Annotated in this window: 49 protein-coding genes and 1 pseudogene (2 of these 50 only partly in view); 32 read left to right on the top strand and 18 right to left on the bottom strand. The window is 66.0% G+C overall.

What is annotated here, in order from left to right:
* Both IHQ52_RS15045 and IHQ52_RS15040 read left to right on the top strand, forming a co-directional pair.
* A protein-coding gene (locus tag IHQ52_RS15045) for a putative T7SS-secreted protein (protein WP_024497986.1) crosses the window boundary here: on the top strand, positions 1-3,672 show its 3' portion. The gene continues 2,727 nt to the left of window position 1, outside the view; 3,672 of the gene's 6,399 nt are visible here — the last part of the coding sequence; its start codon lies off the left edge, out of view; it ends in the stop codon at positions 3,670-3,672.
* Positions 3,662-4,294, top strand: a complete 633-nt coding sequence (locus IHQ52_RS15040; protein WP_024497985.1) for a hypothetical protein — start codon at positions 3,662-3,664, stop codon at positions 4,292-4,294. Before IHQ52_RS15045 ends, IHQ52_RS15040 begins: the two co-directional genes overlap by 11 nt.
* A gap of 139 nt (positions 4,295-4,433) precedes the next feature.
* On the opposite strand, the pseudogene IHQ52_RS15035 reads toward IHQ52_RS15040, so the two are convergent.
* The 3 genes and pseudogenes from IHQ52_RS15035 to istA all read right to left on the bottom strand — a co-directional run.
* Positions 4,434-4,670: pseudogene (locus tag IHQ52_RS15035) on the bottom strand (integrase core domain-containing protein); the annotation flags it as partial.
* Between the two features lie 398 nt (positions 4,671-5,068).
* Entirely contained in the window at positions 5,069-5,869 is an 801-nt protein-coding gene (locus IHQ52_RS15030; protein WP_006438890.1) for an ATP-binding protein, read from the bottom strand.
* A gap of 4 nt (positions 5,870-5,873) precedes the next feature.
* Positions 5,874-7,529: an IS21 family transposase gene (istA, locus tag IHQ52_RS15025; RefSeq protein WP_232513133.1), complete on the bottom strand. Its 1,656-nt coding sequence runs from the start codon at positions 7,527-7,529 to the stop codon at positions 5,874-5,876.
* 465 nt (positions 7,530-7,994) lie between these two features.
* Here istA and IHQ52_RS15020 point away from each other — a divergent pair, with 465 nt between their 5' ends.
* Positions 7,995-8,438: an Imm63 family immunity protein gene (locus IHQ52_RS15020; protein WP_157753394.1), complete on the top strand. Its 444-nt coding sequence runs from the start codon at positions 7,995-7,997 to the stop codon at positions 8,436-8,438.
* Positions 8,439-8,635: 197 nt separating this feature from the next.
* Here IHQ52_RS15020 and IHQ52_RS15015 read toward each other — a convergent pair whose 3' ends face one another.
* On the bottom strand, positions 8,636-9,430 hold the full coding sequence (locus IHQ52_RS15015) for an SDR family NAD(P)-dependent oxidoreductase (RefSeq protein WP_024497982.1): 795 nt from the start codon (positions 9,428-9,430) through the stop codon (positions 8,636-8,638).
* A gap of 86 nt (positions 9,431-9,516) precedes the next feature.
* Between IHQ52_RS15015 and IHQ52_RS15010 the strand changes: the two genes are divergently transcribed.
* Entirely contained in the window at positions 9,517-10,020 is a 504-nt protein-coding gene (locus tag IHQ52_RS15010) for a nuclear transport factor 2 family protein (RefSeq protein WP_024497981.1), read from the top strand.
* A 2-nt stretch (positions 10,021-10,022) separates the two neighbouring features.
* Here IHQ52_RS15010 and IHQ52_RS15005 read toward each other — a convergent pair whose 3' ends face one another.
* Both IHQ52_RS15005 and IHQ52_RS15000 read right to left on the bottom strand, forming a co-directional pair.
* Entirely contained in the window at positions 10,023-10,505 is a 483-nt protein-coding gene (locus IHQ52_RS15005; protein ID WP_024497980.1) for an SRPBCC family protein, read from the bottom strand.
* Between the two features lie 33 nt (positions 10,506-10,538).
* The gene (locus tag IHQ52_RS15000) at positions 10,539-11,162 is read right to left on the bottom strand and encodes a TetR/AcrR family transcriptional regulator (RefSeq protein ID WP_081712394.1); all 624 of its coding nucleotides are present in this window, start codon (positions 11,160-11,162) and stop codon (positions 10,539-10,541) included.
* A 77-nt stretch (positions 11,163-11,239) separates the two neighbouring features.
* On the opposite strand from IHQ52_RS15000, the gene IHQ52_RS14995 reads away from it, so the two are divergent.
* Positions 11,240-11,527 (top strand): hypothetical protein, encoded by a 288-nt coding sequence (locus IHQ52_RS14995; RefSeq protein ID WP_024497978.1) that lies wholly within the window; start codon positions 11,240-11,242, stop codon positions 11,525-11,527.
* Positions 11,528-11,530: 3 nt separating this feature from the next.
* On the opposite strand, the gene IHQ52_RS14990 is transcribed toward IHQ52_RS14995, so the two are convergent.
* Positions 11,531-12,136 carry a TetR/AcrR family transcriptional regulator gene (locus IHQ52_RS14990; protein ID WP_024497977.1) on the bottom strand — a complete coding sequence of 202 codons (606 nt, stop codon included), beginning with the start codon at positions 12,134-12,136 and terminating at the stop codon, positions 11,531-11,533.
* Positions 12,137-12,626: 490 nt separating this feature from the next.
* Here IHQ52_RS14990 and IHQ52_RS14985 point away from each other — a divergent pair, with 490 nt between their 5' ends.
* The 3 genes from IHQ52_RS14985 to IHQ52_RS14975 are packed head-to-tail and all read left to right on the top strand — an operon-like array spanning position 12,627 to position 17,476.
* Positions 12,627-13,865 carry an ABC transporter substrate-binding protein gene (locus IHQ52_RS14985; protein ID WP_024497976.1) on the top strand — a complete coding sequence of 413 codons (1,239 nt, stop codon included), beginning with the start codon at positions 12,627-12,629 and terminating at the stop codon, positions 13,863-13,865.
* Positions 13,866-13,916: 51 nt separating this feature from the next.
* Positions 13,917-16,757 carry a branched-chain amino acid ABC transporter permease/ATP-binding protein gene (locus IHQ52_RS14980; protein ID WP_024497975.1) on the top strand — a complete coding sequence of 947 codons (2,841 nt, stop codon included), beginning with the start codon at positions 13,917-13,919 and terminating at the stop codon, positions 16,755-16,757.
* Positions 16,754-17,476: an ABC transporter ATP-binding protein gene (locus IHQ52_RS14975; RefSeq protein WP_024497974.1), complete on the top strand. Its 723-nt coding sequence runs from the start codon at positions 16,754-16,756 to the stop codon at positions 17,474-17,476. The genes IHQ52_RS14980 and IHQ52_RS14975 overlap by 4 nt, the downstream gene beginning before the upstream one ends.
* A 55-nt stretch (positions 17,477-17,531) precedes the next feature.
* On the opposite strand, the gene IHQ52_RS14970 is transcribed toward IHQ52_RS14975, so the two are convergent.
* Positions 17,532-18,098 (bottom strand): TetR/AcrR family transcriptional regulator, encoded by a 567-nt coding sequence (locus tag IHQ52_RS14970; protein WP_024497973.1) that lies wholly within the window; start codon positions 18,096-18,098, stop codon positions 17,532-17,534.
* Between the two features lie 69 nt (positions 18,099-18,167).
* Here IHQ52_RS14970 and IHQ52_RS14965 point away from each other — a divergent pair, with 69 nt between their 5' ends.
* On the top strand, positions 18,168-19,607 hold the full coding sequence (locus IHQ52_RS14965; protein WP_024497972.1) for a carotenoid oxygenase family protein: 1,440 nt from the start codon (positions 18,168-18,170) through the stop codon (positions 19,605-19,607).
* A 177-nt stretch (positions 19,608-19,784) separates the two neighbouring features.
* Here the strand turns inward: IHQ52_RS14965 and IHQ52_RS14960 are convergent, their stop codons facing one another.
* The 5 genes from IHQ52_RS14960 to IHQ52_RS14940 are packed head-to-tail and all read right to left on the bottom strand — an operon-like array spanning position 19,785 to position 24,978.
* Positions 19,785-20,030 (bottom strand): hypothetical protein, encoded by a 246-nt coding sequence (locus IHQ52_RS14960; protein ID WP_024497971.1) that lies wholly within the window; start codon positions 20,028-20,030, stop codon positions 19,785-19,787.
* On the bottom strand, positions 20,027-21,178 hold the full coding sequence (locus tag IHQ52_RS14955) for an amidohydrolase family protein (RefSeq protein ID WP_024497970.1): 1,152 nt from the start codon (positions 21,176-21,178) through the stop codon (positions 20,027-20,029). The genes IHQ52_RS14960 and IHQ52_RS14955 overlap by 4 nt, the downstream gene beginning before the upstream one ends.
* A gap of 50 nt (positions 21,179-21,228) precedes the next feature.
* Positions 21,229-21,837 (bottom strand): hypothetical protein, encoded by a 609-nt coding sequence (locus IHQ52_RS14950; RefSeq protein ID WP_024497969.1) that lies wholly within the window; start codon positions 21,835-21,837, stop codon positions 21,229-21,231.
* 25 nt (positions 21,838-21,862) lie between these two features.
* Positions 21,863-23,518, bottom strand: coding sequence for an AMP-binding protein (locus tag IHQ52_RS14945; protein ID WP_024497968.1), 1,656 nt, complete (start codon positions 23,516-23,518; stop codon positions 21,863-21,865).
* Positions 23,515-24,978, bottom strand: coding sequence for a pyruvate, phosphate dikinase (locus IHQ52_RS14940; RefSeq protein WP_051349569.1), 1,464 nt, complete (start codon positions 24,976-24,978; stop codon positions 23,515-23,517). The genes IHQ52_RS14945 and IHQ52_RS14940 overlap by 4 nt, the downstream gene beginning before the upstream one ends.
* A 172-nt stretch (positions 24,979-25,150) precedes the next feature.
* Between IHQ52_RS14940 and IHQ52_RS14935 the strand changes: the two genes are divergently transcribed.
* Positions 25,151-26,629 carry an aldehyde dehydrogenase family protein gene (locus IHQ52_RS14935; protein ID WP_024497966.1) on the top strand — a complete coding sequence of 493 codons (1,479 nt, stop codon included), beginning with the start codon at positions 25,151-25,153 and terminating at the stop codon, positions 26,627-26,629.
* A 118-nt stretch (positions 26,630-26,747) separates the two neighbouring features.
* Here the strand turns inward: IHQ52_RS14935 and IHQ52_RS14930 are convergent, their stop codons facing one another.
* Positions 26,748-27,974: a cytochrome P450 gene (locus tag IHQ52_RS14930; protein WP_024497965.1), complete on the bottom strand. Its 1,227-nt coding sequence runs from the start codon at positions 27,972-27,974 to the stop codon at positions 26,748-26,750.
* Positions 27,975-28,119: 145 nt separating this feature from the next.
* On the opposite strand from IHQ52_RS14930, the gene IHQ52_RS14925 reads away from it, so the two are divergent.
* The 4 genes from IHQ52_RS14925 to IHQ52_RS14910 all read left to right on the top strand — a co-directional run bounded on the left by IHQ52_RS14925 (position 28,120) and on the right by IHQ52_RS14910 (position 34,024).
* Positions 28,120-28,317: a ferredoxin gene (locus tag IHQ52_RS14925; RefSeq protein WP_024497964.1), complete on the top strand. Its 198-nt coding sequence runs from the start codon at positions 28,120-28,122 to the stop codon at positions 28,315-28,317.
* Positions 28,314-30,647: an acyl-CoA dehydrogenase family protein gene (locus IHQ52_RS14920; RefSeq protein WP_024497963.1), complete on the top strand. Its 2,334-nt coding sequence runs from the start codon at positions 28,314-28,316 to the stop codon at positions 30,645-30,647. The genes IHQ52_RS14925 and IHQ52_RS14920 overlap by 4 nt, the downstream gene beginning before the upstream one ends.
* A gap of 72 nt (positions 30,648-30,719) precedes the next feature.
* Positions 30,720-33,392 (top strand): NAD-dependent epimerase/dehydratase family protein, encoded by a 2,673-nt coding sequence (locus IHQ52_RS14915; protein WP_193748656.1) that lies wholly within the window; start codon positions 30,720-30,722, stop codon positions 33,390-33,392.
* A complete protein-coding gene (locus IHQ52_RS14910; protein ID WP_024497961.1) occupies positions 33,389-34,024 on the top strand; it encodes an HAD family hydrolase in 636 nt (211 codons plus the stop codon). The genes IHQ52_RS14915 and IHQ52_RS14910 overlap by 4 nt, the downstream gene beginning before the upstream one ends.
* 308 nt (positions 34,025-34,332) lie before the next feature.
* Here the strand turns inward: IHQ52_RS14910 and IHQ52_RS14905 are convergent, their stop codons facing one another.
* The gene (locus tag IHQ52_RS14905; RefSeq protein WP_096274036.1) at positions 34,333-35,724 is read right to left on the bottom strand and encodes an IS256 family transposase; all 1,392 of its coding nucleotides are present in this window, start codon (positions 35,722-35,724) and stop codon (positions 34,333-34,335) included.
* 75 nt (positions 35,725-35,799) lie between these two features.
* Here IHQ52_RS14905 and IHQ52_RS14900 point away from each other — a divergent pair, with 75 nt between their 5' ends.
* Together IHQ52_RS14900 and IHQ52_RS14895 are read left to right on the top strand one after the other, a co-directional pair.
* Positions 35,800-36,015, top strand: coding sequence for a hypothetical protein (locus tag IHQ52_RS14900; RefSeq protein WP_232512981.1), 216 nt, complete (start codon positions 35,800-35,802; stop codon positions 36,013-36,015).
* A gap of 114 nt (positions 36,016-36,129) precedes the next feature.
* The gene (locus IHQ52_RS14895; RefSeq protein ID WP_024499204.1) at positions 36,130-37,038 is read left to right on the top strand and encodes an IS3 family transposase; all 909 of its coding nucleotides are present in this window, start codon (positions 36,130-36,132) and stop codon (positions 37,036-37,038) included.
* Between the two features lie 576 nt (positions 37,039-37,614).
* Here the strand turns inward: IHQ52_RS14895 and IHQ52_RS14890 are convergent.
* Together IHQ52_RS14890 and IHQ52_RS14885 are read right to left on the bottom strand one after the other, a co-directional pair.
* Positions 37,615-38,397 (bottom strand): FadR/GntR family transcriptional regulator, encoded by a 783-nt coding sequence (locus IHQ52_RS14890; protein WP_024499205.1) that lies wholly within the window; start codon positions 38,395-38,397, stop codon positions 37,615-37,617.
* Positions 38,398-38,517: 120 nt separating this feature from the next.
* The gene (locus IHQ52_RS14885; protein ID WP_024499206.1) at positions 38,518-39,522 is read right to left on the bottom strand and encodes an LLM class flavin-dependent oxidoreductase; all 1,005 of its coding nucleotides are present in this window, start codon (positions 39,520-39,522) and stop codon (positions 38,518-38,520) included.
* A gap of 149 nt (positions 39,523-39,671) precedes the next feature.
* Between IHQ52_RS14885 and IHQ52_RS14880 the strand changes: the two genes are divergently transcribed.
* Both IHQ52_RS14880 and IHQ52_RS14875 read left to right on the top strand, forming a co-directional pair.
* The gene (locus tag IHQ52_RS14880; RefSeq protein WP_024499207.1) at positions 39,672-40,454 is read left to right on the top strand and encodes an enoyl-CoA hydratase/isomerase family protein; all 783 of its coding nucleotides are present in this window, start codon (positions 39,672-39,674) and stop codon (positions 40,452-40,454) included.
* Positions 40,444-41,622 carry an acyl-CoA dehydrogenase family protein gene (locus IHQ52_RS14875; RefSeq protein ID WP_024499208.1) on the top strand — a complete coding sequence of 393 codons (1,179 nt, stop codon included), beginning with the start codon at positions 40,444-40,446 and terminating at the stop codon, positions 41,620-41,622. The genes IHQ52_RS14880 and IHQ52_RS14875 overlap by 11 nt, the downstream gene beginning before the upstream one ends.
* A 22-nt stretch (positions 41,623-41,644) precedes the next feature.
* On the opposite strand, the gene IHQ52_RS14870 is transcribed toward IHQ52_RS14875, so the two are convergent.
* Positions 41,645-42,679, bottom strand: coding sequence for an acyl-CoA dehydrogenase family protein (locus tag IHQ52_RS14870; RefSeq protein WP_024499209.1), 1,035 nt, complete (start codon positions 42,677-42,679; stop codon positions 41,645-41,647).
* A 177-nt stretch (positions 42,680-42,856) separates the two neighbouring features.
* Here IHQ52_RS14870 and IHQ52_RS14865 point away from each other — a divergent pair, with 177 nt between their 5' ends.
* The 14 genes from IHQ52_RS14865 to IHQ52_RS14800 form a co-directional block, all read left to right on the top strand.
* Positions 42,857-44,461: a class I adenylate-forming enzyme family protein gene (locus IHQ52_RS14865; RefSeq protein WP_024499210.1), complete on the top strand. Its 1,605-nt coding sequence runs from the start codon at positions 42,857-42,859 to the stop codon at positions 44,459-44,461.
* Positions 44,462-44,464: 3 nt separating this feature from the next.
* Positions 44,465-45,361 carry a mycofactocin-coupled SDR family oxidoreductase gene (locus tag IHQ52_RS14860; RefSeq protein WP_024499211.1) on the top strand — a complete coding sequence of 299 codons (897 nt, stop codon included), beginning with the start codon at positions 44,465-44,467 and terminating at the stop codon, positions 45,359-45,361.
* Positions 45,358-46,638 (top strand): FAS1-like dehydratase domain-containing protein, encoded by a 1,281-nt coding sequence (locus tag IHQ52_RS14855; RefSeq protein ID WP_024499212.1) that lies wholly within the window; start codon positions 45,358-45,360, stop codon positions 46,636-46,638. Before IHQ52_RS14860 ends, IHQ52_RS14855 begins: the two co-directional genes overlap by 4 nt.
* A gap of 42 nt (positions 46,639-46,680) precedes the next feature.
* A complete protein-coding gene (locus IHQ52_RS14850) occupies positions 46,681-47,292 on the top strand; it encodes a TetR/AcrR family transcriptional regulator (protein ID WP_157753395.1) in 612 nt (203 codons plus the stop codon).
* A gap of 127 nt (positions 47,293-47,419) precedes the next feature.
* Positions 47,420-48,316, top strand: a complete 897-nt coding sequence (locus IHQ52_RS14845; RefSeq protein ID WP_024499214.1) for an MlaE family ABC transporter permease — start codon at positions 47,420-47,422, stop codon at positions 48,314-48,316.
* On the top strand, positions 48,316-49,173 hold the full coding sequence (locus tag IHQ52_RS14840) for an ABC transporter permease (protein WP_024499215.1): 858 nt from the start codon (positions 48,316-48,318) through the stop codon (positions 49,171-49,173). Before IHQ52_RS14845 ends, IHQ52_RS14840 begins: the two co-directional genes overlap by 1 nt.
* A 1-nt stretch (position 49,174) precedes the next feature.
* Complete coding sequence (locus IHQ52_RS14835) at positions 49,175-50,551, top strand: MlaD family protein (RefSeq protein WP_024499216.1); 1,377 nt, start codon at positions 49,175-49,177, stop codon at positions 50,549-50,551.
* A complete protein-coding gene (locus IHQ52_RS14830) occupies positions 50,548-51,591 on the top strand; it encodes an MlaD family protein (RefSeq protein WP_024499217.1) in 1,044 nt (347 codons plus the stop codon). Before IHQ52_RS14835 ends, IHQ52_RS14830 begins: the two co-directional genes overlap by 4 nt.
* 14 nt (positions 51,592-51,605) lie before the next feature.
* Positions 51,606-52,673, top strand: coding sequence for an MCE family protein (locus IHQ52_RS14825; RefSeq protein ID WP_232512982.1), 1,068 nt, complete (start codon positions 51,606-51,608; stop codon positions 52,671-52,673).
* Positions 52,673-53,776: an MlaD family protein gene (locus IHQ52_RS14820; protein ID WP_024499219.1), complete on the top strand. Its 1,104-nt coding sequence runs from the start codon at positions 52,673-52,675 to the stop codon at positions 53,774-53,776. Before IHQ52_RS14825 ends, IHQ52_RS14820 begins: the two co-directional genes overlap by 1 nt.
* Positions 53,773-54,891: an MlaD family protein gene (locus tag IHQ52_RS14815; protein WP_024499220.1), complete on the top strand. Its 1,119-nt coding sequence runs from the start codon at positions 53,773-53,775 to the stop codon at positions 54,889-54,891. The genes IHQ52_RS14820 and IHQ52_RS14815 overlap by 4 nt, the downstream gene beginning before the upstream one ends.
* Positions 54,891-56,162, top strand: a complete 1,272-nt coding sequence (locus tag IHQ52_RS14810; RefSeq protein WP_024499221.1) for an MlaD family protein — start codon at positions 54,891-54,893, stop codon at positions 56,160-56,162. Before IHQ52_RS14815 ends, IHQ52_RS14810 begins: the two co-directional genes overlap by 1 nt.
* 53 nt (positions 56,163-56,215) lie before the next feature.
* Positions 56,216-56,995, top strand: coding sequence for a hypothetical protein (locus IHQ52_RS14805; protein WP_024499222.1), 780 nt, complete (start codon positions 56,216-56,218; stop codon positions 56,993-56,995).
* 100 nt (positions 56,996-57,095) lie between these two features.
* Positions 57,096-57,671, top strand: partial view of a phosphotransferase gene (locus IHQ52_RS14800; protein WP_024499223.1) — the 5' portion only. Its footprint extends 573 nt past the window's final position; 576 of the gene's 1,149 nt are visible here — the first part of the coding sequence; it begins with the start codon at positions 57,096-57,098; the stop codon falls past the right edge of the window.

Raw genomic sequence — 57,671 nt, 5'->3', positions numbered from 1 at the left:
GTACTCCCGCTGCGCCTGACGCATCGTCATCGTTCGCGGTATCGATGGGGCCGCTGGATGGGCCCGACCACACCGTCGAGCTTCGACGCGCGGGCCCTCGTCGGCGACGAACTCGTCACGATCGTCGACGCCGACGGCACTTTGACGAATTTCCCTAAGCCCGAGGGTGATTCGGTGTCGCGGAGTGTCAACGCGTCCGATTGGGAGCTACGGACGACCCCCACGGGCGGCTATCAGGTCACCCACGTCCGCGACCGGGTGAGCTGGTTCTTCGTTCCGATCCCCGAGCTCGGCGGCGTCGACGTGCGCGCCGGGGATATCGCGGTCTCGGCGATGACCGACCGCCACCACAATCGATTCGAGTTCATCTTCGACGACCGCGGACGACCGTCGGCGGTGGAACATTCGGCCGGCTACCGGATCGAGGTGCGGTGCGACGGCGCCCGTATCCTCGGTTACCGGCTGACCGCAGGCGTGGACGGTGTCCCGGTCGACCAGCAGTTGAGCACCTTCGACTATCACCAGGGCAATCTCGCGGCGGTTACCAACGCAGTCGGTGGCACAACGTATTTCGGCTACGACGACGCCGCGCGCATGACCTGGTGGCGTGACTCGCTGGGCATGGAGTACTGGAACCGCTACGACGACCTCGGACGCGTGACGATCCAGTCCGGCATGAACGGTGTGTGGTCGGGCCGATTCGAGTACCACCTCCGCCCAGATGGCCTCGGCTCGTACACGACCTACCGCGACGCCGTCGGCGCGACCACCGTATACGGCATCGACACCGACGGACGCGTGCGCCAAGAATCCGATCCCGCCGGACGCGTCACCGCGACCGACTACAACGCCAACCGTCAGCCGCTGTCGATCACCAGTCCGGGTGGCGCGCGTACGTTGCTGCGCTACAACGCGTTCGGCGACGTCGAGCAGATCGTCGCGCCCGACGGGAAGGTCACCGAGGTCTCCTACGCTGGGCCCGGACAGCCAGAGCGGATCGTCGAACCGGGCGGCATCACGACGCGAATCGGTCACGACGACAACGGTTTACCGACCAGCGTCGTCGACAACGCCGGTGCGGTCACCAGCTATACGTATGACGAGCACGGCGCGCTGACGTCGCGCACCGACCCTGACGGCGTTGTCGTACGTTATCGCAACAACGCTGCCGGGCTTCCGGTCGCGATCTCGGACACGCTCGGCAACACCACGCGGATCACCTACGACGGCTTCGGACGGCCGACAGAGGTCGTCGACGCCGAGGGCGCACGGACCGTCGTCACCTACGACGCGATGGGTAACCGAACGAGTGTCATCGCGCCGGACGGCGGTCGGTCGCGATGGGAGTACGACGGCGAAGGCAACTGCGTCGCATACACCGATCCCGTCGGCGCCGTAACCCGTTGGGAGTACGGGCATTACGACCTGCCGGTCGCACGGATCGACGCCGACGGGTCTCGCACCGAGTTCAGCTACGACGCCACACGTCGCCTGGTCGCGGTCACCAACCCCGACGACCTGGTGTGGACATACACCTACAACGCAGACGGGTCCCTGGCGTCGGAGACGGACTTCAACAACGCGACAACGACGTATATCTACGAGGGTGAGGGTCGACTGACGTCACGCACGAACGATGCGGGTCAGACGGTGTCCTTCACCTACGACGCGGCAGGTCGCCTCATCATCGACCGGACTGCCGACCCGATCAACCCAGACCTCGACGGCGAGACAACGGAATACAGCTTCGATGCCGCTGGTCGACTCGAGAGCGCGACCGGTGTCTTTGGGCGCTGGCATACGAGTTACACCGCTGCTGGGCTGCCGCAGCTCACCGGTGTTGATGACGGTCAGAGCGACTGGGTCATCGAGTCTGCCTGGACTGGTGCAGGACGCCTGGCCTCGCTCACGTCGCCGACAGGCGTCAACACTCGGTACGGATACGACCCGCGTGGTGTTCTCGACTTCCTGTCCAGCGCCGGACGCTCCTGCGACATCACCACGAGCCCGACGGGTCGCGAGCAGCGTCGGCGGTTCGAGGGCTCGGCGATCGATTCGACGTGGGACCCGGTGGGCCGCCTTATCGGGCGGACCATCATGGACGTGGCGGAGCGACCGTCGGGTTTGAATCTCGGCGTCGGTGGAACGAGCGCGGGGGAGAAGCGGCCCGATCGGACTGTCGCAGCTGCCGAGTACAGCTACCGTTCTGACGGCATCCTCACCAGTTTGACGTCGACACTGACCGCTGGTCGTACCGACTACCGGGTCGACGTGCTCGGGCGGGTGGTCGCCGCGACGAGTCCCTCGGGGTCTGAGCAGTTCTCGTTCGACGCGACCGGCAACATCACCGAGTACGCCTCCACGGGTGAGAGTAACCACGACCCCGAGGTGCGAGGCGCCAGCGACCCATCGCTCCCTGAGGTGCGAGGCGCCAGCGACCCCTTGCTCCCTGAGGTGCGAGGCGCCAGCCGAGCCTCGAAGGGCCGCCGCCGCTACTCCGGCACCCTCCTCGTCGACGACGGCCGCACCTCCTACCGCTACGACGCCGCCGGTCGGGCTATCTCGATGAGTCGTCGGCGGCTGTCACGCAAACCGGATGTCTGGCACTACGTCTGGGATGCCCACGATCACCTGCGGTCGGTGACCACCCCGGATGGCACGGCGTGGTCCTACACCTACGACCACGTGGGACGACGACTGTCGAAGACGAACCAGTCGACCGGCGCAACCACACGCTTTCACTGGCACGGCGAGCATCTCGTCGAGCAGATCGACATCGCGCCTGGTCCCGAGCAGGAGTTGCAGGCGACCACGTGGAGTTATTCGCCGGCCGCCTTCGTCCCGCTGGCGCAGACTTCCACATCCGAGCCGATCAGCCCGATCGAGGATGGGCCAGGGCCCGGTGGCACAAGTGGGCAGGACGGCGATCTCAGTCTGAATCTCGGCGGCAGGACTCCCGCTACGCAACCGGCGCTGCAGTGGTCGCAGTCAGAAGTCGACCGGGAGTTCTTCGCGATCGTGACCGACCAGATCGCCGCACCGACCGCGCTGATCGAACCGAACACAGGCGAAGTCGCCGGCCGATCGGTCAGGACTCTGTATGGCAAGACCGCATGGACCGGAGCATCAACACCCTGGTCGTACCCCGGTCAGTACTTGGACACCGAGACCGGACTGCACTACAACCGTCACCGCTATTATCACCCGAGCACCGGTCTGTACCTCAGTCCGGACCCACTCGGGCTGGCGCCGGCGCCGAACCCTTATGCCTATCCGCGTAACCCAACGATCTGGGCCGACCCTCTCGGATTGGCGCCGACCGGCTCTTGCGACGACTCGAGTAGGAGGCGCCGAGGTCGCGACGTCCATAGCGCCGATGACGCGCAACCCAACCGACCTCCGGATAGATCTCCGGAAGGTGCAGGACGTCGTGGCGCGTTCCGTCAGGCCAAGCGAGATTGGGGAATCCCGGTGTCACAGCATCCGTATGAGGTGCTCGAGAACCTCGATAGACGGGAAAATAGGCAGCCCGGTTACAGGTATAGGTTTAGAGTGAACGGTCGGACAATCGAAATCCGTGACGATGCTGGCGGACACGTCTTCGCAGATGATCCCCGCCAGAATCGGGGCCCACATTTCAATACCCCAGATGGCGAACACTATGACTATTGAGATCGAAATTGAGGATGCGAGCACGTGGAGAAACTTCACGCCACTAGAACGTGCTGATTTATTCGTCCTGGACATCAATGTCAAGCGCCGCAGTATTCACGAAGCGCGAGGTCATGAAGAGATCGCCGAGATGATCGTGGACCGGATGGGCGACAACCCAGAGTGGAAGTGGCAGCTACGAGTGTTCACCGTCCACGACGTGATCCCGAATCGTCTGGCTCGGCTGCGGCTTGAGCGTAGCGGACCTTGGTCTCAGTTTCCGGAACTATTAGCGGACACGGGGATACAACGAGTCTCATTACTACACGACTATGACGATGGCACGACTCAAGCGCTCGGTTATGCTGACGTACCCCTCACGGTGGCGTACTTCGGAGCGGTTTCTCATGGGAATGCAATCGGTGTCGTCCGTCGTCGCGACACACCAAGCAGGGCCGTAGGAGCGTTTGGCCACGAACCCGTTGGCCGCGAGAAGCTCCTGTTTGAGTCGGTGAGACTCATCGAAAAGGGCGAGCTGGTTATACGTTCATATGGTGCATTTGACGATCGAGACCACGGGTTTCAGTTTTTCGGCGACTACGACACAGTAAGCGCGATGAAAGATGTTATCCAGAAGAATTAACTGCAGTTCGAAGAAGAAGCCGAACACCGGTAATCTGGCTCTTCCCGATTGACGGTTGGATCTGACCCCGGTAGTCGATGTGGCAGGTCCCCGATAGCCGGTCCAGGCAGTTCTAGAGCCAGTTCCTTCTAGCTGTCGGTCAGTCGATCTCGCAGCCCACGGGGTGATGCTGGTGGGTGCATCGGGCACTGTACTCGGCCGGCGTCTGGTAGCACAGCGCCGAGTGGCGGTGCCGGTGGTTGTGGTCGTCTTTGAAATCGCTGATCACCACGCGGGCTTCCAGCAGGGTGGGCCAGCAGTTGCGGTTCAGGCACTCGTCGCGGAGCCGGTTGTTGAACGACTCGATGAACCCGTTGTTCCACGGCGTGCCGGCGGGATGTAGGAGATCCCCACCGAGATGCCCCGAAGGGGACGATCGACTCCTACCTGCAACTCGATTCGGTGAACAAAGTTGGCCTCGATCAGATCCATGCCGACCTCGGGTACGGCTGGGCCTTCACAATTCGACCGACGTTGGTTGAGTTGGATGACGACCTCTTCACCTTGACCATTTGGGGCACCGACCTCGAATTCGCGACCACCTCCGCCCATCGCTTATACCGCGAAGCGTGGGTGCGATTTTTTGTCGTACCGAATACAGACAGGACGGACCGAATCAGGACAGAAAGGGGAGCGAGGCTACGAGCGCTTCAGAGCTAGGCGTCGTTTCTCCTGTCATTTGCCACTGCTATGGGACCGCCTGGATTGCCACGAGGATGGGACCACCTTGGCGCGTTATTGAGGATGCTCTGCGGGGTTGGGTCGGTCAAGTCCGGGTCGGTGTCGTTGGCGGTAGGAGGGGCCTTCGATGACGAGGGTGTGCGCGCGTGAGGTGAGTCGGTCGATGGCCGATTGGGCCAGTAGCGCGTCGGCGGTCATGGTGAGCCATTCGGCGGGTTCTCGGTTGGATGTGACGATGGTGGTCTTGGTCTGCTGGTGGCGTTCGACGATGAGTTCGTAGAAGTCGTTGGTTTCGGTCGCGTCGAGCGCTCTGAGTGCGAAGTCGTCGATGATCAGGATGTCGACGGCGGTGATGCGGCGGAGTTCGGCGTCGACGCTGTTGTCGAGGCGGGCGGCTTTGAGTCGGTGGAACAGTTTGTCCGCTCGCGCGAACAGCACTGTTTTGCGTCGGCCGATGGCCATGTGGCCCAACGCGTTTGCTAGGTGTGTTTTGCCGACTCCGACGGGGCCGAGCAGGATCGCGGAGTGGCCGGCGTCGATGAACCGCAGGGTGGTGAGGTCCTCGAGCAGGGGGCGGTCGTAGAGTAGATCGTCTGCCGCGCGCCAGTTGTCGATCCGCATGCTGGGGTCGAGACCTGCCTTGGCTGATCGTCGGGCGGCGGAGCTGGATTCACGCCGTGAGACTTCATCGGCGAGCAATTGTTGCAGGAACGTCAGGTGCGAGGTTTTGTGTTGGCGGGCCAGGGCTGCGCGTTGGGGCAGGGTGTCGGCGAGGGCTCCGAGTTTGAGGGTTTTGAGCAGGCCGAGCATGTCGGCGCCGACAGGTTCGGGCACACTGTTGGTGGTTCGGGTCATCGGTTCACTCCTGAATGGTGTTGTCGGGGTTAGGAACAAGTGTCAACTGTGTTCTGTTGGTTGCGTATTCGGAGGGGTCGCGGGCAAAGCGAGACGATTCCGACCCGGCGGCCACGGGCATGTCCGGGGTGGTGTTCTCGGTGGCCTGCTCAAGCATCGAGGCGATCTTGGGCACGGCGATGACATCGAACTCCAGGGCGGTGGCACAGGCAGCATCGACAGGTCCGGGCCCGTAGGTGCGCACCAGGCCGAGCAGGGTGTACACCGCCCGCACCCGAGACCACGGGCGCGGGTCGTCGACGATACGGGCCGCGTAGAGCCCGATATGGGGGCCGTGATGCTCGCAGGTGGCCTGCAGCTTGCTGATGTTGCGCAGCGCGTAGGCGGCCTTGTCTGCGGGGTAGTCGTTGGGGTCGGTGCTCTGCCCACCGGCGGGCTGGCGCGGGTGTTGCTTGACCAACTCGCCGCGGTGATAGAACTTCACCGCTTCGCTGTCCAGGCGAACGTCCAGTGTCGAGCCGATCCAGGTTTCGGGCAGTGAGTACAGTGCTTTGCCGACCGAGGCGTGAAAGTCTCTGTGCACCTTGACAGTTTTGAAGATCGGTACGTCGTAGTCGGCCGGTATCGGTAACAGGTGGGCGCGCTCGTCTGTGTCGAACAGCACCGCTGGCGCGGCGGCGGTGGTGCCGTGAATCCGCAGCCCCGCGGTGCTCTGGCACCACGCCACCGCGGCGGCCTGGGCATCGGGCAGGCTCGAGAATCGCTCACCGGCCCAAAAGTTGTTCTGCACGTAGTGGATGGTGCGTTCTACCCGCGGCTTGTCGGTTGGTGTGGCGACTCGGGCGGTGTCGGTGACGAACCCGGCATGCTGGCCGTAGTCCAACCAGCCCCGAGACAACCTCGGATTGAGGGTGTCTGCTTGGGTGACAATAGGTTTCATGTTGTCCGGAATGATCACAGCGAACACGCCGCCGAAGAACTCCCACGCCGCTGAACAGCCCTCGAGGATCGTTGACAGGGTTTGGGTGTGTGAGAGCCACACGAACGTGTGCCGCGAGTACACGGCGGTGAACACCAGCGCGAACACTTTGCGGCGCTTACCTGTTGCCGCATCATCGAGCATCCCGAGGTAGCCGAAGTCGATCTGGCACTCCACCCCGGGATCCCCATCGGCCACCCGCACCGTGGTCGTGGTGCGGCGATACCCACAGCACTCGGTCGCGAACCGCACCAGCGTCCGATACGGGACCACACACCCCTGACGGGCCAGCAGGATGTGAATCTTCGTCACCGTCAACGGTTCTGGATTCTCCGGCGTTCCTCCCCTCACCCACTGCGTGATCTGTTCGCTGAACGGCACCAACGCTTCCCACGCCTGGCCATGACCCTTCGGCCGCGCCGGACGCACCCCGGCCACCACCGCACCGAGCAACTCATCGGTCAGTGCCGACGCACCGACATCGCGCGTCAACCCCGCCGCCTGCGCCGCCGCGATGTAGCGTCGCACCGTCTTCCTATCGACACCCGCACGCGCGGCGATCGTGCGCAGACCCGGCGCCGGTAACCCCACCGCAAGGCCCAACCACAACCGCAGGACTTCTCTGATCTCTTCCACTGCAACCTCCCGGTAGCCCATGCCGTCGGCCCCTTCCGTGAACATCGTCACGGCCGAGTCAACGGACAAAATGAAGGACCACCAGCGCGACGCGCCGGTGGTCCCATAACTGGCAATCCAGGTGGTCCCATCCCTATGGCAAACAATCAGCCCAGGTGGTCCCTTCACGGTGGCAAATGACATTCTCCACTTGAAGCTTATGGTGTCCGTTTGCGACGAGTACCCGCTGACCGAGCCCTGCTGATCCCGCGAGAGGATCACCTGCAGGCTCGGCGACGACTGCCGATCTTGCGCGTCGCACTGATCAGAGGGGTAGTCATAGCGCCGTCGTCGTGGGCCGACGATGACGGGTACACCACTCTCCGATTGAGTGGGTCCCCCACGTGCCCACGTGACTGACATATCCGGTTCGGAGCGGGGACCGTTCGTCGCCGATCGAAAATGCAGTTACTCAAGCGTTTAATGCGTTTGGGCACGAAGAAGCCGACCATCGTCGGGAGAGGTTGTTCGATGACGGATACCGATGGGGACCCTCAGTCCCGGCTTGATGGCTTGAAGCTACGACTAAACGAAGCCGTTCGACACTTCGAGCAGGTCGCTGGCGAGAAAGTCCGTCGAGCAGAGCTTCCTGGCGAGTTTCCGGACAGTCCTGGCGGGTTCTTGAGCGTTGACCCGGACGGCAGATATCGCTTTGAGATCAGAGAAAGGGGCGAACCTACGGCTCTGATCGTCTCCGACCGAATCGACGAAGTCGTGCTCGGCGTTATGAGCGATGTCGCCAGCAGCCATGCTCAAAGCGCTGCGCTGCGACATCCGGACTATGAAAGCGTCAATGACGCTCGGAGACTATGGTTCCCGCGGTGGAGCCGACTGATGCACTCTCTGTCTCCCGAGTGGGGCAGGCACACCGATCGTGAAATCAGTGAGATCTTGAAGACGTACCCGTTCGACTGAACGTATCGGCATGCCTAACACTCTGCAAGGGCGATGTATCGATTTAGTGCGTATCTCGGGAAGCCGTGCCCGCTACCGCGGGAGTCGGAGCATCGCTGGATCTGCTGTGGCCAGGATGACGCGGTCGTCTCTATTTGCCGACTGGCCGGCGCAGAGTCACACCCGCTGATAAAGCCCCGTCGGTCCCACGGGGAACGTCACGTGCGAGCTTGACGGCGGTTCCCGACCTTGCGCATCACACCGATCAGCCCGAGACCGACGCTGGGCGCGAGATCTCCGGCCCGGCTGAGGACCCCACGCCACCGCGGCAGCACTCGGAAGATCTGGCGGCTGCTCATGAGTGCCATACCGGCGCGAACGACCGCCGCCTCGTCGAGCGGTCGGGGGCCGGCGAAGAGCATCGCGGCACCCGGGTCGTTAACGTGCGAGGTCACCATCTGTGTGTTCACGACGTCCGGGCACAGTGCACGAACCCGGATGGGCAGGCCTGCGTGCCGCAGGTCGCCCTCCAGCGAGGTCGTGTAGGACAGCACTGCCGCCTTCGTGGCGGCATACAGCGCCAACCCCGGGACGGGGGCAAGCGCCGAGAGGGATGCGACGTTGAGGATGACCCCACCACCGGTACGGCGCATCTGCGAGACCGCGGCGGCCGACCCTGCCATGACGCCACGCACATTCACGTCGAGGATGGTCGCGATCTCCTCGTCGGAGTGCTCCCACGCCTCTCCCGCGTACAGTACGCCGGCATTGTTCACCCATACGCTTAGCTGGCCGAGTGCGGTGGCTTCCTCAGCTATTCGACGATGCGACGAGATGTCCCGCACGTCCTGCTGCATGCCGACTGCCCCGCCGCCAATGTTGGCCGCCGCGAGCTCGGCCGCCATGCCGTCGACGTCGGTCAGGATCACCCGATGCCCCTCCTCTGCGAGACGACGGGCAAAAGCAAGGCCGATACCGCGGCCGGCGCCGGTGACAACTGCAGTGGTGGGCATCCCCGGACTCTACTGTGCGTCGCTCCGCCCACATTCAACGTCTCCGGTAGGGCTCGGTTCCGCAGCCCAGCCCTTATGGTGAACTCATGGACACCGACGCCACTCGTCGTCTCGATGAACTCGCGCACATCGAAGCCATCAAGCAGCTCAAGCATCGGTATTGGCGTTCCTGTGATGCGAAGGATGTGAACGGCTTTCGCAGCTGCTTCATCGCTCGAGGCGCACGCATCGACTACGGCCCGCTGGGCACATTCGACGACGCGGAGCCGATGGCGACGATCTTCGAGCAGGTGGCCCTGCACAAGGTCGACGGGCAGTACGTCATCTTCGACATGCATCATGGCCACCATCCCGACATCACTCTGACCTCCGAGACGACGGCGACCGGTCGCTGGACGCTGAAGTTCCGTCAGGTGAATCTGCTCGACCGCACCGAGACCGTGATGACGGGGGAGTACGACGACGAATACGTCGTCGAGGACGACGAGTGGAAGATGTCGGCCAGCAAGCTCACCGAACGATGGTCACTGCGACGCCCACTCGGCGAGGACGCCACGGTGCACGTAGGAACTTTCGACAACTCGGAATAGTGTTACGCCGGCTGTCGAACCATCGCCGCAAGTCGCTCGAGCGTCTCCGTCATGCCGTGCCGCAGATCCGTCTTTCGGTCCTTGAGGCCGTAGAGCGTGCCGATCAGGAACCACCCGAAGGCATTGAGCGGCTTGGTCACTTCGTACGATTCGGTGACGGACGTGCCCGCCGCGTCGGGCTCGAACCGGTAGCTCCACCGCAGAGTGCCGCCGATCCATTCCGTCCGCTCGAAGGCGAACTCACGCCCACGATCGGCGACCGTGATGACGGGTTTGTTGAACCAGTCCGGTCCGCGGCCGGCGCTGTTGCGGGCACGGAATCGCGCACCGACGGCCGGACCGGTCGCCCCGTTGAGCCACTTCACATCCGCTATCTCCGAGGACAACTCGGGTGTGCGCGTGACGTCGGAGACGATGTCGTACAACTCCTCGGGGCTCGCGTCGATGTGGCGCGACACCGAGTCGCCGGTGAGATCCTGACGCATGGTGGTTCCTTCCTTGAGTGCCCCGAGGCTCGCTCAGGGCGTGAAGTGACGCACCCACATCTGCAGGGCGTCGTCGAGTAGTCGCGTGTAAGCACCTGATTCGTAGGTGGCGCCCGGTTCGTTCGACATCTGCTGTGAACCAATGCCCGAGACGACCGACGTGAGGAGGCGCAAGGCATCCTCGGAGTCGGCACCGGGGCTCAGTTCACCGCGCATGACCGCGGTCGCCAGATCCTCTCGAGCCTGGTCCACCAGCGCCCGCGCGGGGGCGAACGCCGCGTCGCTGGGCTCGAAACCCGGCACCGGTCGCCAGAACAACAGCGCGGCCAGCCCAGGCTCGGTCATCGACCATCGGACTATCGCCCGTGACTGTTCGAGCAGCCGGTCCAGCCCTGGCTCATGGCCGATGCGTGCGTCGTCGACGTACCGGGTCAGTTCGACGTTCCCCTCCGCGAACAGGCTGTCGTACAGCGCATTCAGCGACGGGAAGTACTTGTAGAGCGACGGGGGTCGCATCTGCATCCGCCGAGCGATCTCGGAGATGGACACCGCTCCCGCTCCCTGCTCGGCGATGATGTCGCGAGCATGGCCGATAGCCTCGTCGATCGTCGTCTGCCGACGGTCGGACCTTCGCGATGAGCTATAGGCTGTAGCCATAGCTAAAGGATATAGCTGCCGCTGGCGCGAAACAATGGTTGCGGCGGAGAGACTCGTGCCCATGGCACCGTGGACCCATGACGGATCCGGAGCACACCCCCGACGGCCGCTACATGGTGATCAACGGTCGCAAGTGGCGTGCCACCGACCCGCTCATACCGGACGAGCGCCGATCCGAACTGCAGTCGATCCTCATGGCGTGGCGACGGGACGTGAAACGGACACAGGGTGCGCCCGAGTCGCGCGCCGGCGTCCAGGCGGCGAAAGTCGCGTTGGGGGAGCGAGGTACTCCCTGGTGGGAGCAGACCGACGACGAGCGTCGTGCTCGCTGGGAGAACGAGGTGCCGCGACCGAAGGACGCGTGACGCTCAGCGAGGAACGATCGATTCGGCCGCGTATCGTCCTGCGCGCTCGAATGTTTCGGTGATGTCGAGGTCGGGATCGATCCGCCAGTATCGCATCGTCGACAGGTAGATCGCCGCCACCATCTGGGCGAGGAACTCGACCGGATGGTCGGTGCGCACGTCGCCTTGTTCCAGGCCCGGCTCGATCAGACGCCGCACTTGAGCGGTGAACAGATGGCTGCGCTCGCCAAGGCCCTCCGACGCCGTCGCCAGACGCTCGATCTCTCCGGTCACCACACGCATGTAGTCGGGATCGGAAAGCGATGACTGCGCGAAGTCGATGAACACGCCGACCACGCGATCGTGGGTACTGACCGGTCGTCGCAGCATCGAGTCGACGACGCGCCCGAAGACGCTCATCAGCTCGGCGTACAACGCAGTGACGAGATCATCCTTGCTGGGGAAGTAGTTGAAGAAGGTCGCGCGGGAGACCTCGGCACGCTCCGCGATCTCCTCGACCGTCGCATCCGTGCCGCGGGTGGCGAGGAGGTCGCGAGCCGCGGTCAGCAGTCGGTCGCGCGTCTGCTGCTTGTTCTTCTCACGACGTCCGACGGGCGCAGCCTCGGTCATCTGTGTGCCTCCGTCGGGGTCGTCGAGCAGCCGGGTGGCGCTCCTGGGGACCAATTCTTACATTCGCCCACCGATTTCTGGATGGTGGTCTAACTTTTGCCTCTAGGTCCACTGTGACGCAGGACACGGGCTTCGATACGCGACGTACTCGCTGCGCTCGTTCGGCGCTACTCAGCCGGCGGGAACAACGAGACGCGGTTCAACGAGGGGTGGTGAGAGCTCATGCGGGTCTGTCGGCCCCGGCGGGGAGGGGCCATCGCCAAGCGCTGGAGGGTCGGCGCCCGAGCCGGCAACGGTCGTGGAGTCGTTGCGCCGCCTGTTGTTCTGACTTCCAATTCAGTTGCAGCCCAGCACGATTAGCCACCCGAATTTTTCCCGAACATCCGCATATCCGACACGGTCGGGTCTACAGTCACCACGACGCCGACCACCGATCACGGCTTCCGCAGCACCCCGCGCGCGGCGTCATCTCCTATCGAAGGGATCGCAGTTGAAATCACCAGTTGCACTCAAACGCGTCGTACGCACGACCGCCGTCCTCGGCTGCGCGAGCGTCCTGACTCTCGGCACACTCACGGCATGCGCCGACGACAGTTCGGACAGCTCGAGCGCCGGAGAGACCAGCTCGCTACCCAGCAACGCGGCGACCGGCGACCCGATCAAGATCGGATTCATCACGCCCGAGGGCGGTGCGGTGACGACGCCGATGGTGCGCGAGGGAGGTGAAGCGGCCGTCGAATACCTGAACAACAATGGCGGCGGCATCGGCGGGCACAAGATCGACCTCGTGGTGTGCAAGCAGCAGGAGGAGCCGGCCTCGGCGACCAAGTGCGCCAACCAGATGGTCGAGGAAAAGGTCTCGGTCGTCGTGTCACCGCTCGGCGCGCAGGGTGCGGTAATGCTGCCGATCGTCGCCGGCGCCGGAATCCCCTACGTCGCACAGGCTCCGGTCTCACAGGCCGAGATGGCGACGCCCGGGTCGTTCATGCTCTCCGGCGGCATCGTCGCGGTGCTCGCCGGCCAGGCCGCCACCGCCGCAAAGGACGGCCTCAAGAAGGTCAGCCTCATCATCGGCGACTCCGGCGACGCGGCCGCGTCGGTCAAGGCACTCGGTGACCCGATGTTCCAGCGCGCGGGCGTGGCCCTCAACGTCGTCACGATCCCGACCGGTGCCGCGGACCTGACCCCGCAGATCACCGCCGGCCTCGCCGACAACCCCGACGCGGTGAGCATCCTCGGTGACACCCGCCAGTGCATCTCGGTGCTCAAGACGCTGCAGACCGTCGCACCGGACGCCAAGAAGTACCTGATCGCCAGTTGCCTCGACAAGCCCGTCCTCGACGCCGTCGGCAACGAGGCCGTGTCCGGCTCCAAGGCGTTCACCACGGTGAACCTCAGCTCCGACGACCCGAGCGTCACCCAGTACCGCAGCGTCATGGCGCAGTACGCCCCGGACACCGATCCGGCCGGCCTGGCCTACATCGGCTACCAGGTCGTCGCCGCGCTCGGGGAGCTCAACGGCCTCGACGGAACCGTCGACGCGCAGACGTTCAAGAAGGCGCTGGCCGGGGCCAAGGACGTACCGCTGCCGGCTGCTCCGGGAATCACCTTCACCTGTGACGGCAAGGCCTTCCCGCCGCTGACGTCGCTGTGCAGCAAGGCGATCCTGGTCAGCGACGTGACCGCCGACGCCAAACTCGAGAACACCGTCGCCACCAACACCAACTGATTCCGAACAGATCGGGGCCGCGTCCCGGCGCGGCCCCGATCGAGGAGTTCCATGACCGACCATCTCGCGTTCCTGATCCTCGGCCTCGGCAACGGGGCCGTTTTCGCCGCACTCGGTCTCGCCCTGGTGATGACCTTCAAGAGTTCCGGCGTGGTCAACATCGCCACCGGCGCCGTCGCCCTCTACGCCGCCTACACCTACGCCTTCCTGCGGAAAGGGGAACTCCTCAACCCCATACCCGGCTTCCCGACGACCATCGACCTGGGGTCGGATGTCGGAGTCGCTGCCGCGGTAGCGATCTCCGTGGTGATCGCGGCGATCCTCGGTGTCATCCTGTACCTGCTCGTCTTCCGCCCGATGCGGACAGCGCCCACCCTGGCCAAGGCGGTTGCGGCCATCGGCCTGATGATGGTGATCCAGGCGCTCATCGGACTACGCGTCGGGGAGAACACCCCGAGTGTCGGACCCATCTTCAAGGTCTCCACGTTCAAGATCGGCTCCAGCGCCGTGCCGACGGACCGCCTGCTGCTCGCGGTCGTCATCGTCGGTCTGGCAATCTGCGCCGGACTCGTCCTGCGCTACACCCGATTCGGCGTCGCCACCGAGGCCGCCGCCGAATCCGAGAAGGGAGCGCTGGTCACCGGGCTGTCGCCCGATCGCATTGCGGTCGCCAACTGGGCCCTCTCCTCGGCAACCGCCGGACTCGGCGGTGTGCTGATCGCTCCGATCGTGCCACTCAACCCCGTCGCCTACACGATGTTCATCGTGCCGGCGCTGGCCGCCGCACTCGTCGGCAACTTCACCGCCATCTCGGTGACCGTCGCCGCCGGACTCGTCATCGGCATGCTCCAGTCGGAGGCCACCAAGCTGCAGACGACCTGGGACTGGATGCCCGACGCCGGTGTGGCCGAGGCGGTTCCGCTGATCCTCATCATCGGATTCCTCCTCGTCCGCGGACAGCCCCTGCCCGGACGCGGAGCAGTCATCCGCCAGGACCTCGGCCGCTCACCCCGCCCCGAGCATCTGCTGGTCCCGGGGATCATCGCCATCGTCGTCGCCGTCATTGCTCTCCTCACCACCTCCGGCAGTCTGCGGCTGGCCGTGATCGCCACCATGATCTACGCGATCATCGCGCTATCCCAGGTGGTGGTCACCGGATACGCCGGACAGGTGTCACTGGCACAGCTGACCCTGGCAGGAGTCGGGGCGTACGCACTGAGCAGGCTGACCGACGACCTGAATCTGCCCTTCCCGATCGCACCGCTTCTCGCCGCCTGCGCCGCGACGGTCATCGGCGTCGTCGTGGGACTGCCGGCCCTGCGTGTGCGTGGTTTGCCCCTCATGGTCGCAACCCTCGCCCTCGCGGTCTTCTGCGAGGCGTTCTGGTTCCGAAACCCGTCCCTCAACGGCGGTCTGCAAGGCGCACCGGTGGATTCACCGTCGATCTTCGGCATCGACCTCGGCATCGGTGCGGGCGAGGGCTATCCGCGTCTCGCGTTCGGCATCCTGTGCCTCGTCGTCCTGACGGTCGTCGCCTACGGCGTCGCGGCGCTGCGTCGTAGTGGTCTGGGAGCGTCGATGCTCGCGGTCCGGGCCAACGAACGGTCGGCGGCCGCCGCCGGTATCAACGTCGGGGTCACCAAACTGGTCGCCTTCGCGTTCGCGTCGTTCCTGGCCGGCCTCGGCGGCGCGCTTCTGGCCTACCAGCAAACCCTCGCGACGGCCGGCACGTATGCGGTCTTCGCCGGCATCGGCCTCTTCGCGGTCACCTACGTCGCCGGCGTGACGTCGATATCCGGCGCGCTGCTGGCGGGAGTCATCGCACCCGGCGGCGTCATGTACTTCGTCGCCGACAAGTACGGCTCCTTCGGCGACTACTACATGCTCATCAGCGGAATCCTGCTGGTGCTCACCGTCGTCACCAGTCCCGACGGGCTCGCCGGGTACCTCCACAAGGTGCCGTACCCGGGTCATCGCGGCACCCCACGCCGGTTGAGCCGACACCGAGCGAAGCGAGGCGTCGCGTCGAAATCGTCGACGGAACAACCGGTCGCCGTGCCTGCGACGCCGACCACCGACGTCACGGCGCCGCCGACCGGAACGGTGGTCCTCTCGGTCCGTGACGTCACCGTCCGCTACGGTGCGGTCACCGCGGTCCACGACGCCGGCTTCGACGTCCGGGCCGGGGAGATCGTCGGCTTGATCGGCCCGAACGGCGCCGGCAAGACCACACTCATCGACGCCATCAGCGGTTTCGCGACGGCAGACGGGTCGGTCACCCTCGACGGTGTCTCGCTCGACGGTCTGGCGCCGCATCGCCGGAGTCGCGCCGGACTGGGGCGTACCTTCCAGGACATCGAGCTCTACGGTGAACTGTCCGTCGCCGAGAATCTGGCGATCGCGGCACGACGCGCACCTGGTGACACGTCCGAGAACGTGCGAGATGTGCTGCAGATGCTCGAGATCGAGCAGCTCCGGGACATTCCGGCCGCAGATCTGTCTCAGGGGCAGCGGCAACTGGTGGCGGTCGCGCGCGTGCTCGCCGGTCAGCCACGGGTGGCCCTTCTCGACGAGCCCGCCGCCGGACTCGACAGCACCGAGAGCCGCTGGCTGGGAGAAAGACTGAGAGCTGCTCGCGCTCACGGTGTCTCGATGATCCTGGTCGATCACGACATGGATCTGGTGCTGAACCTGTGCGATCGGGTGATCGTGCTCGACCTCGGTACCGTCATCGCCGACGGCACACCCGATGAGATCCGGAGCTCGCCCGCAGTCGTCGGGGCCTACCTGGGCACACCGTCGTCGGCGATGGCCGGCCCAGAGGACGCCGGGACAACCGGGGAACCCGAAGGCGCACAGCCGAAGTCCGAGGTAGTGGGGGAGATGTCGTGACCGTGCTGGAATGTCGCAACCTCGACGCGGGATACAGCCGCGGGAACCCCTGCGTCCACGGGCTCGACCTGTCCGTGAACGCGGGAGAGATCGTCGCCCTACTCGGGCCGAATGGAGCCGGGAAGACGACGCTGCTGACGACTCTCGCGGGGTTGCTGCCCCGACTCGGCGGGGACGTCACCGTCGCCGGGCAGGCGGTGCGCTCCGGCGATGCCCGTGCGGCGGTCCGCGCCGGTCTTGTGCTGGTGCCCGACGATCGTGCGCTGTTCCGCCGTCTGACGACCCGTCAGCACCTTCACCTGGCAACCCACCTGAAGGGCAGGACACGTGCCGAAGCGCTCGACAAGGTGCTCGCGCACTTCCCGTCACTGACCAAACGTCTGTCGGTGGCGGCCGGGGATCTCTCGGGTGGCGAACAGCAGATGCTGGCCATCGCGCGTGCGCTCCTGCAGAACCCGAAGGTCCTGCTCATCGACGAGCTGAGCATGGGTCTGGCACCCATCGTCGTCGAGTCGATCCTGCCGGTCCTGCGTGACGTCGCCGACACCGAGCAGACGGCGGTGATCCTCGTCGAGCAGCATGTCCGGCTGGCTCTCGGTATCGCCGACCGTGCCGTGGTGTTGGTCCATGGGGAAGTGGGTCTCGAGGATTCGGCAGCCGCGTTGTCGACGGACATCGAGCGGATCGAGGAGGCCTACCTCGGCACCGCACGCGCGTAGACGTCCACGGAAGCGCGTCGGCGAGTCGTCGGCCGTCGCGCCCGAGGGCCTCGGCTCAGGCGGTCTCGGGCTGCGGCCGGTAGATGGCGTCGGTGATGCGGTTGGCGATGTCGGCGTGGGTGAGAAACCGGGCGGGGGACAGCAACTCGGCGCACACGGCGCTGACCATGAACTCGACGGCGGCCTCGGGACTGGGGGACAGGTAACTGGCCACGGGTGATTCGGTGATGAACGCCAGCGCACGGTCGGTCACGATGTCGATCAGTGTCGGATGTCCCTCATGCCGGATCAGCCAGGGCGTCAACGATGCCGCGTCGTACCGCAGAGCGGCCTGGACCAGCTCGTTGTTGGCGTTGTAGTCGAGCACCTCGCGGACGAGCATGTAGATCGTGTCCCGCGGGTCGTCGGCGAATCGCAGGCGGCTCAACATGACCCGTTCGAGCGCATCGAGCTCCGAGGACACGATGGCCGAGAGCAGCTGGTCGCGCGAGGCGTACCGGCGGTAGATGGTGGCCCGGCTGATGCCGGCCTCCTTGGCCACGGCCGCCAGAGTGAGCGCGCCGACACCGACTCGACGCGCAACGGCGCGTGCCGCACTCGTCAGGTCTTCGCCGCTGGACATTCCGCCATCCTAGAACACCCTCCTGCGACACCCTTGCCGAATTTGTCTCACGTATGAGACTCTTCGGTCATGCCTGTATCAGACCTGACCCGGACGAGTACACGCGAGACCGACGGAGAATCCCCGTGGGATTCTCAGCACGAAGAGTTCGACTACGTGGTCGACGACATCGACGGCGAGATCCCGCAGTCCCTGCGTGGCGTCCTGTACCGGATCGGTCCGGGACGCTTCGAGATCGGTGGGCACCCGATGACCCACATCTTCGATGGAGACGGGATGGTGTCCCGTCTCGACATCTCGCCAGACGGGGTTCACTACCGGAATCGGTACGTCCGCACGCGCAGTTTCAAGCGCGCCAACGAGACCCGACTCCCGCCGAAGGGGTTCAACACCCAGCGGGTCGGCGGTCCGCTGGCGAATGTCCTCAAGTTCCCCGAGAACATGTCCAACACCAGCGTTCTCGTCCACGACGACGTTCTCTACTCCCTCTGGGAGGGCGGCCGACCGCACCGCCTCGACGCCGAGACACTCGAGACGTACGGCAGCGAATCCTTTGACGGCGGGCTGAAACGCCTGGGCGCGTTCTCCGCGCATCCGAAGATCGATCCGCGCACCCGCGGGGTGTTCAATTTCGGGCTCGACTTCTTCCCGCGCCCGATGCTCCGCTGCTACCGCCTCGACAAGTCGCGTCGCCTGCACAGCGTCGGCACGGTGCCCATCCCGAAGCTCGGCTTCGTCCACGACTTCGCACTGACCGAGCGTCATCTCGTGTTCGTCCTCGGGCCGCTCGTCGTCAGCCGGCCCATCCCGGTCGCGCTCGGGTTGCGGCCGTTCGGCGAGGCGCTGTCATACAAACCGGAGTTGGGCACGACCATCGTCCTCGTACCGCGTGACGGCGGGAAAGCCACACGCATCGAGACGGATTCGTTGTTCCACTTCCATGTGGCGAACGCCTACGAAGCCGGACCCGAGACCGTCGTCGACATCGTCGCCCACGACGCGACCGGCGGATGGACGCAGTGGAACAACTACCTCTGTAACTTCCGCGCCAAGGCCGGACCCGCGTTCGGCGGTACTCTCACCCGCCTGCGCATCAATCGCAACACCGAGGCGGTGACGCGCGAACAGCTCAACGAACTCGGTTGTGAGTTCCCGCAGGTTGATCCGCGGCTCGTGACCACCGCACACCGCTATACGTATTTGGCTGAGGCCTCCGTACGCGGTGGCGACCCCGATTCGATCACCACCGTCGACACGACGACCGGCACCCAGGATCGGTACACCACACCGGGCAACACCGTCTGCGAGCCGCTGTTCGCCGAGGACCCCGAGAACCCGGGCGAGGGTCGCGGCTGGTTGCTCAGCCTCGAACACCGGCCGTCGGACAAGCGTTCCCGGTTGGTCGTGCTGAACGCCGAACGTCCGAGCGCGGGCCCGGTCGCGGCGGCCACCCTCCGGCATCACGTGCCCATGACCTTCCACGGGGCGTACAAGGCCGTCGCGGATTGAGCGGTGGGGGCTGGCTTCGACGCGGTTCCTCGCTACGCTCGGTACCGGCTCAACCAGCAGTGATGCCGTCGCAGATTGAGCGGTGGGGGCTGGCTTCGACGCGGTTCCTCGCTACGCTCGGTACCGGCTCAACCAGCAGTGATGCCATCGCTCCCTGAGGTGTGAGAATCGTGGAGCCTACCGCTCCAGATAACTCGCGCGAGCGGCTTTCATGGCGTCGATCCGGCGGCGGAGCAGCTGTTCGGCAGCATTCCGGTCCGAGTCCGAGAGGTCACTGTCCGCCATAGCGGCGAGACGTGTCTCCTCCGAGACGATCTCGTCGCTCAACAGCTCTGCCGACATCTGGCGGGTCAGCAGATCCTGGTCGACCCAGTCGGCGGCCGGGATCTGTTCGACCAGTTCGTGTTCGCGACGCTCGGTCATGACGTGCGTTCGAATCGGAACAGCTTGCGGGCGTTGAGTTCCACCATCTTGTGGACGTCCTCGTCGGGGACGTTCACCATCTGCTCGGCGACGACCTTACGGCTGTTGGGCCAGTTGGAGTCGCTGTGCGGGTAGTCGCACTCCCAGGTGATGTTGTCGATGCCGACGGCGTAGCGGTTGTCGATGCCGTGCTGGTCCTCGATGAAGCACCCGAACATGTGCTTGCGGAACACATCCGACGGCCGGACCGTCTGGTTGATGTTCTGGTAGTAGCGGTGCTTCTCCCATGTGGCGTCGATGCGTTCCAGCATGTACGGCACCCAGCCGATGCCGCCCTCGGACAGCGCGAACTTCAGCTTGTCGTGGCGGTGGAACACCGGTGAGAACAGCAGGTCAGCGGTCGCGTACATCGAATTGCAGCCGAACAGGGCGATCATCACCGCCATCGGCGCCTCGGGTGCGGTGATCGGCGGCTTGCCCGACGTACCGAAGTGGATCGACAGCACCTGATCGTGGTCTTCACATGCGTCGAAGAACCGATCCCAGTGGTCGGTGTGGTACGACGGAAGTCCCAGCGGCACCGGGTTTTCCACGAACGAGATCGCCCGGGCGCCCCGGTCGACGGTCCGCTCGATCTCCTTGATGCACAGGTCCACATCCCACAGCGGCATGATCGTCATCGGGATGTAGCGGTCGGGCGCGGTGGGGCACCACTCGTCGAGCACGTAGTCGTTCCACGCCTGCACACACAGCAGGGCGAGATCCTTGTCCTCGCCTTGGAGGAAGACGGTGCCGGCGAACTTGGGGAACGACGGGAAGCACAGCGCCGCATGGACACCGTCGATGTCCATGTCGGTGATCCGTGCCTTCGGGTCGTAGCAGCCCGGCAGCATGTCGTCGTACCGCACAGGTTCGGCGCCGTACTCCTCGGGTTTCTTGCCGGCGACCGCGTTGAGACCGATGTACGGGTAGACGCGACCTTCCCACTGCCACACCTGCGCGGGCGGGTTGCCCTCGTTCATGACCTTCTCGATGATGCGCGGACCGGCGTCGAGGTACTTCGACGGCAAGCGGTCCTGCCACAGCATCGGATGCTCGATGAGATGGTCGTCGGTCGAGATCAACTGCATGTGGTCTTGCAACGGCATGGTGGATGCCACTCCTCAGATCAGGTGAATCCGGTGATCGTGCAGCGGGGTCACTGTGCGTGTCCCGCCTTGGCTTCGGCGTCGCGGGTGAGTCCCGCGGCCAGGATGAGTTCTTCGTGCAGTTCGAACCACACGGTGTGGTACGAGTCGGCGATCGGCCTGGCCAGCCACGAGGTGTCACCGGCGGTCAGCTTCGCCAGCGCCTCGTCGAGTTTGGTGCCGTACCGCGACAGTCGGGGCAGGTGACGTCCGGCCTCGTCGACGACCACCGAGACGCGGTCATGGATCTCGGGGAGCCTGGCCAGGACGCCGGCGTCATAGTCGGCGTCGTCATGCGGGTTCGGTTGTCCGTCACGGAGTTGCCAGTCGGTGATGAGCGCCTTGAAGTCGCCGTTGACATCCCGGAACGACGAGTACGCCGCCGCGAAGGCGTCGGCGTCGATGTCTGCGCGCTCGGCGGCGAGCAACTCCGCGAGGCGCTCACGACCGGATTCGCTGACGCGGACGAGCGGTCCCTTGGCGATCACGTGCTCTGCGGCGACGAGTTGATCCAGCATCTGCTGCAGTTCGGTGGCATCGAGTCCGGTCGTCGCGCTCAGCTGCTCTGCCGTCGCCCGACCCTTGAGTCGAACCGCTTGCAGCACATCGAGTTCGGTCATCGTCTGCATTCTCCTCGAGTCGGGTTCAGCGTTTGGCGATCGTGAGATCCGACGAGTCGATGACCCATGTCGACGGTGTGACACCCTCGTCGCGCAGTTGATATTTCAGGACCTTGCCGGTCGCGTTCTTCGGCAGTTCCGGCCGGAACTCAATGTAACGCGGCACTGCGAAGTAGGGCAGTTTGTCCAGCGACCAGGCGCACAATTGTTCTTCGGTCAGCGTCGAATCCTCGACGAGGATCGCGGTCACCTTGATGTCGTCTTCGGTGAACTCCGACGGCACGGCATGCACGGCGACTTCGGACACGTCTGGATGGCTCCGGAAGGTGCGTTCGAGTTCGAAGCTGGAGATGTTCTCGCCGCGGCGCCGCAGATAGTCCTTCTTGCGGTCGACGAACCAAAGCCAGCCGTCGTCGTCGAATCGGCCGATGTCGCCGGTGTGGAACCAGAGACTACGGGTCACGGCGAGTGTGGCCTCCGGGCGTCGCCAGTAGCCCTCGAACATGATGTGCGGGCGTCGGGGTCGGAGGATGATCTCGCCGGGCTGACCGTCGGGGACCTCGTTGTCCTCGTCGTCGACGATCCGGACGTCGAAGTCGTTGTTGCGACGGCCGGCGCATCCGAGCGGCGGGGACATGTCGGGGGGTGTGCTGGTGATGTAGGTGGCCTCGGTGAGCCCGAACACCGCGCTGCCGGCCGACTTCACGCCGAAGCGGGTCCGCCAGGTCTCGATCAGTTCCGGGGTCCACGGCGCACCGCCGACCTGCACGATCTGCCCGTGGCAGCGCAGCATCTCCGGGGTGTCGGGCATCGAGGCGATGAGCGAGATCATCACGCCCAGGATCGAGACCCGCCGTGCCCCGGTACGTTCCACCTCCGGCCAGAAGTTCGACAGCGAGAACCGCGGGGCAATCGCCAGCGTCGACTGGTTGACCGCCGTCGCGAGCACCGACGTCGCCGCCGCATTGAGGTGGAAGAGGGGGAGCGGCGTCCAGAGGGTATGGCTGCGATCGCGTTTCGCCGCACTGGTCGCGGCCAGGTTCGCGGCATAGTTGTGGCTGATCATGCAGCCCTTCGACGGGCCTGTGGTGCCCGACGTGTAGATCAGCATCGACAGGTCGCGGTAGCCGACCGGTACCGGAGTGAACTTCTCACCGACGCCGACGGCGTCGACCTCCGCCAGGGGCAACGCGGTGACCAGGTTCAGGGACGCGCTCGCGTCCCCGCGGTAGGCGAGGTGAGTGAGTTCCGGCAAGCCGTCCTCGATCTCGAGGAAACGCTGCGCGTAGTCCGCTTCGACGATGGCGACCTTCGCGCCCGAATCGGCGGCCTGGTGCCGGAGGAAGTCGGCCTTCAACGCGGTGTTCACCGGCACCCAGACCGCGCCGAGAGCGTTCGCGGCAAACCAGGACACGACGGCGTCGGCGTTGTTGTCGAGGACGCACAGCACCGTGTCTCCGGGACCGACGCCCAGCGACCGCAGGCCGACCGCCCGACGGAGAGCGCGGTCCCACACCTCGCGATAGGTCAGCACGTCACCGGAGAAGTCGAGGAAGACGGCGTCGCCGGCGTCGCGGACGGCGCGTTCGACGATGTTGATGACGGTGTCGGTCCGGCCCGGGCCCCACGTGACGGCCGCATCCGGGGTGACGGTGTCGGCAGACTCGGTCACAGCGGTCATTCGTCATCCCCCCAGGTCGTGGAGTCCAGGGCTGCGCGCGCAGCGGTGAGTTTGTCGAGCAGCGATGCCGTGGCCGCCGACGGGTCGACGGCGTCGATGATCGCCTCGAGTTCGATGAGTTCCGGGCTGTCGGAGATCTTCCAGGCCGTCAGCTCGAGCGCACCCGCGCGTATCTCGCCGTTGTTGCCGTCCACGGTGACGACCTGACCGGCGAACGAGGTGATCGTTCCCGCGCCACAGCCGACGACGGCGGGTCGTCCGATCTCGCGGCTCACCACCGCGGCATGCGATGTCGCGCCACCGAGTTCGGTGACGATCGCGGCGGCGGCGAGCATCCCGTGGATGTCGTCCGGACTGGTGGTGGCTCGTGCCAGCACCACGTCCTGGTCGTCAGCGGCTTCGATGACCTCGTCCGGGTCGGTGATCACCACACCGCTGGCCACCCCCGGGCAGGCGGGCAGACCCGTCGCGAGAAGTGGGGCCGCAAAACGTGTCTCGGGCTGCAGCGCGGGCTTGAGAAGGGTCGCGATGTGCGACGGTTCGACGCGACGGACGACCTCGCGGTCGTCGATCGCGCCCTCGTCGCGGAGGGCGAGAGCGAATCGGACGGCAGCGGCCGCTGATCGTTTTGCGTTGCGCGTCTGCAGAATCCAGAGCTGTCCGTCCTCGACGGTGAACTCGATGTCCTGCACGTCGGTACCGAGGCCCTCGAGGGTGCGTGCGCTGTCGAGGAGTTGGCGGTGAACGTCGGGCAGGACCTCGCCGAGGGCGTCGATCGGGTCGCAGCTGTGGGTTCCGGCGACGACGTCCTCGCCCTGACTGCAGGCGAGCCATTCACCGAACGGTTCGAGCGCACCGGTCATCGGATTGCGGCTGAAGAGCACGCCGCTGCCGGAGCGATCGTTGAGATTGCCGAAGACCATGGCCTGCACCACGACCGCGGTTCCTGCATCGTCGTCGAGGTCGTGGTGTGCCCGGTAGGCCCTGGCGCGGTCGGTGTTCCACGATTCGAAGACCGCCTCGATCGCGCCGCGCAGCTGCTCCCACGGATCCGCCGGAACCTCGCCCGCGCCGTCGAGCACGATCTTGGTGTACATCTCGACGAAGCGTTGCCGGGTGTCGGTGGCGAACGACTCGCCGCATTCCGCCGCGAGTGAGTCGCGCACGTCGTCGTCGAGTCCGAGGTCGAGGATGGTGTCCATCATGCCGGGCATCGATTGGGCGGCGCCGCTGCGAACACTCACCAGGAGCGGGTGCGGCCCGTGGGCGAAGGTACGCCCGGTCTCGGACTCGAGCCACGTGAGAGCCTCGCGGATGTGGGGCCAGACACCCTCCATCACCGTGTGCCGGTCCCGTTGCCAGGCTCGGCACGCGGCGGTGGTGATGGCAAAGGCCGGCGGTACCGGCAAACCGTGCCGCCGCATGGCGTCGAGGCCGTACCCTTTGTTACCCACGAGCATTCGATCGAGCGGCACCGATCCGTCGAGCCGGATCACGTGTGCCAACCCGCTGCCGTGGCGGTCTAGCGTCGCGGTAGCTATCGTCCTCACCTCCTCCGTACCTGTATAACTATGTCATACAAGTGTGGCCGGTGTCACCAAGACGGTCACAGTGTGAGCGAGGAGCGCGAAGATGACCCGAAACGGCACGTCATGGCAGCCTGAGGCGGGATTCAGCCCCTATGTCGACGGCCGGTGGACCGACACCGACGGCCCGGTCAACGAGGTTCTCGATCCCGCCACCGAAGAAATCCTCGCGCAGGGGCACGACGGCACGGTCCGTGAAGTCGAGGCCGCGGTCACCGCAGCGCGGACCGCTTTCGACGAAGGGCCATGGGGCCGGATGTCGGGTTCGGACCGTCGTCGAGTCCTGACCGGGTTCGCCGAGGCGCTCGACAAACGACGCGCCGAGATCGCCGACCTGGTGATCGCCGAGACCGGCGCGATCCCGGCGATCGCCGAACGACTCCACGTCGGCGTGGCTCTCGATCATTTCGCCTGGGCCGTCGAACAATCCGACCGGGACTGGACCCGCCCACTGCCGCCGCTGCCCGGCCACACGCTCGGCACCGGCGTCGTGATGAAGGAACCGTGCGGAGTCGTCGGCGCGATCAGTGCCTACAACTTCCCGTTCTTCCTCAACATGGCCAAGCTCGGCGGTGCACTGGCGACCGGGAACACGGTGGTCCTCAAACCGTCACCGATGACCCCGCTGGAAGCGTTCGTGCTGGTCGACGCCGCGCACGACGCCGACCTCCCCCCAGGTGTCCTCAACATCGTGTCCGGCGACGTCGAGGTGAGCCGGTCGCTGACCACCGATCCGCGGGTTGACGTCCTCACGTTCACCGGATCGGAGCGTGTCGGCGCACAGGTGAGCGCCCAGGCCGCCCCGAACATCACCCGGGTTCATCTGGAACTGGGCGGCAAGTCGGCGCTCATCGTGCGCTCCGACGCCGACCTCGCCGACGCCGTCGGCTACGGGATGAGACAGCTGATCACGCAGGCGGGACAAGGCTGTGCTCTGACGACACGGCATCTCGTGCACCGTGACGTCTACCGCGAGTACGTCGCCATGCTCACCGCAGCCGTATCTCGCGTGCGCACCGGGCCGCCACGTGACAACGGGGTGGGTATGGGCCCGCTGATCAGAGAACACCAGGTGGCGCGAGTCGAGCACTACGTCGAACTCGCTCGCCGGGCCGGTGGCGTCATCGAGACCGGGGGAGCACGCACCGCCGGCCTCGACCGCGGCTTCTTCTACGACCCGACCATCATCACCGGCCTCGACAATTCGGCGACCACCGTGCGCGAGGAGATCTTCGGTCCGGTCGCCGTCGTCCTGCCCTTCGACGACGACGCGGAGGCGGTCCGGATCGCCAACGACAGCCCATACGGACTGGGCGGCCACATCTACAGTGCCGACACCGCAACCGCTTTCGCGATGTGCCGGCAGATCCGTTCCGGCTACCTGGCCATCAACGGCGGTGCCGGAGCCATGCATCCGGCCGCACCCTTCGGCGGGTTCAAGCGCAGCGGTCTCGGGCGCGAATACGGCGAAGAAGGCCTGGAAGCGTTCCTCGAGACAAAGAGCATCAGCTTCCACGCGGGGTGAGTTGCGATGGAGGGCTGGCGACGTCAACTCACCAGGCCTTCGAGGCTCGTCGCTTGCGCTCCTCGCACCTCAGGCTGCGATGGGGGGCCGCGCTTTTCATGCCGCCGCGGCGGTGGCGTCAGTCGGTGACGTCCCACTCCAACGGCAGGGTGATGAGTCCGGACACCGAACCGACATGATCTTCGACGGTGGCGCCGCCGGGTACCCGGTAGTCGGGAATCCGCTTGTGCCACTCCTCGATCACGATTTCCAGTTCGAGGCGTGCCAGATGCGAACCGAGGCAGCGGTGCCGGCCGGCACCGAAGGCGATGTGTCGGTTCGGACTTCGGCCGAACACGATCTGCTCGGGGTCCTCGAACTCCTCGCGGTCTCGGTTGGCGGCCGCGGTGGAGAGGATGAGCCGGTCACCGGCCTTGACCAGGCAACCGCCGAGTTCGGTGTCGCTCTTGACGACTCGGCTGGTGTTCACCACCGAGCGCGCTCGCAGCATCTCCTCGGTCACCTCACGGGGGGTGACGGTTCCGTCGACGATGAGGGCCCGCTGCTCCGGATGCGCGGCCAGGTATCGGAACGTGTAGCCGAGTGCGTTGGCGACGGTGTCGAGCCCGGCCATCCAGAGCTGGAAGGTCATCGACAGCGCCTCTTCGTCGTCCATCGGGCGGCCGCTCTTGAGCGGCTCGGTCACGATGACGCTCATGAGATCGTCGCGCGGGTCAGCCCGCCGTTCGGCGAGCATGCCGGCGAGATAGCCCATCACCTTCTTGCGCACACCCAGACGGATGGCGAAATCCGGATCGTCCTCGGGTTTGGAGTGCATCAGCGAGTCGATCCACGCGAGCAGCATCGGCGCGTCGTCGACGGGCATGCCCATGATGTCGAGGAAGACTCTGGTGGGTAGATCCTTGGCGAATTCGGCGACGAACTCGATCTGTCCCTTCGGCGCGAGGGCGTCGATGAGGTCGCAGGCGAGCTGCCGGATGTCGTCGGCGCGTTCGGCGATCGCCTTCGGTCCGAAGTGCGGCGAGATCAGCGAGCGGTACTCGGTGTGCATCGGCGGATCGATCTCGACGGGGATCCAGCGCTTCTTCTTCTCGTACGCCTCGTCGGGTTCGAAGGCCTCGACCGAATCGCTCGAAAACGTCTCCCAGTCCTGGAATGCTGTGAGGACCTCGTCGTAGCCGAGGACGTACCAGATCGGACGAGGCGCCGCGGTACGGTTAACCTGCACGGGACACGCATTGCGGAGTTCGTCCCAGCGTCCGAACTGGTCGGCCCGCGCGGGCTCGTCGGTGCGGTGGTCGAAGGTGGTGTCATATGCATTGCCGCTGGGCGCGATCTCGGACATCGGTGGTTGCCTCGCAGTCTCGTCGGCACGGGTTTCGCTGGCCCAAAGCTACCACCGGGATCGCTAACTTAGTTACCCTTCTGGGAACTGGTCGCGAATCTGCCCGCGCCACATCAGCCCGACCCGCGCCCGAGGGAGCCCCGACATGAGATTGCGACTCGACCGAAACCTCTGTGTCGGTCACGCACAGTGTTTCGCCACCGACCCCGACCTCTTCCCGATCGACGACGAGGGCTTCAGCCTGGTCGACGATCAGGAGGTTCCGGCGGACCGGCTCGCCGCCGCGCGCGCCGGCGTCAACGCCTGCCCCGAACGCGCACTCCGACTCGAGGAGGACGCGTGAACACCACGGAATCAAACAACCCGGCGTCGAGCAACCCGGGGTCGACGGAGGACTGGCGGACGCGACTGACCGACCTCATCGCGGACTACCGGTCACGAACGCCGGACAAGTCGAGAAACCGCTACCAGCGTGCCCGGGACTGGCAGGCAGAGCTCGACGACCACGGACTCGCCGCTCCGGCGTGGCCGCGCGAGGTCGGGGGCCTCGACCTCGCTCTCGACGACCTGCTCGACTACTACCGGATCACCTCGGCCGCCAAGGTGCCGTCACATCCCTGTCCGCTGTCGATGATCGTGGCGCCGACCCTGATCGCGCACGGGACCGACGCCCAGAAGGAACGGTTCCTCAAGCCGTTGTTGCGGGCGGATGAGCTGTGGTGCCAGGGATTCTCGGAACCCGCGGCCGGCAGCGACCTGGCTTCGCTCACCACCCGGGCCGTCCGTGACGGCGAGGACTATGTGGTGAGCGGTCAGAAGATCTGGACGAGTCAGGCCGACCGCGCGGACTGGATCTTCGCGCTGGTGCGGACCACGCCGCTCGAGCCCGGGACGAAGCGCTCCACCTCGGGTATCAGTTATCTGCTGATACCGATGACGAGTCCCGGCATCACCGTCCGGCCGCTCCGGGACATCAGTGGCGCAGCCCATTTCGCCGAGGTCTTCTTCGACGAGGTGCGCGTCCCGGTCGCCAATCGCATCGGCGCGGAGGGGGAGGGATGGTCGATCATGCGCACCTCCCTCGGCCACGAACGCGCGACCGCGTTCCTCGCCGATGAGTTCCGCTACCGCCACACCGTCGACCGCGTTGTCAGCCTGGTCATCGAGCAGGGTCTCGCCGACGACCCGTTGATCCGGCAGCAGGTCGCCGGCCTCGAAATCGGCGTGCAGTCGGTCGCACAGAACAGCGCCCGTGCGCTCGCGGCAGTTCTTCGTGGGCAGGATCCGGGTGCCGTCGCGTCGGTGAACCGACTCGTGAAGTCGGAGTTCGAGCAGCGTCTGCACGCTCTGGCGCTGCGCGCGACAGGCGAAGCGGCAGTGCTGGATTCACGTGCTGACGGCGCCTGCGACGGCGGCCGGTGGACGTACGGATACCTGATGAGTCGTGCGACGACGATCGGCGCGGGTACCGCAGAGACCCAGCGCAACACGATCGCCGAGAAGGTTCTGGGCCTGCCGTCCTCACGCGGCGAACGCGTCGACGAATCGTCGGTCGTGGCGGCCGGCGAACCGATGGCGGTGGCCGATGACGACGAACGCGAACTGCGCGCCGCGCTCGCGGGAGCTCTGAAGTCGGCCCTCGACCCCGCCGACCTGCTGGACCGGTCTCGCGCCGTCGACGCCACCGACGAACGGCTCTGGTCGGATCTCGTCGGCTTCGGCCTACCGGCGTTGCACGTCCCCGCCGACGCCGGGGGAGCAGGCGCCGACGTGCGGTTGCTGTGTGCCGCGATCGAGGAATGCGCGAAGGTGATCGCGCCGGTTCCCCTGCTGCCCACAGTCGTCGCGGCATCGATCCTGCACGCGGCCGGGGCCACGGAAACGTTGGGCGCCATGGTGTCCGGGAGTGTCGTCGTGCCCACGTCGCTGCCGACAGACCACGCCTGGGGTCGCGGGCGCGACGCGGCACCGGTCTGGGACGGAACGTCGTTGCGCGGCGAACAGCGCCTGGTCCCAGGCGCGCCGCTCGCAGCGTCGTTCCTCGTTCCGGCGCAGCGCGACGGTCGTCCGGTGTTGCTTCTCGTCGACCGGCAGCCGGAGACCGTGGCGGTGTCGGCGCAGCAGGCGTTCGACCGCAGTTCGACGATCGGGACCGTGACCTTCGACGGCGCCGAAGGCACCGTCCTCGCCGAGGGCGAGGCATTCGACGCGATCGCGGCGAGCGTCCGGCCCATCGCGCTGCTCGCGCTCGGCGCCGATGCGGTCGGTGTGACCGCGCGGGCGGTCGCCCTGGCGGTCGACTGGGCGGGTCAGCGCGAACAGTTCGGTCGCGCCATCGGTTCATTCCAGGCCGTGTCCCATCGGATCGCCGATGCGGCCGTCGCGCTCGAGGGCGCCCGCAACCAGATCCTCGGCGTCGCGGCGACCATCGACGAGACGTCGCCGAACGTCGCCGACCTCGACTGTGGCGTCGACCTGGCCGTGGCCTCCGCGCTCGACGCCGCCATCACCGCCTCCGAGAGCTGCATCCAGGTGCTGGGCGGGATCGGTTTCACCTGGGAACACCCTGCTCATCTGCTCCTGCGCCGGGCCCGATCCACTGCGGTGCTCGCCGGTGGCGCCGATGTCCTGCGCGATCGGGCGGCGACGCATCTTCTGTCGCCGAAAACGTGACCACAGTCTCAGCCCACGAAGTACACTTGGTAAACCTTGTGAGGTTCGGCCGAAGGAATGAGAGGGGCGCTTGTGCGCGTATTGATTACCGGGGTCAGCGGTCTGGTGGGCCGGACCACGGCTGCCCGGCTGGTCGGAGCCGGCCACGACGTGGTCGGGCTCAGTCGCAGCGCACCCCTCGAACTACCTTCGCAGGTAACCCACGTCCGTGGTGACATCTCCGACGACGCCGTGCTGACCGAGGCCTGCGAAGGCATCGACGCGGTCATCCACTGCGCCTTCATGCTCGACGCCCGTGAGGGACTCGACGCCATGGAACGGACCAACGTGGGCGGCACCCGCAAGCTGATCGCCGCCGCCGAGAAGGCCGGCGCACGCCGTGCGATCTTCCTGTCGTCGGTCACCGTCTACGGCCCGCGCAGCTCCGAGGACGAGCCGCCGCGCACCGAGGCGAGCGGCGCGACCCCGCATCCCGATCAGCCCTACGCCGTCCACAAGGCCGAGTGCGAGCGGTTGTTCGAGCAGTCCTCGATGTCCTCTGTTCTGGTTCGCGCGGCCATCATCCTCGGGCGCGGAACCGACAACCGCCTGCAGGAGAACCTCGCCGGCGCCAATCACATCGGCGCGAGCGGACCCGAGTACCCCTGGCAGGTCATCCATCACGACGATGTCGCCGCGTTCCTCGCCCTGGCGATCACGTCCGACCAGGAGGGTGTCGTCAACCTCGCGGCCGACGAACCCGTCAGTCAGCGCCGCATCGCCGAGATGCTCGATCGCAAGCTGCTCGCTCTTCCGCGCGGCGCGATGATCAACGCCGCCAAGGTCGCCGGGGGCATGCTGCACATCACCGCGGGCGAGGTGGCCGCGGCTCTACGAATGCCCATGGGCGACCTGACCGAACTCCACGAGAAGTGGGGCTTCACCGCGGTGTGGAACGGTCCGGACACCGTCCTCGACACCCGGCTCGCGGTCGTCGGCCGCACCACCAGCAGAGGTCGCGTCGTCGCGGCGAGGGGCCGGATCCCGTACCTCCACCAGATCGTCGCCGCCGATGCACCGCCCGCCGATGGTGCGCCGCTGGCGTATTCGGGTCCCGAGGATCTGCGCGGCGAGTTCGACACCCCGATCGACCGCCGGTTCCCGGTCTACTCGCAGACCAACCTGGCCGAGGCGCTGCCCGGCCCGTCGACCGCACTCACGCTCGACGTCCAGGGTCGCGCACTGCGCGGCACCACCTCGGCAGTCGCCGAGTTACTCGGTCTCCCAGGCGCTTTGCGGACCGAGGCATCGGCCCGTCTGCAGGCCGTGCACGCCCACCGCATGTACATCAACGCGTCCGCGACCTACCACGTGTCGCTGGCCATGCCGGGCACCAACCCCGACGAGCTCGCGGCCCAGTTCACCGGCACCCACGCCGATGAACTGCCCGGCGGGCAGGCAGCCATCGAGGGAACTTTCACTCCGCCTGCGCAATCCGCGGCGGCGAAGGCGAAGTCCGCGGCAGCGGTCGGTGCCCGCGTCGTATCGCTCGTCCGGACATCGGAACTCGACGTCGACGAGGTTCGCGCACAAACCACACGACTCGAGGGTTTCCTCGACGAACTCGACACCATGTCCGACGCCAAGCTGCAGCAGGTGCTGCTGCTCGCGGGCGATCTGCTCGCCTACGCCTGGACGGTGCAGGGTGTGGTCAACCTCCTCGGCGGAGCGGCCCTGACCGTCGCGTCGAAGAACTCCGACGAGAACCTCGATCTCGGCGACGACCTGGAGAGCGGCGCGACCCTGCGGGGGGTGCGGGAACTCGCCCTCGCCGCGGCCGCCGACCCCGACATCCTCGCGCTCCTCGCGGACCGCTCTCCGGGACTGCCCGACCGGGTCGCCCAGCAGGCTCCGGACTTCTGGAAGAAGGTGTCCAGGGCACTCGATCGCTTCGGCCACCGTGGACCGGCCGAATCGGAGTTCGACGCCAGGTCCTTCTCCGACGACGTCCACAGCTTCCTGGTCACCGTCGGCCGGGCCGCCGCGGGCGCCGAGGCCAAGCCCGAGCACTCCGGCGCACCGCGCAAACTCTCGGTGCCGCAGCGAATCGCGGCGAAGCTGCTCCGGCAGCGGGAACAGAACCGCGACCGCTGTGTTCGTCTCACCTGGATCATGCGCCGACTGGTACGTGAACAGGGCCGACGCCTCGCCGCGCAGGGCCGCATCGACGCCCCCGACGACCTCTTCCATCTCACACTGGGCGTGCTCATCAATCCCCCCGAGGGAGTTCGCGAGACCATCGCACGACGAAAGGCCGAGCGCGAGAAGCTCGAACAACTGCACATGCCGCCCATCTTCGCCGAGAAGTGGCAGGCCGCCGAGGTCTTGAAGCCGCTCGGGGCGGGAGAGAAACTCGGCGGTATCGGCATCTGCGGCGGCGAGGTCGTGGGCCGGGCGCGAATCGTGGAGCCGCACACCATCGACGACGTCGAGCCGGGCGAGATCATGATCGCCCACGTCACCGACATCGGTTACACCGCACTGTTCGGTCACGTCGCCGCCGTCGTCACCGACATCGGCGGAGTGATGTCGCATGCCGCCGTGGTCGCCCGTGAATTCGGTGTCGCGTGCGTCGTCGACACCCAGGTCGCGGCGTCACGCATCCCGAACGGGGCACTGGTCGAGGTCGACGGTGCGGCCGGCACCATCACCGTGCTCGAGGTCGGGTCGGCGGATCAGGCTGCGCTGGTGTCGAATCCGGGATGAGCACGCCCACACCTGGCACCGCAACGGCCGCAATCCGTGCCATCGTCTTCGACTGGTCCGGGGTCCTCACCGAGTCGCCCCTGTCCGGGTTGCGCCGGTACAGTGCCGAACTCGGCCTCCCCGAGACCGCACTCGACCGATTCGTCCGGGGCGATAGGGAATTCGCGAAGGTCGAGCGGGGGGAGTTGTCTGTTCGCGACTTCCTCAAGGGCGTCTGCGTCCGGGTACGCGACGAGCACGGCGTCGAGGTCGAGATCCGACGGCTCGGCGCCGCCATGGCCGACACCCGTACCTTGCGGCAACCCATGCTGGAGCTCGTCGCCGAGCTCAGCGGTCGCTACACCCTCGCAGTCCTGACGAACAACGTCGCCGAGAACCGGGATCACCTGGCGTCGACGTTGCCGCTCGACCACTTCGACTTCATCCTCAACTCCGCGGACGTCGGAGTGCGCAAACCCGACCCACTGATCTACCGGGAGCTGTTGCGGCGCCTGGGTTGTGACGGATCGGAGGTCGTCTATGTCGACGACTTCGCCGAGAATCTGCCGCCCGCAGCGGAACTCGGGATGACAACGATCGAGTTCACCGATCCCGACGAGCTGCGGGCGCGCCTCGCCGGGCTGGGTATCTGAATCACGTTGCGTTTTGTCCCGCTTGCGGTGGTTGCCACTCTGGATGTGAGTCACTCCTGATGGGGAGGAGCACACTGTGAGCATGTCACCGGGTTACACGGTCGAGGAGATCGAAGCTCTTGTGGAGGAGTACATGGCTCTTCGGCAGGGGCAGAAGGGACCGTGGCTGAAAGCCAGGTCGATCAGTAAGTACCAGCTGCACCGATGGCGCCAGGCCTATCTGGCCGGTGACCTGGCACGCGGCCTGGTGAGCTTGTCAAGATGTCTGTGTAAGAACGTGACTCTTGTTTTCTTGTGGTCCGTGGGGTTTAGCTGAGGTGGGGTTCGATCCGGTCGGGGTAGGCCAGAGCGAGTTGTCCGAGGGCCTGCTTCCAGTTGGTGACGACCTGTCCCTCGACCAGTCGTCCGAGGGCCTTACGGGGCTGTGACCGCCTGGTCCCGCGTTCTTTGAGGCGTTGAGCGGCTCGTTTGTCTTCGATGTCGCAGATGGCCAGCCACAAGAGTTTTCGGACCGCGATGTCGTTGGGGAAATGTCCGCGGTTCTTGATGACCTTGCGGAGCTGGTAGTTCAGCGACTCGATCGAGTTGGTGGTGTAGATGACTTTGCGCAGCTCGGGCGGGAATGCCAGGAAGGGGATGAACCGATCCCAGGCTCGGTCGAAGGCCAGTGCTGCACTCGGATATTTGGCGCCTAGTTCCGAGTCGCGGAAGGCTTCCCACTCGCGGCGGGCGGTCTCGGCGTCGGGGGCGGTGTAGATCGGTTTGATCGCCCGAGCGACGTCTTTGCGGTCTTTGTAGTTCACGAACCGCATCGAGTTGCGGATCAGATGCACCACGCAGGTTTGCACGGTGGCCAGCGGCCAGGTCGCCTCGATCGCTTCGGGGAATCCGGTGAGCCCGTCACAGCACACGATCAGCACGTCCTTGACACCGCGGTTGGCCAGATTCGCACACACCCCGGCCCAGAACTTGGCGCCTTCTTCGGCCTGTATCCAGATTCCCAGCACATGCTTGATGCCGGCCATGTCGACGCCAATAGCGATGTGGGCGTGCTTGTTTCGGACATGGGCGCCGTCTTTGACCTTCACCACCAGGGCGTCAAGGTAGATGACGGGATACAACGGCTCCAGCGGCCGGTTCTGCCATTCATCGACCGCGTCGAGGACCTCGTCGCAGATCTTCGAGATCGTCTCGTGCGAGAGATCGGTGCCGATCGTGGAGGTCAAATGGTGTTGGATGTCGCGCAACGTCATGCCGCCGGCGTAGAGCGAGATGATGATGTCGTCGAGGCCGCCGAGGCGGCGCGAGCCCTTCGGGACCAGCCGCGGGGTGAACGTGCCGTCACGGTCACGAGGAATGTTCAGCTCGACCGGCCCGGCCTCCGAGGCCACCGTTTTCGGGCTCGACCCGTTACGGGCGTTGGGCAACTCCCGCCCGGCCGGATCGCCCTTGGCATAGCCGAGGTGATCGGTCAGCTCGGCCCTCAGACCGCGTTCGAGGGCCAGTTTGATCAGACCTGGGATCAACCCGCCTTCGCCGGTGATCTGGACCTGGCCGGTATCGATCTGGGCGAGCAGCTCATCGACCATGCCCGAGGCCTGTAATGCCTCGGCGACTTCCGCGGTCGAGCGCGGCTCGGCCAGTTCAGGCAACTGCTCGTCGTCGTGGCCCTGCTGCTTGTCGTCTAACGCCATGCTCATAGATCTTCCTCTCACTGATGAGCACTGGACTTACACAGACCATCTGACACCCCCGGCCTGGTGCCGCGTGACTCGGTGACCCGCCCGGACGCGATCCGACGAGCGATCGAAGCCGAGAAACAATTAGAAGCTCAACAGCGTGCTCATGCCGACGAGCTCAAACGGTTACATCGGCAGATCGAGACCCTGCAAGGCGGTAACGCCGCATTGGGAAAAGCTATCGGGCTCTTGCGCGAGTTGGACTCGCAAGAGCCCGGGACGACACCGGACGATCCCACCTGCGAGAAATGAGGTTCGGCCTGATCGCCGAACTCACAGCCTCGGGGTATTCCCAGCGGTCGGCGTCGACGATCGCGGGGGGTATCGCGCGGATCGTTTCACTACCGTCACCGGCCACGACCTGCGGTGTCACATCCGATCGCCCAACGAGACCGGGCCTATCCCAGCCGGCTCAACACCGCCGACGTCGCGGCGATTAGCGAGTTGATCCAGGCCGGCTGGTCTCAGGGGCAGTCGGTGCTCGATACCTTTGCCCGCACCTGGGATTCGGGCCGGTACTTGGCATCGCCGCGCACCTGGTATCGCATCGCCAACCGGGTCGATCAGTCCACCCGCCCCGCCTCGCCACGCCTACGCACACGTTCCCCACGGCGGGTGCCGGTCGTGGCGGCCACCGCCCCCGGACAGGTGTGGATGTGGGATATCACCGACCTCAACGGCACCTACGTCGGGCAGCGATACAAGGCGTACTCCATTCAGGACCTGTACTCCCGCAAAATCATCGCGTCCTGCGTGGCACCGCGCGAGGACGAAGACATTACGGCGGGGTTGTTTGCTGCAGCATTCGACACCCATCAGATTCCACGCATCATCCACTCCGACAACGGGTCAGTCATGCGGTCAGGACGACTGGCCCAGCTGTGTGCGGCGATGAACGTAACCATGTCGTTCAGCCGTCCACGTGTGTCGAATGACAACCCGTACAAGGAATCTGAGTTCCGCACAATGAAGCACCGGCCGTCATATCCGACGACTTTCGACGACATTCACAGCGCTCGGGACTGGGTCGAGTCCTACGTCGACTGGTTCAACGTCGACCACCACCACCGTGGACTGGCATTGTTCACTCCGCAATCAGTCCACGACGGCAGCTGGCGGAGGCACCACAGCGTGCGCGCCTCAACACTCAACACCTACTACGAGCACAATCCCGACCGGTTCCGCCGTCGTCGTTCCAGCGTGCACCGCCCGCGCAGTCGCGTCGGCATCAACCTGCACCACGAGCACAACCAGATCGCACTAAACACGAACTAGTGACTCAACACAGGTTGACACCCACCGTTGCCGGGACAAAACGCAACCTGATCGGAAAGGCCGGTAGCCGTAACCCCTCTCGGCCGTATCGAGGTCAGCTCGCCGGGTGGTTTCGACGCGGCTCCTCGCTGCGCTCGGTGCCGGCTCAACCACCGGAGGGACCCCTCGCTGCGCTCGGTGCCGGCTCAACCGACGGGACATGGCTCCGGGCAGGGGACGCCTACCCGCTCGTTGAGCCGGTAGCGAGCGCCAGCGAGCCACCGCGTCGAAACGAGCAACCACCCCACAGACCTCAACCAGCGGAGGGGCCGGTGCCGGCTCAACCGACGGGACATGGCTCCGGGCAGGGGACGCCTACCCGCTCGTTGAGCCGGTAGCGAGCGCCAGCGAGCCACCGCGTCGAAACGAGCAATCACCCCACAGACCTCAACCAACGGAGGGGCCGGTGCCGGCTCAACCAACGAGACATGGCTCCGGACAGGGGGACGCCTACCCGCTCGTTGAGCCGGTAGCGAGCGCCAGCGAGCCACCGCGTCGAAACGAGCAACCACCCCACAGACCTCGACCAGCGGGGAGTCAGTCCATCACGTCCCGGACACGGGTGTTCTCGTGTCCGGCGAGGAGTGCCTGGTTCGAGTTCTTCATGTGCCGCTGCCAGTGGGCGGCGGCCTCGGCGCCGTCGCCGGCGCGGACGAGGTCGACGAGCTTCTGATACGAGCGGATGAGCTTGGTGTACTGCGACCGCGGCATCGGGCCGTCGTGGATGGTGCTGGCGATGTGCCGCTCGGCGATCTCGTTGAGCATGCCCGCGATCATCGCCATGGCCGAGTTGCCGGACAACTCGATCATCCGGCGATGGAACCAGACCGACGCCTGGGCCATGGTGCCGTTCTCGTAGGCGTCCTTCAGCTCGTTGTCGATGATCGACTGCAGTTCATCGAACGCCTTGGCGTCGCCCGTGTCCGCGAGCATCTCCGCCGCCGCCGGCTCGATGACCTCGCGGGCGCGCATGACCTCGGCCAGCGACGTCCCCGACAGTTCGAGCAGGAGGCCCGCCGGACGCGCCACGATCTCGGGGCCGGGGATGCGGATCCGGGCGCCGGTACGGGAGCCACGACGCACCTCGACGAGACGCTCGGACTCGAGGACGCGGACCGCCTCACGCAACGTCGGGCGGCTGACCTGGAAGTGGGCCATCAGATCGGCTTCGTGGGGAAGGAAATCACCCTCGTTCAGCTGGCCGTCGACGATCATCCGGCGCAGGGTGCGCGCCACCAGTTCCGCGGTCTTGGGGGACCGGATCGCACCGGAGGTGGTCGTGGGGACCATCATGGGAGCCAGGTTGACAGGCTTGGTCATGGGTATCTTCCTCTCGCGTCACCAGGACGCTCCCTGATGTGAGCGCGATGGCCGAACCGAATCTGAAACACTGGCCGATCTGATACACCCAGTTGTCAAACTCAGTGATACAAGTCGATTCTACCCAACAGTAGCGAGGTGGTCGCGCGCAAAACCGATCGCGGCGCCGGTGAAGCGTGCCCGGGCCCGACGACCGACGAGGAAGCCCGGACACGACAGGAACCCGACATCGGGCAGATCCGTGCGTTTGCCGAGCATCTCGGACGCCTGTGCGGTGTCCCCGCAGATCGCGATCGACCACAGCATCTCGTCGGAGACATGGTCGCCGATGGTGGTGGGCGACTCACGGAAGGCGTGACGGATGGCGGCGACCTCATCCTGCCACCCGTGGAGTTCGACGAGAGGGTCGTAGGTCTTGACGGTGAGATAGAAGGCGATCTGGCGGCGCGCGGCAGCGATCGCGGCTTCGGGATCCTCGTCGTCGACCGCGGTGATGACCCATCCCCAGCGGGTGATCTCGTCCACCGCCCGCCCTGAGTCGGCGGCGCCCACCGCGAGTTCGGGTGCGACGGCCTCCGACCACCAGCGATCGGTGAAGATGCCGTGCCCGAGGATGCCGTCGGCGTCCCGGCCGACCGTCCGCACCATGTACTTGTTGAACGCGCCGATGAGAATCGGGACGTCGAGCGGACCGAAGACGGGGGCGCGCACATCGGCGTCGATCGAATAGAAGCGACCGTCGAACGTGATGCGCTCACCGTTCTCGGCCGTGAGGAACGCGCGGATCGCCTGGATCAGCTCCGACATCCGCGGCGCGGCGTGGCTGGAATCGACGCCGAACCAGTCACGATTCATACGGAAGCTGCCCGCCCCCAGTCCGAGGAAGACGCGTTCAGGAGCAAGACGATGAAGGTGCCGCACCGCCGAGGCATGGACGAACGGAGACCTCGCGAACGCGTAGGCGATGCCCGGACCGACGACGGCCGACGACGTGCCGAGCGCCATCTCGGTGGAGGTGACATAGGCGTCGACGTCGGCGAACTCTCCGGTGCAGAAAGCGATCGCGCCGGTGGCTTCGGCGGCCCGTGCCTGTTCGGCACCCGGCCAGGGCAGACCCCACTGCATCGCAACCTCCATACATCGCTGGATCGGAACGGTCGACGACCGACCACTTCCGCAAGTGTAAGCAGGATAACTTAGTAATACATGTAAAGTCCCAGATGCGTTCGGTCCGACCGATCGCTGTCGGCAGTTCGAGTAGAGGCGAGGAGACCATGGACGTCGGAAGCTTTGAGACTGTGGAGGTGACGCTGTCCGACCACGTCCTGACGATCACTCTCAACCGACCGCAGGCGCTCAACTCGTTCAACCGGGCGATGCTCGACGAGTTCACGCGGCTCTGGGCTCTTGCGGCAACCGAGGACGACGTCCACGTCATCGTGTTGCGGGCCAACGGCGACCGCGCCTTCTCGACCGGCGTCGACGTGAAAGAGGGCTACCAGCTCCACGAGAATCCCTTCAGCCGAACCGATCCCGGCGCGCATCTGTCGCCCAAGCTCAATCACTGCTGGAAACCGCTGATCTGCGCGGTCCATGGGATGGTCGCCGGCGGCGCGCTGTACTGGCTCAACGAGGCCGACGTCATCATCGCCGCCGACGACGCCCAGTTCTTCGATCCGCATGTCTCCTACGGCCTGGTCGCAGCTCTCGAGCCGATCGGACTGGTCCGGCGCATCCCGATCGGTGAAGTGCTGCGCATGACGTTGCTCGGGCTGGACGAGCGGATGTCGGCGCGCCGGGCCCTCGAGATCGGTTTCGTGACCGAAGTACTGCCGCGCGAGCAACTCTGGGACCGGGCCGCGCAGCTTGCCGCCCGCATCGCCGCCAAACCGCCGGTGGCCATCCAGGGCTCGGTTCGGGCCATCTGGGAGTCCCTGGACTCGACCCGGTCCCATGCCCTGGCGACCGGCTTGTCGTACACCGACATCGGCAACCCGATCTCCACCCAGCAGGTCACGCGAAGCGAGGTACGTCATGACGGTTTCGATGTCCGCTGAACCCGGGACCGAGACAGAATCGGCGGAGGATTTCCGTAGCCGGGTGCGCGAGTTCATCGCCGCCCATGCGCCGGACATCCCGCCGCGTGCCGGGGTGCGCAGCGCGGACGACGCGGCGGAACTCGAACTCCTGAAGACCTGGACGGCCGAGCTCTACGGAGCCGGTCTGGCCGGCGCCGACTGGCCGACGGAATACGGTGGACGCGAGGGCTATTCGCCGCGTCACGACATCATCGTGGGGGAGGAGCTCGCCCGAGCCGGGGTGCCCGGTGCACCGAGTGCCGGCACGCTGGTCGCACACGCGCTTCTCGGACACGGATCGGACGACCAGCGTCGTCGGCACCTCCCGGCGATCCGATCCGGCCGCGAGCTGTGGTGTCAGCTGTTCAGTGAGCCCGGCGCGGGCAGCGACCTCGCGTCGCTGCGCACCCGCGCCACCAAGGTCGACGGCGGGTACCGGATCAGCGGGCAGAAGGTCTGGACCACCGACGGTCATTGGGCCGACTACGGATACCTGTTGGCGCGGTCGGATCCCGCTGCCCCCAAACACAAGGGGATCACCGCGTTCGTCCTCGACATGTCGACGCCCGGAGTCACCGTGCGTCCGCTCCGCGAGATCACCGGCACCTCCGACTTTAACGAGGTGTTCTTCGACGACGTCTTCGTCCCCGATGACGCGGTCATCGGGGATGAGGGCAACGGCTGGCGCATCGCGTCGGAGACCCTGAGCCGGGAACGGACCAACGTCGGTGCGATCGTCGTCCGGCTGGAACTCACACTGGCCGCGATCACCGAACTCGCACGCACCGTGACGATCGATGGTGCACCGGCGATCTCGGACGGCGCCGTCCGGGAGCAGCTCGGCGCCTTCACGGCCGAGGTGACCGCACTGGCGGCGCTCACCACCGACAACATCGACCGTTGGCTGTCCGGCGCCGAACGGATCCACGACGCCGCCATGGGCAAACTGATGTTCTCCGAACTCAACCTCGCGATGGCCGAGTTCGCACTCGACCTGTGCGGAACGCCCGGCCTCGAACTCACGCCGGACATGCACCGGTGGCAGGACGAGTGGCTCTACGCGCGTGCGTTCACCATCGCCGGCGGCACGTCGGAGATCATGCGCACGATGATCGCCGAGCGCGGGCTCGGGATGCCCCGCTCCTGACGCCTGACGAAATCCCGGCGGGTCAGGAGACCAGCGCGCGGCGCCGTTCCCGCACGCCGCCGTCGATGTTCCCGTTCACCTTGATGCGTCGTAGGTACAGGTGGAGGTCGTGCTCCCAGGTGAAGCCGATCCCACCGTGCACCTGCTGGGCGAGTCCCGCAACGGAGTTCGCGGCGTCGGCCGCGTAGGCCACCGCGGCATCGACCGGCCGGCGACGATCCGAAGCCTCCGACAGCGCGAGCGAATCCACGGCTGCACCGAGAGTCGCCTGCGCCGCGGAGACCCGGACGGCCATCGTCGCGCAATGGTGCTTGACCGCCTGGAACGAACCGATCACCGCACCGAATTGCTCACGCTGTCCGGCATATTCGACCGTGCGGGTCAGCAGTTCCTCGGCGGCACCGACGGAGTCGACGGCGCGGTGGACCGCGATGGCGTCCCGGTACCACGACGCCGTCCCGACCGGGAGGGCCACGCGCTCTGCGGCATCGACGTCGAGTCGTGCCCGAGCCCACGGGCGAGTGAGGTCCAGGGTGGCGAACGTCTCGATCTTCCTCCGGGAGGCGCCGGCGGGAAGGACGAACAGCGCATCATCGTCGGTCAGCACCACGAGATCGCGATCAGCCGGGTCCGGCAGGACGACGAAAGGTGCGCTGATCGCCGCGATCCGGTCACCGTGCAGCGACTGACCGTACGGTGACGTCACCACCGTGACGACGCGGTCACCGGACGCGTGGGCGTCAGCGAGGTCGGCGCGACCCGCGAGTTCGAGCAGCCACGCACCGAGGGCGAGATCCGCGACCGGCAGCGAACTCGCGGCCCGACCGTGTTCGGCGGTCAGGACCGCGAGGTCGGGATGGGTGCCGCCCGCATCGGCGGTGAGGATCGAAGCGAGACCCGACTCGCGTACGTGGGTCAGGGCACGGGGATCGACGGACGCCAGCCCTTCCGGGGCCCCCGCTCGTCCGGACTGGGACCGCAGATGGTCGATCGGATCGTGCTTGCCGAGCCATGCCCGTTCCGACTCGGCGAGTTCCCGCTGCTCCGCGGTGATCATCGGATCAAACCTCCCATACTTCTACGCTCACCTAGTAAACTATGTAATCTACCTGTGCGGCCACAGTACGCGGTACCTCGCAGGCTTTCCGCAGAACCACACCACACGGGGCACCCGACCACCGGGCACCCCGGCACAGGCCACACGGACAAAACAGGCCCAGACAGGACTCGCTCGATGACATCGAAGAACCAGACGGCGGGGATTCCGCATTCGCTGAACCGTCTGTGGGACGCCCCGGACGACGCCCGGATGGTCCACAGCGACGGCGAATGGTTCACCTGGGGACAGATGCGGGCACTTGTCGAAGGCATCGAGAAGAGACTCGCCGACGCCGGGCTCGGCACGGATGCCCGTGTTGCCACCGTTCTCGGCAACCGGCTCGAGTCGATCGCCGCCCTGATCGCGGTGATCCGCACCGAGCGCACACTGGTCACGCTGAGCCCCCTTCAGCCGCCGACCCGCCTGGCCGCCGACCTCCGGCAGAGCGATCCGGCCGCCGTCCTGGCGGCGCCCCGGTACTGGGATGAGCCCGAGTTCGTAGCCGCAGCAGTCGATTCCGAAGCATGGGGCTTCAGCATAGAGATCGACGCGCCCGTCACGACGCGACTCACCGGGACCCCGTCGGCATCGGAACCTCCACAACGCGGTGTGGCGATCGAGATGCGAACGTCCGGAACCACCGGCGAACCGAAGCGGATCCCGCTGAGCTACAAGCAGATCAACGCATCGCTCCATTCGGCGGTGGCACACGCCGGTGTGACGATCACCGAGGCACCGCCCTTCACCGGGCAGCCGGCACTGATCACGCTGCCCATCGTGCACATCGGCGGAATGTTCGCGCTGCTCCAGGGGCTGGTCCAGGCCCGGCCACTGGCGATCCTCGAGCGCTTCACGATCGACGGGTGGCGGGCCGCCATCCGCGAACACCGGCCCATCGTGGCCGGTCTGCCCGGCGCGGCGATCGGCACCGTCCTCGACGCCGACGTCCCGCCGGAGGACCTGTCGAGCCTGCGCGCCCTCAACGCGGGCACGAGCCCCGTCGACCCCGCGCTCGTCGACGAGTTCGTCGAGAAGTACGGCATCGCGATCCTGATCGTCTACGGCGCCACCGAATTCTCCGGTGCGGTCGCCGGCTGGACGATCAAGGACTTCCGGAAGTCGTGGGAGGTCAAGAAGGGGAGTGTCGGGCGTCCGTTCCCGGGCGTGGAGCTCAGCGTCGTCGACGGAGACGGTTCGCCCGTACCCACCGGGACCACGGGGCGCCTGCGCGTGCGGTCGCATCAGTCCGGCCACGACTCGGAATGGCTGACGACCAGCGACCTCGCCCACATCGACGACGACGGGTTCCTCTACATCGACGGTCGCGCCGACGACGTGATCATCCGCGGTGGCTTCAAGGTGTCTCCCGACGTGGTCGCCCGTGCGCTGAAGTCGCACGACAGCGTCGCCGATGCAGCGGTGGCCGGTGTTCCCGACCCTCGCCTCGGCTCGGTCCCGGTCGCCGGGGTCGAGGTCCGACGCGGCGAGCGTCGACCCAGTGGGTCCGAACTCCGCGACCATTGCCGGACCCAGCTCACGCCGTACGAGGTGCCGGTCGCGGTCCACGTCTTCGACGAGCTGCCGCGGTCCGCGTCCCTCAAGGTCGACCGACGCCGGCTGCTCGAACTCTTCGCGTCCACCGCCGCCGAATCCCCCGCTCCCGAATCTCCCGGAAGCAACGGCGATCTCGCACCCGACCCGACCGCCCGAGACCTACAGTCTTCGGTGGGAAAGGACTAGACGATGACAGACTCAACCGACACCGGTACCGCCACCACCGCAGGCACCGGCCGCGTCGCCGGGAAGGTCGCGCTGGTGACCGGGGCCGCCCGCGGACAGGGCAAGAGCCACGCGATCCGGCTCGCCGAAGAGGGTGCCGACATCATCCTCTTCGACCTGTGCCGCGACATCGAGACCAACGGCTACCCGCTGGCCACCCCGCGCGACCTGGAGGAGGCCGCACTCGAAGTCGAGAAGACCGGTCGCCGCGCCATCGCCACCGAGGTCGACGTCCGTGACCGGGGCGCGCTCGACGCCGCGATCGCGACAGCGGTCGCCGAGTTCGGTCATCTCGACGTGGTCGTCGCCAACGCCGGCATCTGCCCGCTCGGCGACGGACCCGTCGAGGCATTCGCCGACGCCTTCGACGTCGACTTCGTGGGGGCGACCAACACGATCCACGCGAGCCTGCCGCATCTGACCGCCGGCGCATCGGTCATCGCGACCGGATCGGTCGCCGCTCTCCTCGCCGCCGGTTCCCAGGGCGGCCCGTCCGGTGCCGGTGGGCAGGGTTACGTACTCGCCAAGGAGATGCTCACCACCTACATCCACCGGCTCGCGAAGGTCCTCGCCCCGAAGTCGATACGCGCCAACATCATCCATCCGACCAACGTCAACACGCCGATGCTGCAGAGCGGACCGATGTACCGGCAGTTCCGTCCCGATCTCACCGACCCCGGACCCGGCGACGTCACCGCGGCATTCGCGTCGATGCAGTCCATGCCCGACGTCCCGTGGATAGAACCCGCGGATGTCAGCGACGCAGTCGTCTATCTCGCGTCGTCCGAATCCCGCTACATCACCGGCCTCGACCTCACGATCGACGCCGGCGCGACCCTGGGCCGAGGAGGCCACCGATGACGACAACCGAGAAGCCGGACACCTCCGGCAAGATCACCGACGAGGACATCGAACGGGCCAAGGCGCAGATCGGGATCCCGGTCAAGCAGCGCGACATCCCGTGGAACAAGCTGCCGCAGGCCGATTCGATCAGTCACTTCGCCTTCGGCTGCGGCGACGACAACCCGCTGTTCCACGATCCCGAGTACGGCCGAACCACGCGCTGGCACGGACAGATCGCGCCGCCGACCTATCCGATCACCACCGGACTCGACCAGACCCCCGCATTCGCCGACGAGGAGCGGAAGAAGCTGTTCCGCGGTCTCTTCCGGGGCACGGGCAAGTACTACTCGGGTGTGAAATGGACGTGGTATCAACCCATCTACGCGGGTAACCCGATCTACTCCGAGGTGTACACGCTCGATGTCCAGGTCAAGCAGAGCTCGTTCTCCGGAGGCCGGTCGGTGAAGGAGACCTACCGACACCTCTACGTCGACGCGGCAGGGCGTCCCGTCGCCACCCGCGACGAGTCCTACATCAACGCCGAGCGCAGCGGTTCCAAGAAGGCAGGCAAACTCCGCGACGTCGAACGCAAGCGCTGGACCCCTGAGGAACTCGAGGAGGTCGAGGCCGCATACGAGGCCGAGGTGCGTCAGGGCGCGGATCCGAACTGGTGGGAGAGCATCGAGGTCGGCGCCGAACTCCCCAGCGTGACGAAGGGTCCACTCGGCGTCGTCGACATCATCAGCATGCACATGGGCTGGGGCTGGGGCGGATACGGTATCGGCCCGCTCAAGTACGCACACCAGGCACGCAAGCGCATGCCGGCCTTCTACGAGCCGGACGAGTACGGGATGCCCGAGGTCGTCCAGCGGCTGCACTGGGATTCGGCACGGGCACAGGAGCTGGGCATCCCGGCGGCGTACGACTACGGCCAGATGCGTGCGGCCTGGGTGAGCCACCTGCTGACCAACTGGATCGGTGACGACGGCTGGATCGTCGACATGGATCTCACGATGCGGGGCTTCAACTACCACGGCGACACCCACTTGTGCACCGGACGTGTTCTCGAGAAGGGCTCGACCCCCCGGGATCCGATCACCATCGAGGTCGCCGCGACCAGCCAGCGCGGAGAGTCCACCACGCAGGGGACCGCAAAGGTACTCTTGCCTTCTCAGTCGATCGGGGCAGTGGTCCTGCCCGAGCCGGACGAGGATCTCCGTGCGCGAGGCGCACAGGTCGTCAGCCGACTCGGTGGCAAGGTCGGGGAAGCACTGCGCCGCAACGGTCTGGCATGACGGTCGTGCGTTAGCACCGGGCCCCGGGGGGAGGTCGGCAGGTTGTCGAAGCAGATGCCGCGGAAAGTGCCGCGGCAGGAGCGATCCCAGCGGATGGTCGCCCGGATCCTCGACTCCTGCGCGAGCCTGCTCATCGAACGCGGCTATGACGGGGTGTCGACGCACCGGATCGCACAGGAAGCCGAGATCAGTCCCGGCAGCCTCTACCAGTACTTCCCGAACAAGGACGCCATCGTCGCGATGACGGTGGAGCGGATGATCCAGAAGATCGCCACGGAGCTCCTCGCCGCTCTCGAGGTCGGCACCGATGCCCCGCCGCAGGATCAGATCGTGTCCGTGGTCGACGCCGCGCTGACCGCGGCCGAGCAGAATCGCGAACTCGTCCGGGTACTCGTCGAGCAGATGCCGAGACTTGGCGGCTCCGTCGAGATCCGCCGGGTCGAGGAACGTGCGCGGGAGATGATCGCCCAGTATCTGATCACCGGTCCGGTCACCGAAGATCCGGACCGGCCACCCACTTTGGTCTGGATGGCATTTCAGGCCGTTCAACAGCTCAGTGTCCGGTACGTTCTGGACCAGCCCGACATACCTCGCCAGGAATTTGTGACCGAAATGTCTCGTCTGCTGGTCACGCTGGTAGCCCCACCGGCGTAGCAGCAGCGTCCGTCGACTTGATCGATCGTCCTATTTCTCGAATCGTATATGCAAGAGTTGTCTAACTAGGTAAGCTTTGGCCGTCACTGCGGTGTGACTCAGGCAACATCGGGGGTAGGGAGTTCGAATGGCCATAGCGTCCGATCCGCAGCGCGGCTCTGAGCCCGCTGCCGGGGAGATCGGGCCTGCCAGGGAGGGCGGTGCCGTCGGCGAGGTCGGGGAATGGGGGAGCGGCTACGTCCAGCGGCATCCCAAGGCCTCACTCGAGACAGTCGGTGAGCAGTTCGTCCTCGGGGTGCGCTCGATTCAGTGGTTGTTCGCCGACATCGCGACCCGGAGGTTCCCGTACCGGGAGTTCGTCGAGCAGGCCGCGTTCATGGCACGGACCGCGGTGCTCCCGACACTCCTCGTGGCCATCCCGATCGGCGTGACCCTCTCGATCCAGTTCGCGTTGCTCGCCGGCCAGGTCGGCGCGACCTCGCTCGCCGGCGCCGCGAGTGGACTGACCGTGATTCGCCAGGGCGCACCGCTCGTCGCCGCGATCCTCATGGCCGCTGCCGTCGGCTCGGCCATCTGCGCCGACCTCGGTTCACGCCAGATCCGCGAGGAGATCGACGCCATGGAGGTGATGGGCGTCCAGGTGGTGCGCCGTCTGGTCTCGCCTCGCCTCGCCGCCGGGATCGTTGTGTCCCTTGCACTCACCGGTCTCACGTGCTTCGTCGGCTTCTTCGCCGGATACCTCTACAACACCTTCGTCCAGGACGGCACACCCGGGAGTTTCGTCTCGACCTTCGCCTCCTTCGCCACTGTGGGTGACTTCATCCTCACGATGATCAAGGCGGTGGTCTTCGGCGCGATCGTGACCATCGTCGGATGCCAGAAAGGCCTGTCCGCCAAGGGCGGTCCAGCCGGTGTCGCCAACGCGGTCAACGCGTCGGTGGTCGCCTCGATCCTGCTGCTCATGATCGTCAACGTCGTCTTCACCCAGGTCTACGAGCTGGCCTATCCGCGGCAGGGGTTCTGATGACCGTCGCACGGTATTACCCGCCGGGAGTCGGGCCGCTGCTGGCACGCCTGCGCGGCCTCGGTGGTCCGATCACCCAGGTCGGCCACATGATCACCTTCTTCCTGAGGACCGTCGTCTCGATCCCGACGATGCTGCTGCACTACAAGCGCGAGTTCGCGCGCGTGCTCTCGGATGTCACCTGGGGCAACGGATCGATCGTGGTGGGCGGCGGCACCGCCGGCGTGATCATCGTGCTCGGCGCCACCGCAGGTGCGATCGTCGGTATCGAGGGGTACAGCGCCCTGGAGTTGCTCGGCATGGGGCCAGCCACCGGATTCATCTCGTCCTTCGCCTCGACCCGCGAGCTGGCCCCGATCATGGCCGCGCTCGCGTTCGCCGCCCAGGCCGGGTGCCGCTTCACCGCACAGCTCGGCGCCATGCGGATCTCCGAGGAGATCGACGCCATGGAGTCCATCGCGATACGACCCATCCCGTACCTGGTGACGACACGGCTGATGGCGTCCGTGGTCGCCGTCATCCCGCTCTACATCGTGTGCCTCGGGGTGAACTACCTCGTGTGCCAGCTGGTCGTGAGTCTTTCGGGCGCCGGTTCGTCGGGCACCTATCTGCACTACTTCACCCTCGTCCTCAGCGGCACCGACATCGCCTATTCGATCCTCAAAGCGGTTGTCTTCGTGTCGATCACGACGACCATCCAGTGCTACTACGGCTTCTACGCCTCGGGCGGTCCGCAGGGCGTCGGGGTCGCGGCGGGCCGGGCGATGCGCACCGCGATCACCGTGATGATCATCGTCAACATGCTGCTGACCATGGCGTTGTGGGGCGTCAACGCCGGCGCGAGGTTCGGAGGCTGACATGCAGTTCCCCTTCGAAGCCGAACGCCGCCTCGGCAATCAGCACCTCTTCTGGCGCGGGCTGGCCACGATCATCGTGGCCGCGATCGTCGTCGGCGTCCTGATCGCCAAGTCCAACGGCGACCTCGACGAACACGTCGAGGTGAAGGCCATGCTCGAAGAGGTCGGTGACGGCCTGCCCACCCGCTCGGACGTGAAGTACCGCGGCGTTCTCGTGGGAGCGGTCAACGAGGTCACCCCGGCCATCGACGGCGGCACCAACGTCGTCGACATCGACCTGAAGCCCCAGTACGCCACCGGGATCCCGGCAACGGTCACGGCACGAGTCGTGCCGGGCAACGTCTTCGCGGTGTCGTCGATCCAGCTGATCGACAACGGCCCGGCACCGCATATCACCGACGGTGCGGAGATCTTCCAGGACGACAGCGAGGCGACCATCCAGTTCCAGACCGCACTGACCAAACTGCGCGACATCGTCGGCGCCATGAGCCGGTCCCGGTCGGATTCGACGATTGGCGTGATCACCGCTCTCGCCGAGGCCACCGATCGGCGCGGCGACGACCTCGTCACGGCCGGGCGCCAACTCGAACAGATCGCGACCGAGACCAACGCCCTCATGGAACCCGGTGACGGTCCGTCGACGATCCGCGCGTTCAACGAGGCGGTCCGAGGACTCGACCAGTCCGCGCCCGACCTGCTCGACGCCGTGCACAGCTCGGTGGTACCGATGCGCACCGTCGCCGAGAAGGAGATGGCGCTGACCGGCTTCCTGGCCGCCGGCTCGACGACACTCGGCACCGCGACGACGGCGATGGACAACAACACCGCCCGGATGATCACCATCTCGACCAACCTCACCCCGGTCATCGGTGTACTCGCCGACAACGCACCGTCGTTCGTGCCGATCACGACCCGGCTCGCGGTGGTCGCCGACAAGTTCAACGAACACGTCTACAACCCCGAGACCGGTCTGGCCACGTCGAAGATGATCCTGTCGCTGTCGCCGAACCGGACCTACGTCCGTGCGGACTGTCCGCGGTACGGCAACCTCGAAGGTGCGAGCTGCAAGACGGCACCGGTGACCGCCCGTCCCTACGGCTTTCCCAAGAAGCTCGATCCGAAGAACTACCAGCTCCCCGCCGGATACGAGCTCCCGCGCGGTTACCGCCTGCCGCCGGGGCTCATGGGCGGCAACGTCGGACCCGTCGGCAGCAAGGCCGAACTCGAGCAGCTGCGCAAGATCCTGGGCAAGGACGCGACCCCCGCGGCGATGATGCTGCTCGCTCCGCTGCTGCGCGGCAACAAGGTCGAGATCCGTCCCGACACCGGTGACCAGAAGCCCGGTGCACCGCGAGCAGGGGAGGGAGGCCCGCGATGAGCACGTTCCGGAAATCTCTCATCACGCTGTCGTTGTTCCTCGTCGTCTCGCTCGTGCTGTCCTGGTTCGTCTATGTCACGTTGCAGCGCAACGTCAACGGCGCCACGCGCGAGTACAGCGCGGTCTTCACCGACGTCAGTGGTCTGCGTCCCGGCGACGACGTCCGGGTCGCCGGTGTCCGGGTCGGCCGGGTCGACAAGATCCAACTCGAGAAGACCGTCGCCCGGGTCACTTTCGAGGTCCAGGACGACCAGACCCTCTACACCAACACGAGAGCCTCGGTGACGTACCAGAACATCATCGGGCAGCGGTACCTCGGCCTGCTCGCCGGTGACGGCAGTTCGTCGGCGAGGCCGCTCCAGGAGGGTGGGGAGATCCCCGTGCAGCAGACCGAGCCGTCGTTCGACATCGCCGGCCTGCTCAACGGCTTCGAACCGCTCTTCAGTGTCCTCGACCCCGATCGGGTGCAGAACATCACCCAGACGATCATTACCGCACTGCAGGGCGACAAGGGATCGCTGACCTCTCTGATCGCCCAGACGTCCACACTCGCCGAGTCCTTCGCAGGACCGGACAACGTCCTCGGCGACCTGATCGTCGGTCTCGACAAGGTGACCGCGTCGCTGGCCGGCCAGTCGGGGAGTGTCGAGTCGCTGATCTCGAACATGCGCGACGTGTTCACCACGCTCAACTCCCGGCAGGGTGAGCTGGTCAGTTCGATCGACCAGATCACGCAGACGATCGGTCGAACGGCGGTGGTGTTCAACAACATCGAGCCGAGCCTGTCCGCATTGGTGGCGAGGGAGCCCGGATTCACGGGTCACATCGTCAGCAACGCCGAGAAGTTCGCGTACCTGTTCTACAACGTCCCGCTGGCGATGCAGGGCCTCGCCCGCTTCTCGCAGGAGAGCACCGCAGCGAACGCGTACATCTGCAACGTCAACCTAACGATCGTCCCCGGCCTGTCGCACTTGATTCCCGGCATCGTCGCCGGGGTCACACCGGGCGGGAAGATCCAACAATCCCCGATCTGCAGGTGAACATGCTGAACAAGATGAGATCCATCAAGCGCCGGTCACTGCCGAAACCCTCCGCACTGAATCCTTTCCGGGGGCGCCTTGAAGACCAGAGCAGAGTCAAACTCGGTATCAGCGCGATCCTGATCCTGAGTCTGGTTGTGCTCGGCATCGTCGGTATCGGCCGGCTCGGTGTCGGTGACAACACCTATGACGCCGAGTTCCTCCAGGCGGCACAGATTTCCGGCGGTGATCAGGTCACCGCCGCCGGGGTGCCGATCGGCACCGTGACCGGGGTGCGGCTCGCCGGCGACCGTGTGGTCGTGTCGATGAAGATTCATGGTGACGTCGAACTCGGTGCCGACACCAGGGCGGCCATCAAGCTCACCACCCTGCTCGGGTCGCGCTACGTCGAGATCCAGCCCGCGGGCACGGGCGGGATTCCCGACGACGTGATCCCGCTGAAGAACACCTCGGTGCCCTACGACCTGCAAACCGCTCTGGCCAACGCCACGACCACCTTGGAACAGGTCGACGCCAAGCGGATCGCGGATTCGATGACGGTGCTGTCCGACCAGCTCGACGGCGCGCCGTACGTGATGCCGCAGGCGCTGAAGAACATCGAGAACCTCTCGACCATCATCGCCGACCGTCGAACCCAGATCGGCCAGCTCCTCGCGAGCACCAATGAACTGACGACCGCGATCCGCAATCAGCAGGTCGCGTTGGGGCAGATGGTCGTTCGTGGTGAACGACTCGTCACCGAGTTGGTGACCCGCATCAACTCGTTGCAGCAGCTGATCAAATCCACCACCCGACTGATCGGCAGCCTCCACCAGATCGTGGGGGTCCAGGGTCCTCAGGTGACACAGTTGCTCCAGAACATGGAGACCCTCCTCGGTGCGGTGGCACGACGAGAAGACGTGCTGCGCAACACGCTGCAGATCATGCCCGTACCGATCCGCAACTTCGCCAACGCTACCGGCTACGGCAACAATCTCGAGTTCGGCGCCCCCGCAGGAGCTCTCGTTGACGCGTGGATGTGTGCGGTCAGCGGGCAGGCGAAGATGATGTCTCTCGCCGAGTACTTCAAGGAGTGCAAGTGATGTTCAGGTTCATCGCACATCCGCTCCTCATCCTCGCCGCGGCGGCACTTCTGCTGACGGGATGCTCGATCGGCTCCAATCCCTTCGAGGAGAAGATCACCGTCACCGCCGAGTTCGACAACGCCAACGGCCTCTACGTCGGCAACTCGGTGGACGTGCTGGGAATGTCGGTCGGGAAGGTCACCGCAATCGAGGCGAAGGGCGGCTACGCACTCGTCACCATGGAGATCGACAAGGCCATCAAGATCCCCGCGACCGCACAGGCGGTGACGGTCTCGACATCGATTCTCACCGACCGCCACGTCGAACTCACCCCGGTGTACCGGGAGGGACCGACGATGCAGAACGGCGACAAGATCGGACTGGATCGCACCCGCACCCCGGTCGAGTTCGACCGAGTTCTCAACATGGTCGAGCGACTGTCGGCCGAACTCGGCGGCAACGGCAAGGGGGAGGGGCCGGTCGCGAATCTGATGGCGGTCAGCGTTGCGATGACAGAGGGAAACGGTCAGTCGATGCGCAACGCCCTCGGCGACCTCGAGCGCGCACTGCGGCTCAGCGAGGACGGCGGCGCACACTCACGGCGGGACATCACCGCGATCGCATCCAACCTCGCCCGACTCAGTGAGGCCGCAGCGAACAACGATGCCGTGATCCGCGACCTCGGTTCTGGTTTCGCACAGATGTCGTCGTTCCTGGCCTCGGAGGATCTGGGCACCGGGACGACGGGCAAACAGCTCAACGACCTCATGCGAGAGACCCAGGCGCTCCTCATCACCAACCGCGAGACGATCAAGAACACGCTGTCGAGCACCACCACCGTGACCACGGCGATGGTCGACTACCGACGCAATCTGTCCGAGTTCTTCGACATCGCACCGATGCTCATGGACAACGTCTACAACGCGATCGACCAGGAGACCGGTGCACTGCGCGTGCACGGACTGGTCGACAAACTCCTTCTCGACGGTCAGGGGGTCAAGGAGGTGTGCAACCTTCTCGGCCTACGCCAACTCGGTTGCGCCACCGGCACACTGCAGGACTTCGGACCCGACTTCGGGGCCACCTCGATCCTCGCCGCACTCGTGGAGAACGCCAAATGAGCGCCCGGGCACGGCAGGTCGGCAAACCAGCGGCAGCGCTCGCCGTCGGGCTCGCCGCCGTACTGGGCGTGAGCGGTTGCGGAGTGGGACTCGAACAGCTCCCACTGCCGGCACCCGGGGCCTCCGGCGCCACGTACACGCTGACCGCTCGTTTCACGAACGCACTCAATCTCCCGCAGGGCGCGAAGGTGCGCGTTCTGGGGGCGGATGTGGGTTCGGTCGCCTCGATGGACGCCGAGAACTTCACCGCCGTCGTCGACCTCCGGATCCAGTCGTCGACGTCCTTGCCCGTGGGCACGACGGCCGAACTGCGTTCGGCCACCCCACTCGGTGACGTCTTCGTCGCGCTCGAACCGCCGCCCGAAGGTCAGGACAAGAAGGGCGAACTGCAGAACGGCGACGAACTGACGGTCGACGACACGTCGTCGGCGGCGACCGTGGAAGAAGTCCTCGCCACCAGTGCCCTACTGGTCAACGGCGGTGCCGTCCGCAACCTGGTCAAGGTCGTCAACGGACTCGGCGAGGCGGTCGGCCCGGACGGCCGGTCGGTTGCGCATCTGGTCGACCAGTCGACCGATCTCATCTCGACACTGTCGAACCGCACGGGCGAGATCGACCGCGCGATGCGCAACACCAGCAACCTGGCGGCCACTCTCGGTGCACGGCAGAAGGACCTGTCCGATGCGATCAGTGCCGCCGCCCCGGCTGTCGGAGCGCTGTCGGCCAACACCGGCCAGGTACTCGACATGGTCGCCAACGTCGACCGGCTCACCGAACTGATCGGACAGTTCCCCTCGATCAAGGGCACCGACAATCGCAGCACCATCGCCGACATGAACAAGCTGTCGTACTGGTTCAACGCGGCCTCGCTGAATCCGAACGCGAACATGAATGCGGTGAATTCGATTCTCGCGCCGCTGATCAAGGCGGCGAGCTCGACCTCCGCACATGCGAACATCGACATCCAGGGGATCGCACTGGGCGTCGTCGGCGATCCGAATCACAAGGCCGATCCCGGTATGCGAGTCCCGGACGCGACCGACGTGATCAATGTGATCGGTAGCATCTCCTACCTGCTCGACAAGCTGTACAAGCAGTCGACGGGAGGCCGGTGATGGGAATCCGAAGTGCTGCAGAGCCGGTCGCGTCCGGGCTCGTCGGTGTCGTCCGATGGGGTCGCGCACGGCGCCTGACCCTGTCCGCGATCGCGCTCGCGCTGACTCTCGTCCTCGGTGTCGCCTATCTGCTGTTCGGCGCGTTGCGCATCAACCCGGGAGCCTCGCAGATGACGATTCGCGTCAACCTCCTCAACTCGGGGGGTCTGCTTGCGGGACAGGATGTCACGATGCGAGGTGTCTCGGTCGGTCGCGTCTCCGCAGTCGACCTGAGCGAGTCCGGCGTCGTCGCAGTGGTGCGGGTGTCGACCGACGCGAAGATCCCCGCGGATACGACGGTCCGGGTGTCGGGACTCTCGCCGGCGGGCGAGCAGTACCTGGACTTCCGGCCCGCGAACGGCGACGGTCCCTACCTGACCGACAACGCCGTGATCGACGCCAAACGCACCACCACACCCACTCCCATCGCCGAGGTACTCGAAAGCCTCCAGGGGACGCTCGATCAGATCAACCCAGAAGAGTTGGAGATCATCGTCAAGGAACTCGGCGTCTCGCCCCAGGGTGTGAAGAAGCTCGACAACATCGTCAACGGTGGGATCTTCCTGCTGTCGACGCTGCACACCGCGCTGCCGAACACCACGTCCCTGCTCAAGTCGAGCAAGGTCATGCTCGGCACGCTGGGGGAGACCGCACCCAGGATCCGGGCGATGTCGGCCGATCTGCGGCGCGTGTTCACCGGTGTGGAGAAGATGGACGGCGGATTCCGGCGACTCGTCGACCAGGGACCGGCGACCATGGGTGCGGTCGACGCCCTGTTCGCCGACAATTCGCCGACGATGGTCCAGCTGTTGGGCAATCTGGTGACCATCTCCAAGCTCTCATATCTGAGGGTGCCCGCCCTCGAGGCGATCTGGCCCGATCATCGCGGTTCGGTCCTCGAAGCCATCGGATCGACGTTCCGCGACGGCGGGACCTGGGGCATCGTCGACGTCTACGAACGCTATGTCTGCGACTACGACCTGCCCCGCAAACCGCCGTCGATCCCGGACTACCCCGAGCCCTACCTGTACACCTACTGCAACGACCCCGACCCGGCGATTCTCGTCCGGGGCGCGCGCAACGCTCCGCATCCGGCAGGGGAGGAGTACCTCTCCGGCCCGCCCGCGAATGTGGACCCGCGTGCGACCGCCGACCCGCCCCCGCGTGGGCCGCTGTCCATCCCCACGCCCTATGGAGGACCGAAGGTTCCGCTGCCACCGCCACCGCAGTGACTCGCGGCGTGACCGCACGCCCGGCGAAACCTCCGCCTCGAGAAAGGATTCACATGAAGACCGACACGTCAGCCGAGAACGACGCCGACACAACCGAAACCGGCGTCTCCGAGCAGGACGACACGGCGTCGTCGACGACCGTCGAGAAGGCCACCGACGAGAAGACCACCGACGCGACGGCGTCCGGCTCGGAGTCCACCGCCGAGGAGTCACCGAAGAAGTCGAAGACGGTGTCGGTCAGCAAGAAGTCGAGGAAGGACGCCGAATCCTCCGCGGACGAGACCGCCCAGGAGGACGCGACCGGCTCATCCGCCGGCGACGGCGGACGTCCGGTGGGCCGCAAGTCCACCAGACTCGGCTGGGGCGCAGCAGGTGTGGGTTTGCTGGCGGTCATCACGATCGCCGCATCCGCGCTGGCGATCGTCTTCGGCGTGCAACTGAAGAACCGCATCGACATCGAGAACGCCGGGCAAGAGGCACTACGGACCGCGGAGAGCTATGCGGTCGCACTCACCAGCATCGACACCCGCAACCTCGACCGGGACTTCGCGCGCGTACTCGAGGGTGCCACCGGCGAATTCAAGGACATGTACTCGAGTTCGAGTTCGCAGCTGCGCCAGCTGCTCGTCGACAACCAGGCGACCGGCAAGGGAACCGTGATCGATGCGGGTATCAGGTCGCAGTCCGAGAACAAGGTCGAGGTGATGCTGTTCGTCGACCAGACGGTGACGAACACGGCGAGCCCGGATCCTCGTCTCGACCGCAGCCGCATCTTGATGACGATGGAGAAGGTCGACGGACGCTGGCTGGCCTCCAAGGTCGAATTGCCGTGATCGTTCCGACGAAACCGGTCCCCGCACATAGGTGACGAAGTAAACTATGTTGCACCGGGGCGTCGGATGTTGACGCCTGCACACAGCGGGAGATCACACCATGCAACAGACCCTGAAGGCCCTGGCCGAGACGTCGCTCGCGATCTCGCCGTGGGCGCCGGCACCCAAACCCTCCAGCGTCGGCGAGGTGGACGCGGCCTTCCTCACCAAGGTCTTCGCCGCGAAGGCACCCGGGGCGGTCGCCGAAGGCGTCACCCGACTCGACGGCACGTCGGGAACCACCGACCGCAACCGGCTCGGCATCCAGTGGAACCGCGTCGGCCTCGACGCCGGACTGCCGGCCAGCGTCTTCATCAAGTCGACGCCTCTGAACGCCAAGAACCGGACGATGGTGGCGGCACTCGACATGGCCGTCAACGAGGTGAAGTTCTACGACCAGATCCGTCCGCAACTCGCCGATTCGATCGCCCCGAAGTCGTACTTCGCACATGCCGGCCACGGTGCCCGGCATCTGCTCGTCCTCGAGGACCTCGAAGCCGCGGGTGCCACCTTCCCGTTCAGCGTCGAGGAGATCACCCTGCCCGGTGTCGAGGCCATCATGCGAACGCTGGCGCGGGTGCACGCGCAGTTCTGGAACAGCCCGCGGCTCGCGACGGAGCTGCCGTGGATCGCACCC

Origin of the sequence: Gordonia amicalis (genome assembly GCF_022059885.1) — a bacterium.
GTDB classification, from domain to species: domain Bacteria; phylum Actinomycetota; class Actinomycetes; order Mycobacteriales; family Mycobacteriaceae; genus Gordonia; species Gordonia amicalis.
This window is presented reverse-complemented; position numbering and strand designations above follow the sequence as displayed.

Excerpts from the sequence above, each read along its gene's own strand:
- IHQ52_RS15040 (WP_024497985.1), top strand. The coding sequence starts at position 3,662 with ATGACTATTGAGATCGAAATTGAGGATGCGAGCACGTGGAGAAACTTC.
- IHQ52_RS15030 (WP_006438890.1), bottom strand. The coding sequence starts at position 5,869 with ATGACCCGAACCACCAACAGTGTGCCCGAACCTGTCGGCGCCGACATG.
- istA (WP_232513133.1), bottom strand. The coding sequence starts at position 7,529 with ATGTTCACGGAAGGGGCCGACGGCATGGGCTACCGGGAGGTTGCAGTG.
- IHQ52_RS15020 (WP_157753394.1), top strand. The coding sequence starts at position 7,995 with ATGACGGATACCGATGGGGACCCTCAGTCCCGGCTTGATGGCTTGAAG.
- IHQ52_RS15015 (WP_024497982.1), bottom strand. The coding sequence starts at position 9,430 with ATGCCCACCACTGCAGTTGTCACCGGCGCCGGCCGCGGTATCGGCCTT.
- IHQ52_RS15010 (WP_024497981.1), top strand. The coding sequence starts at position 9,517 with ATGGACACCGACGCCACTCGTCGTCTCGATGAACTCGCGCACATCGAA.
- IHQ52_RS15005 (WP_024497980.1), bottom strand. The coding sequence starts at position 10,505 with ATGCGTCAGGATCTCACCGGCGACTCGGTGTCGCGCCACATCGACGCG.
- IHQ52_RS15000 (WP_081712394.1), bottom strand. The coding sequence starts at position 11,162 with ATGGCTACAGCCTATAGCTCATCGCGAAGGTCCGACCGTCGGCAGACG.
- IHQ52_RS14995 (WP_024497978.1), top strand. The coding sequence starts at position 11,240 with ATGACGGATCCGGAGCACACCCCCGACGGCCGCTACATGGTGATCAAC.
- IHQ52_RS14990 (WP_024497977.1), bottom strand. The coding sequence starts at position 12,136 with ATGACCGAGGCTGCGCCCGTCGGACGTCGTGAGAAGAACAAGCAGCAG.
- IHQ52_RS14980 (WP_024497975.1), top strand. The coding sequence starts at position 13,917 with ATGACCGACCATCTCGCGTTCCTGATCCTCGGCCTCGGCAACGGGGCC.
- IHQ52_RS14970 (WP_024497973.1), bottom strand. The coding sequence starts at position 18,098 with ATGTCCAGCGGCGAAGACCTGACGAGTGCGGCACGCGCCGTTGCGCGT.
- IHQ52_RS14965 (WP_024497972.1), top strand. The coding sequence starts at position 18,168 with ATGCCTGTATCAGACCTGACCCGGACGAGTACACGCGAGACCGACGGA.
- IHQ52_RS14960 (WP_024497971.1), bottom strand. The coding sequence starts at position 20,030 with ATGACCGAGCGTCGCGAACACGAACTGGTCGAACAGATCCCGGCCGCC.
- IHQ52_RS14955 (WP_024497970.1), bottom strand. The coding sequence starts at position 21,178 with ATGCCGTTGCAAGACCACATGCAGTTGATCTCGACCGACGACCATCTC.
- IHQ52_RS14950 (WP_024497969.1), bottom strand. The coding sequence starts at position 21,837 with ATGACCGAACTCGATGTGCTGCAAGCGGTTCGACTCAAGGGTCGGGCG.
- IHQ52_RS14945 (WP_024497968.1), bottom strand. The coding sequence starts at position 23,518 with ATGACCGCTGTGACCGAGTCTGCCGACACCGTCACCCCGGATGCGGCC.
- IHQ52_RS14940 (WP_051349569.1), bottom strand. The coding sequence starts at position 24,978 with ATGCTCGTGGGTAACAAAGGGTACGGCCTCGACGCCATGCGGCGGCAC.
- IHQ52_RS14935 (WP_024497966.1), top strand. The coding sequence starts at position 25,151 with ATGACCCGAAACGGCACGTCATGGCAGCCTGAGGCGGGATTCAGCCCC.
- IHQ52_RS14930 (WP_024497965.1), bottom strand. The coding sequence starts at position 27,974 with ATGTCCGAGATCGCGCCCAGCGGCAATGCATATGACACCACCTTCGAC.
- IHQ52_RS14925 (WP_024497964.1), top strand. The coding sequence starts at position 28,120 with ATGAGATTGCGACTCGACCGAAACCTCTGTGTCGGTCACGCACAGTGT.
- IHQ52_RS14910 (WP_024497961.1), top strand. The coding sequence starts at position 33,389 with ATGAGCACGCCCACACCTGGCACCGCAACGGCCGCAATCCGTGCCATC.
- IHQ52_RS14905 (WP_096274036.1), bottom strand. The coding sequence starts at position 35,724 with ATGAGCATGGCGTTAGACGACAAGCAGCAGGGCCACGACGACGAGCAG.
- IHQ52_RS14890 (WP_024499205.1), bottom strand. The coding sequence starts at position 38,397 with ATGACCAAGCCTGTCAACCTGGCTCCCATGATGGTCCCCACGACCACC.
- IHQ52_RS14885 (WP_024499206.1), bottom strand. The coding sequence starts at position 39,522 with ATGCAGTGGGGTCTGCCCTGGCCGGGTGCCGAACAGGCACGGGCCGCC.
- IHQ52_RS14880 (WP_024499207.1), top strand. The coding sequence starts at position 39,672 with ATGGACGTCGGAAGCTTTGAGACTGTGGAGGTGACGCTGTCCGACCAC.
- IHQ52_RS14875 (WP_024499208.1), top strand. The coding sequence starts at position 40,444 with ATGTCCGCTGAACCCGGGACCGAGACAGAATCGGCGGAGGATTTCCGT.
- IHQ52_RS14870 (WP_024499209.1), bottom strand. The coding sequence starts at position 42,679 with ATGATCACCGCGGAGCAGCGGGAACTCGCCGAGTCGGAACGGGCATGG.
- IHQ52_RS14865 (WP_024499210.1), top strand. The coding sequence starts at position 42,857 with ATGACATCGAAGAACCAGACGGCGGGGATTCCGCATTCGCTGAACCGT.
- IHQ52_RS14860 (WP_024499211.1), top strand. The coding sequence starts at position 44,465 with ATGACAGACTCAACCGACACCGGTACCGCCACCACCGCAGGCACCGGC.
- IHQ52_RS14855 (WP_024499212.1), top strand. The coding sequence starts at position 45,358 with ATGACGACAACCGAGAAGCCGGACACCTCCGGCAAGATCACCGACGAG.
- IHQ52_RS14845 (WP_024499214.1), top strand. The coding sequence starts at position 47,420 with ATGGCCATAGCGTCCGATCCGCAGCGCGGCTCTGAGCCCGCTGCCGGG.
- IHQ52_RS14840 (WP_024499215.1), top strand. The coding sequence starts at position 48,316 with ATGACCGTCGCACGGTATTACCCGCCGGGAGTCGGGCCGCTGCTGGCA.
- IHQ52_RS14835 (WP_024499216.1), top strand. The coding sequence starts at position 49,175 with ATGCAGTTCCCCTTCGAAGCCGAACGCCGCCTCGGCAATCAGCACCTC.
- IHQ52_RS14830 (WP_024499217.1), top strand. The coding sequence starts at position 50,548 with ATGAGCACGTTCCGGAAATCTCTCATCACGCTGTCGTTGTTCCTCGTC.
- IHQ52_RS14825 (WP_232512982.1), top strand. The coding sequence starts at position 51,606 with ATGAGATCCATCAAGCGCCGGTCACTGCCGAAACCCTCCGCACTGAAT.
- IHQ52_RS14820 (WP_024499219.1), top strand. The coding sequence starts at position 52,673 with ATGTTCAGGTTCATCGCACATCCGCTCCTCATCCTCGCCGCGGCGGCA.
- IHQ52_RS14815 (WP_024499220.1), top strand. The coding sequence starts at position 53,773 with ATGAGCGCCCGGGCACGGCAGGTCGGCAAACCAGCGGCAGCGCTCGCC.
- IHQ52_RS14810 (WP_024499221.1), top strand. The coding sequence starts at position 54,891 with ATGGGAATCCGAAGTGCTGCAGAGCCGGTCGCGTCCGGGCTCGTCGGT.
- IHQ52_RS14805 (WP_024499222.1), top strand. The coding sequence starts at position 56,216 with ATGAAGACCGACACGTCAGCCGAGAACGACGCCGACACAACCGAAACC.